This is a genomic window from Faecalibacter bovis (genome assembly GCF_017948305.1).
In the GTDB taxonomy this organism is placed as follows: Bacteria; Bacteroidota; Bacteroidia; order Flavobacteriales; family Weeksellaceae; genus Empedobacter; species Empedobacter bovis.
The window spans coordinates 1,682,843-1,740,000 of sequence record NZ_CP072842.1 but is presented as its reverse complement, the minus strand read 5'-3'; the positions used below and the strand labels follow the sequence as shown (position 1 = coordinate 1,740,000).

Genomic DNA, 57,158 nt, shown 5'->3' with positions numbered 1-57,158 from the left:
TTCGGACAGAATTTCTCGTGTTCCGCCTTACTCGTTATCAACTATATAACCTTTTCGCTTACAGGACTATCACCCTCTTCGGTTAACCTTTCCAGGTTATTCTGCTAAAATTATAAAGTCTTTAGGGCTAATCCGCGTTCGCTCGCCACTACTTACGGAATCTCAATTGATTTCTTTTCCTATTGGTACTTAGATGTTTCAGTTCCCAACGTTCGCTCTCACTTACGTGAGTGACATGTCTTCAACATGCCGGGTTGTCCCATTCGGAAATCTACGGATTAATGCGTATGTGCCGCTCCCCGTAGCTTATCGCAGCTTATCACGTCCTTCATCGCCTCTCAAAGCCTAGGCATCCGCCGTACGCCCTTAGTAACTTTTTTCATAATTTAACCGTCATATTAATGAGCGGTTATGTTAATCTTACTCGTTTTTTGTTTAATTGTATACCTTCAATGCCGAATTAAATCGTTTATTTATTTAATTCTATATTGCTTTGATTAATTTCTTAATCTCTGTTTGATTGTATGTCGTTAACAATTTTCTTGTTATCTTTTTCTAATAATGTCAATGAACTCTTCTGCTTTTAACGAAGTTCGAATTTCGAGTTTCGTTTATAGCTTGGTGGAGAATATCGGAGTCGAACCGATGACCTCTTGCGTGCAAGGCAAGCGCTCTAGCCAGCTGAGCTAATCCCCCTCTTTATTTTCTATTAGTAGTCTCAGGCAGACTCGAACTGCCGACCTCTACATTATCAGTGTAGCGCTCTAACCAGCTGAGCTATGAGACTCTTTAATACTCTTAAAGAGTGGTCTTTGTAATATATATCTTTGAAATCAAATCCGACAGTAAATAAAACCGAATAAAACAGTCAATCTTCTAATTTAATAGAAGAAAATTCGTCGTTCTCTAAAAATGAGATGTTCCAGCCGCACCTTCCGGTACGGCTACCTTGTTACGACTTAGCCCTAGTTACCAGTTTTACCCTAGGCAGCTCCTATTACGGTCACCGACTTCAGGTACCCCCAGCTTCCATGGCTTGACGGGCGGTGTGTACAAGGCCCGGGAACGTATTCACCGCATCATGGCTGATATGCGATTACTAGCGATTCCAGCTTCATAGAGTCGAGTTGCAGACTCCAATCCGAACTGAGATAAGTTTTCGAGATTCGCATCTTGTTGCCAAGTAGCTGCCCTCTGTACTTACCATTGTAGCACGTGTGTAGCCCAAGACGTAAGGGCCGTGATGACTTGACGTCGTCCCCACCTTCCTCTCAACTTGCGTTGGCAGTCTCATTAGAGTCCCCGTCTTTAAACGCTGGCAACTAATGATAGGGGTTGCGCTCGTTGCAGGACTTAACCTAACACCTCACGGCACGAGCTGACGACAGCCATGCAGCACCTTGCATTCTGTCCGAAGAAATATCTGTTTCCAAATACGTCATTATGCATTTAAGCCTTGGTAAGGTTCCTCGCGTATCATCGAATTAAACCACATGCTCCACCGCTTGTGCGGGCCCCCGTCAATTCCTTTGAGTTTCATTCTTGCGAACGTACTCCCCAGGTGGGATACTTATAACTTTCGCTTAGCCACTGAATCCGAAAATCCAACAGCAAGTATCCATCGTTTACGGCGTGGACTACCAGGGTATCTAATCCTGTTCGCTCCCCACGCTTTCGTCCATCAGCGTCAGTTGAGGCTTAGTGACCTGCCTTCGCAATTGGTGTTCTGCGTAATATCTAAGCATTTCACCGCTACACTACACATTCCAGCCACTGCAACCTCACTCAAGACCAACAGTATCAATGGCAGTTCCATCGTTAAGCGATGGGCTTTCACCACTGACTTATTGGTCCGCCTACGGACCCTTTAAACCCAATAAATCCGGATAACGCTTGCACCCTCCGTATTACCGCGGCTGCTGGCACGGAGTTAGCCGGTGCTTATTCATATGGTACCTTCAGCTACTCACACGTAAGTAGGTTTATCCCCATATAAAAGAAGTTTACAACCCATAAGGCCGTCATCCTTCACGCGGGATGGCTGGATCAGGCTTCCACCCATTGTCCAATATTCCTCACTGCTGCCTCCCGTAGGAGTCTGGTCCGTGTCTCAGTACCAGTGTGGGGGTTCACCCTCTCAGGCCCCCTAAAGATCGTTGACTTGGTGAGCCGTTACCTCACCAACTATCTAATCTTACGCATGCCTATCCTACTGCGATAAATCTTTCAAGTGTCTCTGATGCCAGAATCACTGTTATAAGGTATTAATCTTCTTTTCAAAAGGCTATCCCTTTCAGTAGGGCAAGTTGCATACGCGTTACGCACCCGTGCGCCGGTCTCTCAGTAGCAAGCTACTAATACCCCTCGGCTTGCATGTGTTAAGCCTCCCGCTAGCGTTCATCCTGAGCCAGGATCAAACTCTCCATTGTAAATAAATATTGTTTGAAGCTTAACGCTTCTATGTTTTACAACTTCGAATTTCCTTTAGCTCTATTATTCAAGGATTGACCGTTAATTTATATTCGGCTTTTATTTCTTCTGTCTATATTGTAATTTCAAATGAACTTCTCGTTTCATGCAAACTTCTTTCGTTGTTTGCGGTTGCAAAGGTAAGACTTATTTTTAAACTGCAAAATCTTTTTTAAATAAATTTTGAAATTTTTATTTTTGTTTACTTCTTCGCGATTTCAAGTTTCAATACTACTCGTCTTTCGTATTGAGAGTGCAAATATAGGGCAACATAATTCAGCTTTCCAAATGCTTTTGTGAATTATTTTCAGTTTTATTCTTAACTAACTGAACAGAAGCGAAATATTTTTTGAATTAAATTTAGATATGTGTTTTGGTGTAGCTTTTCCTGTAGAATTAGGTAGTTTTCTATATTATATATCGTATACTTTCATTTTTTTCTTGACACAAAACATTTGAAATTAAAAGGAGAAGCCACAGTGTGGCTTAGGTAAAATAATTACAAACAGTATAATCTTATTTATATATCAATACTTTTTTCTTGATAAAAAAGAATTCAAAAAATCAAGACTGTAAATCGTTCTTGCTAAAAAACCTCTTGATTACAGGAATGAATTAAAGGTCGGTTTTTATTATAGGAAGATTAATTGATTCCTAAAAATGATAAACTAGAGATTATATAATCATGATGCGATTCTGAAACAAGTTCAGAATGACGAAATGGAATGAATATATAAAGTTGTAATACGTTTTTAGAAGATATATAGGTTGGATATAGCTTTAAGTATTATTAATGATTAAAGAAACATATGTTCATTTTTTTCGTCAAAAAAACGAACCAAAAAAGACATTGCTAAAATCTTCGACTAAAACTAAATTGATTTCGAGGAATGATTTAAATGATTCGCATTCGCTCACTAAATCATTCTTATCTCTACATCAATTTAGTTTCTTAACGTCTACGATTTTCAGGCAATTTTTTTCATTGTACAGAAGATTTATAAATAAGATTTTATTATCATATTAATTATTGGACTACATATAGCATTGTATAACGAAAATTACTTGAAGAGACGAAACAGATAATTTGCTATGATTATTACAAAAGGTCTGCTCTTTAGGAGCAGACCTTTTGTAATACTTTGATTGATGAACTCGCGAAAATGAGTTGCGAAGCAAGGAAGGTTTAAAATATATTATACTTTATTATATATATTCAAAAATCGAAATTTAAACGCAATAAAAAGTTCTTGACTTAAAAGAAAAGAACTTTATATTTTTAAAGAAAATAATGCAATTAATGCATTGCTTTGACTTCATTTAAGAAATCGACGATATCTTGCCCAGAATAATCAGCCATTCCCAAAGTTGTATGCGCGACATTCCCTTGTTTATCGAAAATGATTGTAGTTGGCAAAGTTCCATCAAATAGCTCTAACGGAATTGAAGAATTTGGCATATAGACAGGAACTGTAAGTTTTTTTCGATTGATGAATTTTTGAATTTTATCTTGTTTCCCATCAACTTCTAAAGTTAATATGATAACCTCATCATCATTTTTGAACTTATCGTGCAGTAATTGAATCGAAGGCATTTCTGCAATACAAGGCGGACACCAAGTTGCCCAAAAATTAAGAAAAACTACTTTACCTTTTAAATCTGAAAGAAATATGGTATTTCCATTTAGATCTTTCATTTCGAAATTATAGTTGTTTGGATTTTCCTTTTTAATAATCTCCTTTTTTAAATTTGGTTCAAACAAACCAATTTTAAGTAACCCTTGTTGAAGGAAAGCCTTAGCTTCTGATGACGTTAATAAAGTAACGCCAATAGCTAAAACCAAAATATTGGAAAGATTTTTCTTTATAAATACAGTTAATTTATTCATCGTTGAAAGAATATTCTTATTAGTTAATTGTGATAACATTTCTATTTAATATTAAAAAACCTTCTTTTTCTAAGTTTTTTAATATTCTTGAAATAACCACTCGAGAAGTATTTAATTCGTATGCAATTTCTTGATGAGTTTTATTGACAATGTTACCTTTATTAATACTTGCAACGTCTAAAAGATAATTTTTTACTCGTTGGTTCATATCATTGAATGCTAAATTATCGATTGCACTTAACATTTCCTCCATCCTATTATTATAGCTTTCAAAAATAAAGTGACGCCAAGATGAATATTTTGAAATCCATTCGTCCATTTTAGTAATTGGAATCATGACTAATTGCCCATCAGTTTCTGCAATTGCTCTAATTTTACTTTGTTTATCGCCAAGACAACAAGCCATTGTCATGGCACAAGTATCACCTTTTTCTAAAAAATACAATAGCAACTCTCCTCCATCATAATCTTCGCGTAGAATTTTTATCGCGCCATGCAATAAAATTGGCATTCCTTTTATAAACTGATTAAAATCTATTAAAATATCATTAGCTTCAAAATTAATTAAGCTACCTATATCATTGATTTCGTTTAATAAATCTTCTTCAAATTTATACGGATACGTTGCATTGATGTAATCTTTTATCATTTTAATGAGGTAATTTATCTTTTATAATTCCGTACAAATATGTTCCAGCCAAAGCTCCTAAAATCACAATTAGCATTGGATATAAACCTGCACCAACTAAAACAAAAATTGGACCTGGACAAGCACCAACTAACGCCCAACCTAATCCGAAGAAAATTCCGCCGATTAAATAGCGAACAATTGATTTAGTTTTCGGTTGAATTTCAATTTTATTTCCATCAAAATCTTTTATTTCTTTCTTCTTGATTATTTGAACTCCGATCAAACCAATAATTAATGCAGAGCCAATAAAACCGTACATGTGGAAAGATTGAAAACTAAACATTTCGTAAATTCTGAACCAAGAAGCTGTTTCAGATTTATACATTGTAATACCAAATACAATTCCTAAAATGATATAAATTAAAATTTTCATGAGATTAAAAAATTAAGGGAAATAAAATGTGCGTCATTATTAACCCACCAATAAAAAAACCAATAACAGCAATTAAAGATGGAATTTGCAAATCGCTTAAACCAGAAATCGCGTGTCCAGAAGTACAACCACCCGCATAACGAGTACCAAACCCTACCAATAAACCACCCACAGAAAGAATAATAATATTTTTGATAGATAAATCACCAAATAATTCGGTTGGTGAATATGCTTTACCTGCACTTTCAAAACCTAATTCATTTAGCTGTAAAATTGTAGTTTCTGAAATTGCTGGAATTTGATTCTCTGACAAGAATAGTACAGAGATAACTCCTCCTAAAACAGCACCAATCAAAAATAATAAATTCCATTTTTGATCTTTCCAATTAAAATCAAAAAAAGCACATGATTTACCTGCACCAAAAACAGAACACAATGTTCTGAAATTTGAGGAAAACCCAAAACTTTTTCCAAAATAGATTAAAAGTAACATGACCATTGCTATAATTGGTCCACCTATATACCAAGGCCACGGTTGTGAAATTATTTCCAACATATGTATATTCTAATTTTTAGCAAATTTCCGTATTTATTTATGAATGAAAGTTACAATTGTTACAAATGAATTTCAATCAAAATATTATTGTTTCAAGTGAAAAGAAAATTAATATTATGTGCATTTTATTATCTGATATTGTAAAATATTCTATTAAAAATTAAAACTATAATCAAACTCTTCAAAAAATTGATAAAAATGAATAGAATGGTTGCGGCCTAATTTTGTAGATTATTGAATAAAATTCAAAAAACAAATATTATTTCTTAACAAAATTCAAAATAATTGATTTTTAATAAGTTTATTTTGAATTATCATCAAAAAATGAATTATTCGCCTTAATTTTGCCCACTGTAATTGAACTTTAAACAATAAAATTTAGACAAAATGGAACTGAATAGAGAACGTCTATTAGAATTGGTGCAAAAATACGATGCGCCACTATATGTATATGATGCGAATAAAATTAAATCGCAATATGAGAAGATGACGAATGCTTTTTCAACTGTCAAGCGTTTAAAGTTAAATTATGCATGTAAGGCAAATACAAACCTTAATATTTTAAAATACTTCAAATCCCTTGGTTCAGGATTAGATACTGTTTCTTTACAAGAAGTAGAATTAGGATTAATGGCTGGTTTCAAACCAAAAGAAATCATTTATACACCGAATGGAGTTTCTTACGAAGAAATTAAACAAGTTATTGCTTTAGGCGTAAGAATCAACATTGACAATTTATCGGTTTTAGAAACATTTGGTCAAGATTTCCCTAATTATCCAGTTTGTGTGCGTATTAATCCACACATTATGGCTGGTGGAAATGCAAATATTTCTGTAGGACATATCGACTCTAAATTTGGAATTTCTATTCATCAATTACCACACATCAAACGTGTAGTAGAGAATACAGGATTACATTTAGATGGTGTGCACATGCATACAGGTTCTGATATTTTAGATATTGATGTATTCTTACAAGGAGCTGAAATCTTATTTGAAGTAGCAGCGGAATTTAAGAATTTAACGTACATCGATTTCGGATCTGGATTTAAGGTTCCTTATTATCCAGGTGCTGACGAAACTGATATCGAATATTTAGGTGAACGTTTATCAGCTCGTTTCAATGAGTTTGAGAAAGCGTATGGCAAACCATTAACATTAATGTTTGAGCCAGGAAAATACATGGTTTCTGAAGCTGGAACTTTCTTAGCGAAAGTAAACGTTGTAAAACAAACAACTTCTACTGTATTTGCTGGAATTGACACTGGTTTTAACCACTTAATCCGTCCAATGTTTTACAATGCACATCACGAAATTGAAAACATTTCGAATCCAGAAGGACGCAGCCGTTATTACACAGTTGTAGGATATATTTGTGAGACGGATACTTTCGGATCAAACCGTAAGATTAATGAAATTAGCGAAGGCGACATTTTATGTTTCCACAATGCTGGTGCATACTGTTTTTCTATGGCATCTAACTACAACTCACGATTAAAACCTGCTGAAGTTTTGTTAATAGACGATAAAGATTATTTAATTCGTCGTCGTGAAACTTTACAAGATTTAATTGGTACAACAGAAGAAATCAAATTCTAATTTAATATTATTAAAATAGAAATTTAATAGTTCAAATTCACTTAAACTCAATCTACGGATTGAGTTTTTTTTTGTTTAATATGTTGTTAATTGTATTACCAATGATATTATACCCTAAAGATTTATCGTAATTCCATTGATAAGTATGTTCTGCTATTTGTTGATTATTACGAATTGTAACTCCAAGTGATTTCATTTCTTTTTTAAAACCTGAAAAATTATCGTCCTTAATTATCACTTTATTCATCAGATAAAAACTCTTCATCAAATTAGATTTTGTATCAGAGATAATTGTATCATTTTTAACTTGAGAGAAAAGATTTATTGGTACTATTAAAAACAATAAATATTTAAACATGGTAATTAAAATTTTGCATAAAAAATCCCAATCGAAAGATTGAGATTTTTATATACTATTATTTAGCAACTTTTTTTCTTGCTTGAGCATTAACTCTCGCATTTTCAGCTTCTACTTTTTTTCTTTTTTCTTCCTTTAAAGCTGCTTCATCTTTACGAATTTGTTCAAGTTTAGTTGCTTTTAAATCTGCTTTTTTCTGAGCTTCTACTTTCGATTTTAAATCTTGTGTTTTATCAGATTTTTGTTGCGCGAACAAACCAATTGGTAACAATACGAAAGCTAATACTTTTAATAATTTCATATCTAGTGTTTTTTAATTTTATTAAATATACAAAAAACATTGATTTACAACACATTATTGTAATTAATTTAAAACAGTTTGATTTAAAAAAAATTTAGCCTTTAAATAATTTAATTTTAGTAACCATTACAGCTAAAACAAACCCAAATACAGCAAATAGAGCGTACGAATATCTTAAATCAAACATTTCTGCAATATATCCAATTAAGGGTGGTCCTAATAAAAATCCTAAAAAAGAAATACTAGAAACCATTGCTAATGCAACGCCAGGATTTATGGTTTTGTGCTGTCCGGCTACACTATAAACAGCAGGAACTGTACAAGCTACCCCAAGACCAACTAACATAAATGCCATTGTACATATAACTAAGGTTGGAAAAAATACAGAAATCAACAATCCACTTCCCATTAAAATACCGCTAACTTGTAAAACGCGACGTTTACCAAAACGTTCAATAAATTTATCGCCGATAAAACGCCCTGAAGCCATTGTGATCATAAAAGCGGCGTAACCTAAAGTTGACCATTTTTCTGGAGCTTTTACAATTTCGTGGAAATAAACTCCACTCCAATCGAACATTGTTCCTTCAGTTGCCATACCTAAAAAACCAATTATTCCTAATTGTATTAAAGTTTTATCTGGTTTTACAAACCCTTTCTTTTGATCTTCAGTAAAAGTTTCATGATCAAATAAATATTTCTGTTGAGAAAAGAATAATCCTAATATTATTATAAATATAATGATGAAATGAGTTAAAATTTCAATTTCAAAATTCATTAACAACAAACCAATTAAAGCTCCTACAAATCCTGCTAAACTCCACGCTCCATGAAAAGAAGACATGATTGAACGATTATAAACTTTTTCTACATCAACACCTTGAGTATTGATCGCAATATTACATGAATTACTAAAAATACCGAAACATGTAAGAATCGCAGCAAGTGACCAAAAAGTAGTTGCAAACGGAATAGCTAATAAGAGCAAAGCGTAGCCTAAAATCCCTAAACGAAAAACATTTTTACTACCATATAGCGCAACCATTTTACCAACCAAAGCCAATGTTATAATTTCACCGATTGGCATCACTAAAAGTAAACTCCCAAGTTCGCCTTCAGAAATTCCTAATTTATTTTTAATTGTTGGGATTCTACTTGCCCAAGATGAAAATATTAATCCTGTACAGAAATAGAAAATGGTTACAGCTAAACGGATTTGTTTTGATGTAAATTTAGGTGTAGAAACGGTGTTTTGCATGTCTTATTACTAGAGGTGTAAAGGTAAATAATCGAATTTGAATAATTAATTCTTATTTTATTAAAAAAATATTTCACTGATAATGAATTTGATAGATCTAATGATGAAAAAAAATTATAATTAGGATTTGGTAATTCAAATTATCGCTCTATATTTGCACCACAATTAACGCAAAGACCGCGATTAATTACAACTGGAGAGTTGGCAGAGTGGTCGAATGCGGCAGTCTTGAAAACTGTTGAGGGTCATACCTCCGGGGGTTCGAATCCCTCACTCTCCGCTGAAAGCCTTGAAGTTTTACTTTGAGGCTTTTTTTATGGATTAAGATTTCCAATCTACGCTTTGCCTACATTCAAACAAACTTTAACTGGAATTAAATTTTTAAATATTTATATTTGTCAAAACGAAAAGTATATCAAGAATCCAAGAGAAGTGTTTGGTTTATGACAAAAGAAATAAAAGATAAAATTATAACCTTTTTATTAATTTTATTAGTAACCATCATAGTGATAACTGGTGTTGTATACTTAATTAGCGCTAATGATGAAAAAAAATTAAAAATTATTAATAATTCTTTTAAATTGACTAAAGGAATTGTAACGAATAAAAATACTTACAAAGGACATTTTATAAAAGTAAAATATATCGTAAATGGTAGATCTTACATAGAATCTGACGGAATAGATGAAAGAGATAATATAAATAAAGGAGATAGTGTAATGGTTAAATATTCAACAGAAAAACCAGAACTTATGATAACTCAGTTTAATGATAATTTCTAATTATTTAGAATTGTAGAGAAATTGGATATAAGTACTCATGTACATTGAAAAAATCTCAAATATTTTATTTTACAACAATCTATTAGAAAGATTTTATAAATAAGAAATAATATTTTCAATCATAATTTTAATAATAACTTGATACGAAGAATTAAAATGAGTTATTATTAAAATTGATTAAATAGTATAGCTGAATGCTATAAAAGTTTTGTAAAGTATTGCGGTTTAATGATGATTATTAGCTAATCTAACATTTACTGCATTAAGACCATTATTACCGGTTTCGATTTCAAAAATAACTTCATCATTTTGTCTGATATTATCTTTTAAACCACTAATGTGTACAAAAATATCTTTTTGATCAGTTGTAATAAACCCGAAGCGTTTAGTCTTATTAAAAAACTTCACAGTTCCTTCTTGCCTATTATTATTTGATAATAAATTTCCCCAATCAATTACAGTAAAATAATCCGTAATCTTTGAAGTTAAATTCTGAAGATAATTTGTAATAGCCGGCGCTACCTGAAGTAACCATCCGTTTGCACTATTGTTTATGATATAATCTTCTAATGTAATGTTTGATAATGTTGTGTGTTGTTGTTTTCTATTCATAAATTAAATTTTGGTTAATGCGATTTCTAAAAATTCTGCATATAAATAAGCGATTATAACGTAATGTTATATTAAATTGTTTGTGAAAATAAATAAGTACCAATGTATGAAGAAGTAAAATCCAGATTAATGAGGATTGTAATTTCATTATTAAAAAATCACGAAAAGTGATGAAAGAAGTAACTTTTATTTGATGCAAATATACAATAAATATTTTATGGAACTAATCTGAAATAAAAATTTAATAAAAAATTAAAGCTTTTGTTAGAAGATATAAATAATTATACGCAAAAATTAAGAATTATATAATCATAACTTATATTTGATATTTTACAGAAATTAAAAAGCAACTTTGTTAAAATTCAATTCTTCGTAATTTACCTGATAGAGATGAATTCGACGAATAAAAAGCGTTAATTAAGCACCAATTCAAAACATTAAAAAACTATTAATTATCTAAACGAAATTTTATATAAAATTCAATAAAATATTTATTTCATTATTAAATTGTTATTTATTTAAAAATTCGTCATACATTTGTACCAATATCAGAGATAAGATATTATTTATTAACAAACAAAATAGTTTGACATACCATTTTTTATACTTTTGGCGTAAAGCTAAACACTTCTTAAACTATCGTATTCTTCTTTTTTCAATTTATAATTTAAAATATTTCAATTCCAAATTGATTAATCTCAAATATTAAACGTTTTTTATCACGCGTTAAGTTGGTATTATTTGAGAATAATGATGAACGATTTTTGTTAAAAATAGTTCCTTTAAAAATTAATGATGTTTTGATTTATTCTCTTTTTTAAAATATATATTATGCAAGAAGGTACAGTAAAATTTTTCAATGATGCTAAAGGTTTTGGTTTCATTACAGTTCAAGAAACAGGAAACGAAATTTTTGTTCACACATCTCAATTGATTGATGACATCAGACAAGATGACAAAGTTTCTTTTAAAATTGAGCAAGGTCAAAAAGGACTTATGGCTACAAATGTTAAAAGAATATAATTTGATTTTTCATTAGGCTTGATTATGGAGTAAACATCTGAATGGTGTAAACTTAAAATCATTTTCTAATTAATCATATAAAGCTGTTTCCTTTAGGTTTCAGCTTTTTTTTGTTTTAATATTTAGAATTTAACTTTTTAAATAATTAATTTCTATTGAATTAGGTTAAGCATAAGTTTCAAATAACTGTAAAATTTAAAAAGGCTTAATCTACGATTAAGCCTTTTTTATTATTTTTCTATTTCGTTTAAAGATTCCATTTTCTTTATTTCTAAGAATCCTTTAATATCTTCGAAATGTTCTTTTACACGTTTGTTACCAAATTCGAACACTTTTTCAGCTAATCCATCTAAGAAATCACGATCGTGAGAAACTAATATTACAGTTCCTTCAAAATCGCGTAAAGCATCTTTGATGATGTCTTTAGTTTTCATATCAAGATGATTGGTTGGCTCATCTAAAATCAAAACATTATAAGGTTCTAATAATAGTTTAACCATTGCTAAACGTGTTTTTTCACCACCCGAAAGCACTTTTACCTTCTTATCAATATCATCGCCTTTAAACATAAAAGCACCTAAAATACTTTTAATTTGTGTTCTGATATCTCCTTCTGCAATACGATCTACTGTTTCAAAAATTGTTAAATCTTCATCTAATAATGCAGCTTGATTTTGAGCAAAATATCCGATTTGTACATTATGACCGATTTCTAATTTTCCTTCGAAATCAATTTCACCCATAATCGCTTTAATCATCGTCGATTTACCTTCTCCATTTTTACCAACTAAAGCAACTTTCTGACCACGTTCTATTACCATATCTGCATCTTTAAACACAATATGATCACCATAGTTTTTAGATAAACCTGCAACAGTAATTGGATATTGACCAGAGCGTGCAGCTGGTGGAAATTTTAATTTTAAAGCAGATGTATCAACTTCATCAATCTCGATAATCTCAAGTTTTTCTAACATACGAACACGCGATTGCACTTGTTCAGTTTTAGAAAACGTTCCACGAAAACGTTCGATAAATTGTTTATTCTCCGCGATAAATTTTTGTTGTTCGTCGTACGCTTTTTGTTGATGAATTCTACGATCTTGGCGTAATACTAAATAATCAGAATATTTTGCTTTATAATCATAAATACGACCCATTGTAACCTCTATTGTACGATTGGTAATATTATCTACAAATGCACGGTCGTGAGAAATAACCATAACCGCTTTCGCTTGATTTTTTAAGAAATCTTCTAACCATTGAATCGATTCAATATCCAAGTGATTCGTAGGCTCATCTAATAAAATTAAATCTGGTTGTTTTAATAAAATTTTGGCTAATTCTATACGCATACGCCATCCACCTGAAAACTCAGAAGTTGAACGATCTAAATCTTCCTGAGAAAATCCCATTCCTTTTAAAACCTTTTCTACTTCCGCTTCGTAATTTACTTCTTCAATAGAATAAAACTTTTCACTAAGTTCTGATACACGCTCAATTAATTTCATGTATGCATCACTTTCGTAATCTGTTCTTACAGTTAATTGCTCGTTGATTTCGTCAATTTCATTTTTCATCGAAAGATATTCCGAGAAAGCCTTAGAAGTTTCTTCACGAACGGTACAATTATCTTCTGTTAATAAGTGTTGTGGTAAATATGCAATAACCGCATCTTTTGGCGCAGCAATATTTCCTTGAGATGGTTTATTGATACCTGCAACAATCTTCAATAACGTCGATTTCCCAGCCCCATTTTTACCCATCAAGGCAATCTTATCATTTTCGTTTACCACGAAACTTACACCACTAAATAAAGTTGTAGAACCAAATTGAACGGCAATATCATTTACTGTAATCATATATTCTAAAAATAAGTGATGCAAAGATAATTGAATAGAAAGAAAAAACTCTTTCAAATCAATGAAAGAGTTATAAACGTTTTATTTAATTGATAAAGCACCTGATGGACATTTGGACACTTGATTTCTCAATTCCTCAGAAGTAGCATTTTCTGGTTGTATCCAAGGTCTTGCTTTAGGATTATAAACTTTCGGTAATAATTTTACACAAACTGCAGCATGTTCGCATAATTTTGGCTTCCAAACGATCGTGATTTCTCCGTTTGAATATAAATGTTCCTCCATTTGTATTTAGATTTTGGTTATATGTATATTGTTTAAAAATACTACACCAGTAATTAATGCTAATTCAAAAATAATTCAATGTATTAAATTACTGATTTTCAATAAAATAATCAATTAAAGCACCATATATTGTTTAATTATACATCATTTAACAATTCATTTTCAGCTTAAAATCTTAAATTTGTGTTCTATTTGAATAATCATGGAAGAGATTAAAGATGAAAACACCCTAAGATTTGTTAAATATTGGGAACAAAGATTTAACCGAATTTTAGAACAAAATACAAATTGGACTAAATTATTCTTGACATTGGAGCAAAATTCTTTACCTAGTAACTTAAATATTGATAAATTTTGTTCGAAATATGGCCAAGATTTCCAATTGACGATAAATTATAAATTAGACGTAAATTCTAATAATTTCGATTTAACAATTACAAGATGATATCAAACTCAATCTATTTAGATTGAGTTTTTTTATTTTAAATTAGTTCGATAGATCTACCTCAATCATCTATCGTAACGTTATAAAGATGCAAATTCTAAATTGTATAAGATTTCATCTAAACTGCTTAACTTCGTAAAATAGAACTGTAAAATGAAAGATGTAAAAATTGAGTTTAGAAAACCTATATATCCTATTAATAATGAACTAAACGAGTATTTGGATAAATTTCATCGTTTAACAAAAACGTCCTTGCAATATGATGATTTATTACGTTTTACAGGTTATGTTTCGATTGAGGATAAAGACGGAAACGATACGTTTTGGCTGGGTGTTTACTATTCTGAATTTGAACATCAAGAAATTGAAGCGAGTTTAAATAAAATTTACACCTTACTGCATTCTGATGGTGACGAAGATTCGTTGCCTTATCTAACAGTTGATTCTATTGATTATTGCACGTTCGGAAACTCAAAACCATTTCGTATACGAGTGCGTAATATTTTGAATGATAACTACACGAATTATTACATAAAAAAAGCCGATGCTTCCAGAATTTATGGGTTAGAAATGGAAGAAATTTTATCTCCACACCGAATCAATTTTTTAGTAGATGGAGATACCTTAATTGAAGAACATATTTTAGGAATTCCTGGAGATATTTTTATCAATAAATACCTTGAAAATTGTGGTGAATTAGAAAAAAATCAAATCGCTAAAGAGTTTGTAAAATTTAACGAACGTTGTTTTATTGGGCTTTTGGGTGATATGCGATCGTATAATTATGTGGTGATTCCGATGCACGATTTTGACCAAGTATTTTATAGGATTCGCCCTATTGATTTTGATCAACAAAATTACGAAGGAAACTTGAAAATTTATCGACCACAATACTTTAAGGAAAATAAAGCAATGGTAGATTTGGTAATAAACAGACTAAAACCAAACTCGATAGAACAATATCGTAAAGAAGTTAGAGCAATTACTGTAAAAAGAATTTCTAATAGCCAAAAACGAATCAGACATCTTTTAAGAGTAATGAAAGGAGATTATATAGCACCTCCAGAACATATTGAGCAATTAAAAACTGGTTTTAGCAAATTATATAAATCTAATCAGTTTGAACATTGTACTTCGATGGGTGATATTTTAGAACAGTCCTTATTGCATATAATCGATCAATACAATACTTTAAAATAAATAAAGCCTCCCCAATTGGGAGGCTTTATTGTTATTTAGTTATTTGATTTAATTCCTTTCTGTAATAGAATCCTAAACCAACCGCTGCTACTGCTAAAAGTGGTAGGTAGTCGTTGATGGGGACAGGTCCCGGAGCTTCAGGATGATAACCTCCATTAGTTTCAGTATTTTCTAGATCAGATTCGAATTCATCCAGTTTATTATTAAAAACATTATCATTATCACTAAAATACGAATCTGAAGATTGCGCATAACTACTAAATGATAATAGCAATATAATATGTTTTAAATTTCTCATTCTATTTATTTAATATTTTTCTATTAACAACTTTCCCATTTTGTAAATAAATTTTCAATAAATAAAAACCTTTATTAGGAATATCAATAATTTTGACACTTTTAGAGTTTATATTCGTATGAGAATCTATTTTAACCCCCTGAATATTAAAAATATCATAAGAAGAAATTATATCATTTGAGTTAATATATTTATTATTATCAGATTCATAAATTACTAACTTTTCATTACTACTAAATTCCTCAATTTCCAATAAGTCATTTTTAAAAATAATCTCAAACCTATCCGTAAACTCTCCTACTTCTGAATTAAATTCATAAAACATATCATTTGTTAAATCAATAATTTTATTTTCATAATTATCTTTTAAAAATATTTTTTGATTTAAATCAAAGTAATTTATAATATTCTTTAAATAAACTATATGTGAACCTGATTTTGAAGTTCTAAAACTAATAACAATATAATCTTCAACATCTAAAGGATAAAATCTTGATTCTATAACATATTTATTGCCATTATTTAAACTAAAAAATTCAAATTCTTTATTAGAAATTCTTGCATCCATCCCTTCTTCAAATTCATTCGAAGCATTCGGATTAAAACTCATTAAAAATGAAGCAGCTTCTTTATTATCTACTATTAATCCTAGTGTAAATTTTAAACCCTCTTTATTATATTGTCTATTATTTTCTAATAAATCATTTTTATCAATGCTTTTTACAATATCTAAATATCTAAAATTCACATAAAAATTTTCTATATTGGATTTTGTTTTTGCTAAAAAGCCTACACCTAAGTCTAATTTTAAATCTAATGCTGTATCAGTATCATTATTAGAATTAGTACAACCTTCACTATTACAATATGTATAGTATTTCGGTTGCAAATATTTACCTGTTGAATAATCCCATGGATTTTCATTTGTCATTATTTCAATAAAATCAATATTTGTATTATATGATAAAAACGATTTAATTGAAATTGGTGCAGAATAAGGATTTCCAATCATATAACTTCCTTCATTTATAGATGGAGTTAAACTAACTCTTATAGTTTTATGCTGATTAGGCACTCCTTTAAAAATACCTTCAAAGTTTAATGGTCTATTAACAGTATTTGGATCATTGTCCGAATCGTAGTTACTGTAGTATTTTGTAGCTCCAGTTCTTTGAATCATAACACCTTTCCCATCCTCAAATACATTTCCAGTATAATTTTTCCAAGAAAAAGATTCTGTATCAAACCTATAAATTGTACCATTAGGAGTGAAATAAGTGTTACCATTACCTTTTATTAATTGACCGATTACGGGAGATGAATATATATTCGATTCATAATTGAAATAATTAATTTTAGATTTAAAACCTACATTACCTGATACAGTAGCTGCTGAACTTTCACCTGCTGATATTCTATCTAGATACAAATAAGATCCTTTATCAAAGATTAATTCATCGCGAGGATCAACTGTAAGTTTAGAATAAGCCGTGTAAGTATCATTATTGGTAACTAAAATATTTAGTTTATCATTAGAATTAAGTCTTCTTTCAACTAAAATTTCCTTAGCTTCGAAACTTTCCGTTGTTTGTTGTCTCACTATAGCATTTCGATTTTTATTTGGTTTACCGTGACTCCAAAAACCATAATCCCAAGTAGTGTCTGTATTATTATAACTAGAACAATTAATCTTTACTTCGTTAATATACATTCTAGTATCACTGTTATGAGTTCCTATATAAAATACTAAATCTTGAGGAATACCACTTTCCTTTAAATCAAAAATGTGGTATAATTTTGTATATTCAGAATCATTGATAGTTTTGTCAACTTTATAATTTACAACTTCAGAATTATAAAAAGTACTGTTACTAATAGTAGTTGTACTACCTAAAACTTTTGATTTACTTATAAATCCAATCCTAATCTGTTTATCAGCTACATCTGATTTAACTAACATTTCTACTGTAACTTTTCCTGATAATTCAGATAACGTTCTAGAAGTAATATGTGCTTTTTTATTAGCATTAGAACCTAAAATTATTCCTGAAAAATATTTATAAATATTATTACCATTTGATAAATTAGGAAAATTAGGAAAATCTATATTCGACAATGTTACATTACTATCATAACCACCTTGAAAACTTTGATTTTCAAACCCCTCCATAAAACAAGGTTGATCATTTTTTATTGTAATAAAAATTGTTTTGGTATAACTAGGTATATGTCCTTGTCTATCAACTATTGCTTTTAATTCTACAACACCATCCGCATCGTATCTAAAGTCAACAAATTGTTCATTTCTCGACATTTCAGTTATTAACGTTTCATTTATTTGCACGCCATTTCTAGTAGTCTTAACTACCTCATAAGTAATATTAGCTCCTGTAGAATTTTTTGCTGGAAATAATTTTCTATCTAAAACATATCCTACTTGAGAATATACATTGTCTAATGTTAATCTTTTAAAAATATCTGTATTACTATTAGCATTAGAATTTCCTGACAATAAATATTTATCCACAAAAAAATCAGTTCCTCCGGCTCTAGTAGAATAAACTAATGGTCTTTGATTTAATTTAGTACTATAAATCTTGTTAGAAGTAATTTTCCAATCTTCTTCTGTTGCTCCAGCTTTTATCCCATAAGATCCCCAGTTATCCCTAGTATATAAATATCTATTGTTTGAGATATTTTGAATACGGAAATTCGAATTATTTTTTATAAATTTCCATCTAACAGATTTTCTATTATATACAGCATGTACAAAATCATTTAATCCATTAATATTACTCTTATATAAATTACCATTTTCAAAATTTAAACCATCCCAACCAAATCTACCTGAAGATTCACTATTCATCAAGGCTCCTTTTATAGAACCATCTGAATTTAGGCTAACATCAGGTTTTGAAGAATCAAAACTTGCAATAATATATTCTCCGCTAACATCTATTACTTCAGTACTTGATAATTTATAATATGCATCAAAAGCAGAAATATCTGCTACATGTTGACCAAATACAACAGTAGATATAAGCATTAAAATGAGACCGAATATTCTCATTGTAAGATGTCGAAGTTTTTTCATAAGCGTAATATTTTTTATAGAGATTTTATTTCTTTCCAATTATTTGGAAACAAACTTAAAAAAAAATGTTATAAAAAAACATACCTAATAAGCGGTATAATATTGATAATCAATATTAACCGAAATTAATCGTTTAAAATTGGATAATTAATTGTTACATCATTATTTATAATGATTAAATATTTAACAGAAATTATTAATATTTTTTGCTTTTTTAAAATATTTTAATATGTAATTTCTTAATAATTAATATTATATCTAATTAAAGTGTTTAAAATCTATATTATCATGAAGTTTAACCCGATTTATGAATTCGTAAAAAAAGTTTTCATTTTTTGCGAAATATCTAATTCTTAATATAATACAAATTTATCTTCAATAAAAAAATAGTACTTTTTCATGTTATAAAATTCTGGTTTTCATTAGCTAAAAAAAAGAGCTTCAGTATTGAAGCTCTTTAAATATTAATAAAATGGCAATATAATTTTTATGTTAGAAGATTACTTTTTTATAAATAAATTTTCCATTTTCTAAAGTAAATTTCAAAAAATAAGTTCCTTTCTGTAGAGTTTTTAAAATGAATTTGTTTAACAGATTAACTTTTTCAATCGCAATTAATTGACCTGAATAATTATAAATCTTATAACTAGTAATTTTATCAAATGATATAACCTTATTTTGGCTATCATCTTTATAAACTATTAAATCTGATGTTTCATCTAAATTTATGGTTGATAAATTCTCTTTTGGTTCATATCTAATTTCAAATCTATCGAGATAATTACCTTGTTCCGATTCGAATACATATTCAATTTCCTCACTTAAATTGATGGATAAATTTAATTCGTTATCAATCAGATATATTGGTTGTGTTTTAAAAATCCCTTGCTTATTCTCTAATTTAATCGTGTATTCGCCAGTATCTTTAGCTCGGAAATACAATGGAATTTGATCATTAACATCCAATGGATATTGACGTCCTTCTATGATCATTGCATTGGCATTTGAATGTGATAAAATAAAAGAATTACTATTTGAAATATTTTTCGCATCATACCTTTCGTCAATTCCATTCGTTGCTCCTTCTATATAACCAATTAAAATTTGATTTTCTTTATTATTATTGGCATTTAAACTTAACCAAAAACGATCTTTTTCATTTTGATTTCGGCTCTGAATATCATCAAAATTAATATCACTTCGCATTGAATTATTAATAGTCAATACGCTTAATTCCGTGACTCTTGCAATAAAACCAACTCCTGGAGCTATATGTTCTTGAGTATCTAAATTTGAACCCGTCAGATTAAATGAGAACCATTTTTGACCTTCGTAACTTGCTGGATTTGATCCTGGAATATAATGCGCATCTTCATTCCAAAAATATAACGCCTTTACAACTGAATTTGAAGTCATAAAACTTTGCATTGAAATTGGAGAACCATAAGGATTTCCTACTCCATTATCTCCTAAACCATTTGTAGTTTTTGTTACCGGAATTGTAAAAACTCCATTATGAGGAACTCCATTAAAATAACCTACAAAAGGCGTTTCCAAATTACCATTTTGATTAAATGGTATGTTTGTACCAACTTGTATAATATAGCCTTTAGCTGGCTGAAAATTAGTATCTGTAGTTCTTAACCAATTTCTACCTTCTTCGTTATAATTATAAACTGCGGATGGATTGGAATAAAATCCGTTATCGTTATTTTGCTTTAAAATCTTTTGATCTGCAACCGGCGAAGACCAAAATTTTGAATCATACCCAAAGAATGTTGCATTTCTTTTGAATGTTGCGTTACCTGAATTTACAGCCAAATCATTTTCTTGAAGAAGATATGCACCTTCATTAAATATAACTGAATGATTAAAATAATTATTGAACTCATTTTGTAAATGAATTGTTGTTTCTGACTTAATTTCTATATCATTTTCTACTTGTAAAGATTTAGCCTCAAAAGAATTTAAAAGTGTACCATTACCTCTTAAAATAGCTAATTTATTAAAACTAGGCTGACCATAAATCCATTCATTCCCAGTCCAAACTACTCCATCTTTGGTTGTTAATTCTATTTCGTTTGAAAAGCCCGAAAAAACACCTCCATTTTTCGCTCTAATTTTATAGAAATAATTTGTATCTGGTTCTAAATTATTAATTGGTAAATTAAATTCAGCTGAATTTGTAATAAATGGAGATGATAAAATGGGTTCTTTCATAAACCCTTCAGATTCTATAGTTAAATCATCTAAATACAAAACTTTAACTCCATTAGAAAGTATAAAACTTGCTTCGTCTGGTATTGTTGTAAAATTATAATTAAATAACTGAAAATCATTATTAGTCACTGAAAACGTAACCAAATCTGTTACAACTTGATTCACTTTCATACTAAGCTTTAAACTTGTATCATTTGCACCTTTTTTAGCATAAAATGAAATGGATTTTGGCTTGTAAAATAGTGGAGAATTTAATTTCCCATAATCAGCTTGTAATTGAGCACCATAATTCCCAGAAACATGGTGTGTCGTACGAATAACATTGTCTAAAATCCAACGACCACCAATTAATTCTGCTTCCCACATTTCTTCATAACCTGATGTATCTAATCCATTTTCGAAACTTTCTATTTGTGTTAGAAATCTATTTTTATAATCAGAAACATGAATTTCAAATAAATCAAAATTCTCTGTATAATTCCATTTAGATATAAATTTATCAACTCCAATATAAGGTGAATTTAAAGCTTCCGGATTTGGCAAAACTCCAGTCCATGATACATTATCTATAGTCACTTGTCTATTACCATTTACGATAGTTGAAGGATAAGCGATCTTTATAACAACATTACCTTGTTTAAAAATAGGAATCGTTTGTGTATATATGGTTTGATCTTCGCCACTACTGTTACCAAAAATTGGAGACAAAAAAACTTCTTCATTATTTACACTTACCGATAAAATTCGATTGTTTTGTCCTGTAAAGGCTTTTCGGTATTGGAATATAAAATCTCCTACACCATTTGCTATATGAAATTCGACAGAACTTGAAGATGGATCAGCGTCATTGCGCCTTAACATTATTCCGTTACCTGAGATTGGATAATCACCTTGGTTACGACAATGTGAATAAACAATTGTAGTTCCAGCAGTTTCACCACTAAAACTTCCATTGCTGTAATTATCCGTTAGGTTGGAAGTATTAAAATTCTCTGTTCCTTGCGCTATAAGAAACTGAGTTATTAAGAACAATGTAATAAGAGGTAAAAATCGTATCATAACTTTATAATTAGAGTTTTACCAACCAAACACACTTAAATTTATCGATAATTTTATAAATAAAAAAGGGCTCCGTAAAACGAAACCCTTTTAATTATGTAATTAAATGTTTAATAAAATTTTCTTTTAAAAATTATTGCTAATCCTAATAAAATAAGTCCTATTTCATATTGATTAATTGGAACTGGTTCTAAAATTGGTGGATCAGTTGGATCAGCATTACAATCTTCTATATTAGGATCACATAAAGAGGTATTTTGTAGCTCATCATCTGAATGCAATAATCCAAAAAAATCAAATGAAGAATTCTCTACGTTATTCTGGCTTTCATAGACCTCAACAAAATTTTCTCCAACAATCTGTTTTTCTTCTATTGTACTTAAACTTTGATAAGGATTCTCATTTGGAAAAGTATTTGAATTTGCATGTAGTATAACTGTTGCAAAAATTGGCAATAAAATAAATTTTCTCATATTAAAAGATTACTTTTTTAGAAATTACTCTTCCATTTTCCAAAGTAAACTTCACGATATAAGTTCCTTTATTTTGATTAGTCAATGAAAAATCTTTTAATTGATTTACCTTTTCATCTGAAATTAATCTACCTGCTAAATCATACACTTTATAACCAACTACATTTACTTTAGAAGTAACCTTGTTTAATTTTTCATTTTTATAAACAATTAAATCTGTTGTATCATCTAAATCATTTGTAGATAAAGTTTCTTTTGGTTGATATCTGATTTCAAATCGATCTATAAAATTTCCTATTTCAGAATTAAAAGTATACTCTGTTTCTTCATTTAGATTGATTGATAAATTTAATTCGTTGTCAATTAAATAAATTGGTTGCGAATTAAAAATTCCTTCCTTGTTTTCTAATTTAATTGTATAATCACCTAATTCAGATGCTCGGAAATACAATGGTATTTGATCATTAACGTCTAATGGATATTGACGACCTTCAATAATCATTGCATTAGCATTAGAATGTGATAAAATAAATGAATTGTTATTACTTAAATTTTTCGCATCATATTTATCATCAATTCCATTTGTTGCTCCTTCTACATAACCAATTAAAATTTGATTTTCTTTATTATTATTTAAATTTAGACTTAACCAAAAACGATCTTTTTCTGTACTCGTTCTATTATAAATATCACCTGCATTCGTAACACTCGTTCGCATTGAGTTATTGAAAACAATATCATCGTTTCCATCCACACGAGCAATAAAACCTACACCTACTCCAATAAATTTAGTTGGACCATCATTATGCCCTGTTTGATTTAAAGCAGACCAACTTTGATCTTCATATCTTGGTGGATTTGTACCAGGAATATAATGTGATTCTTCATCCCAAAAATACAAACGAGTTACATGATCATTTTCATTTAAAAAAGCACTCGCTGAAATCGGAGAACCATATGGATTTCCTACTCCGTTATCTCCTAAACCTGTATAACTTACCGGAACACTGTAATTACCATTATGAGGTACTCCTGTGAATTTTCCATCGAAAAGTATTTGATCCCCATTTCCATAAAAAGGATAGTTAGCACCAGCTTGAAATATATATCCTTTAGCAGTTAAAAAATTAGTATCTGTTGTATTATCCCAATTTCTATATGCTGTATTGTACGTATAAATCCCTGAAGGATTAGGCATAAATCCTGAAATACTTCGTTCTGCTACTGGCGATGACCAGAATTTTGAATCGTAACGAAAGAATGTAGCGTTTCTTTCGAAAGTTGCATTACCAAAATTTATAGACTCATCATCTTCCTGTAATAAGTAAGCATTTTCTTTGAAAGTGATAGTTCCTGATAAAACATCAAAACTGTGTTTTGGAAAATATGTATTTCCTCCAGTAATTGTGTTAGTATTACCATTTCCAATATCAATAGTTATTGATTTTCCTACTAACTCTTGATTAAACTCTCCTTCTAATATTACTGAGTGAAATACGTGACTAGGTTCTGTTGTCCAAGAACCATTTTCAAAGTAAGTTCTTCGAACATCCATTTCTTGTGAGTAATCTGAAATTGTATTTCCTAATTTACTTCTTACTACATAATAATAGTCTATGAACTTATCTACATTAGTATCTACAACATAAGAAGTTGTGTTAACTAAAACTTCTTGATTTCTTACAATATATGATTTCTTAATACCATTATCAATATTAGTCGAATGCTGCCCAAGTCCGTCAAAAGTATTTTGTGGATATTCATCCCATTCTGTATCATGATATATAGGATTAGGATTTGCTGAAGGTTTTCTTCTTAAAGTAACATCTTCACCCCAATTATTTGTATCACCTTCAAGACCTATTTGGTCAATAACTATATTATTTTTCTTTAAAACTATAGCATCATCTCCATTAAAAGTCACAGGTGTTAAAAGAACTAGTGAATTATTAATTAATGATAAATCTATTAAATCTTCTTCAGCAAGTTCATTAATTAACAGTATTGTTTCACCATGTTCCAATACTTTATCATCAAATGTATATGTATTTCCAAAATCCCCCTCACCATTTGACTGTCTACTAATTTTATAATCTTTTAAATTTATTGAATTCCCGGTACCGTTATATATTTCTAAAGCTTTGTTATAATTACTACCTTCTACATATTCAGAAAACATTAAATCAGTTGTATAATTACCCAAAACTTTAGAGTATACATCTAGTAAATAATCACTATTATCTACTTTTTCCCAATTAACTTGAAATTTATTATGCGTTACCAAAGAAGCTGGCTTAATTAAAGGAGTTACAACATTTTGATTAATTTCTCCCTTGCAAATTATTTTTATATCATCAATAGTTCTTTCATGTGTACCTGATGCACGTGTATCAATTAATCTAATATAATAACCTTTCCCTTCTTCAACGTAAGCAGTTAAATCAATTACTTCTTCTTGACAAGTTGTAGTTATAGAATTTATCGTTTTAACTGTTGTCCATTCAGTTGAATTCATTTCCATAATTTCAACCTTCATACCCCATGCAGTAGTATTACCACTTCTACGTTTATTAAATCTAATTTCCCTAGGACTTGAAAGAATTTTAGTTTTTAAATAATCATCTTTTCCATTAAAGATTATACCATTTGTTCCAGAACAAGACTGACCACCAACTGTTACTGATCCAAATTCCCATCCTTGATTTTCAAATTCACTTATTGAAAAACTTGTATCAAAATTCACATTAACACATTCGTTTAAATCTGGATCGTTCACTTTTACATTAACAATTCTTTCATTAAACTGATTATAATTTCTATCACCTTCATTTTTTATTTTTAAAAACGTTTCTCCATATCCAATCAAATGAATATTTCCATTTTCATAATAAGCAATATTATTATCATCAGAAATTACATTTAATAACAAATTTTGATCTGTTTTTGAATAATCTCGTGATACATAAGTATTAATATTATCGATAATATCTGCTAATGTTGTAGATAAAGTTTGCTCAGCTTTATTAATAGTAACATCAATAATTTTTTCTACAGGTTCATAATTTGCATTTCCAGCATTGTATGCTCTGATTTGAGTATTTCCTGCATTTAATATTGTTACTTGATTTCCTGATAGATTTATCACATCTGTTGGTTGACCTGAAACAATTTCATATGTTAATGATAAACCTGAATTTGTAGTTGCAGATAAGTTATTAATTGTACTTCCAAAAGTTTCAGTAATATTATTAAAATTATTAATCGTTTGATTTCTTTTATTAACAATTACATTAAATGATTCTGAATCAATTGGATTATAATTAGTATTACTATTAGCTGACGTAGCAGTAATTGTAGCATTTCCTACTCCAACAAAATTTAATTTATTACCTACTACAGATACAACTAAAGGATTATCAGTAGTATAGACTATTGAATTAGCTAAAACATCTGTTTCATTATGTAAAGTATGACTAGGTAAATCAATTTCCCCATCAATTATACCTTGTATTTGACCTACAGGAATGTCAACTGGAAATTTTTGATTAGCTTTTGATATATCAAAATTAACAGTAATTTCATCAGATTCTAAATTACCATTTTTAGCTTTTACACTAGATGTAAATAATCCTATTTCATTAGGACTACCATTAAATACACCATTAGCAAAATCAACACCCGTAGGTTTTGTTCCAGTTATAAACCAGTTTGTAGATGGAGTTATATGCTCCCCTGTGATAGTTTGATTTATTAAAACCCCATAAGTACCTGTTACAGTTTGTGGTGTTGTAAGGATTGGGGCTGTTTGAACTATAGGTAATCCTGATATATGAATATTGTCAATAGCTATCTTTGGATTATTACCACTCCCTGAATTTGAATTTCTATTAACTATAAATCTAAAGACTACATTCGATTCATCTGACAATGCACTTGGTAAGTCTAAATTAATATTACCTGATTCGCTTGTATTATTGTTATTTACAATTGGATTAACAAAATTAGGTAATTGAAAAAAATCAACACCATTTATACTATATTGAATAATCAATTTAGCATTTCTAGGATTTGAGTTTACAGTATTTGTTTCTTTCTTCCAATCTAAAGAAATCTTATCAGCATTCACTCCTGTAAAATTAATCAATAAATCAGTGGAAGTAGTATTTGTTCCTGTGGCTAATAAAATAAGATTTTGATTACCTTTTTGTATTCCACCTGAAGTATTTACTGAAAATACTGGTCCATTAGCTACTTTCCAATACTGGGCACCATATCCTCCTGTATAGTTATTTCCCCAATTTGATATATTATTGAAATTTTCATTAAAGTTTCCTTGTAATAAATTGTAATACTCCTGCCCAAAACCTACATGACAGAGCAATGTGATTAAAAAAGTAAATATAGATTTAAAGAATAAATCTTTTTTCATAAGTATATATTTAATGTTAAATGTTATCAGTTTTAATTCAATTAGATAGCAAAATTAATTTTAAAAAATAAATATTTAAACATTTTGCGTAAAGTTTATGTAAACTTATTTTTACAACACGCTAAAACAGTGTGTTTCAAGGAAAAAAAATCCGCCAGAAAACTGACGGATTAATTTTAATAAAGGGAAAAAATACTATTAATAGTATGTATATCTTCTAACTTGTGCAATATATTTTGCTAAACGCATTACTTGGTGGCTGTATCCATACTCGTTATCGTACCAAACATACATTACCACGTTTTTACCGTCTGCAGAAACAATTGTCGCGTTGCTATCAAAAATTGATGGAGCTGAAGTTCCAACGATGTCAGATGAAACTAATTCGTTGTTTAAAGAATATTTAATTTGCTCTACTAAGTTTCCTTCTAAAGCAGCATTCTTCATAATTTCATTTAAACCTTCAACAGAAGTTTCTTTACCAACTTCTAAGTTTAATACAACTAAAGATCCATTCGGAACTGGAACACGAATCGCGTTAGATGTTAATTTTCCAGCTAACACTGGTAACGCTTTTGCTACTGCGCTTCCTGCACCTGTTTCTGTAATTACCATATTTAAAGCTGCTGCACGACCACGACGGTATTTTTTGTGCATGTTATCTACTAAATTTTGGTCATTTGTATATGCATGAATTGTTTCTAAGTGTCCTTTAATTACACCTAAATTATCTTCAACAACTTTTAAAATTGGCGTAATTGCGTTTGTAGTACAAGATGCCGCAGAAAAAATCTTTACAACTTCTGGATCATGTTCTTCGTGGTTAACACCATAAACGATGTTCGGAACACCTTTTCCTGGAGCTGTTAATAAAACTTGCGATGCACCTTTTGCAACTAAGTGGCGAGATAAAGCAGCTTCGTCTTTAAAAACACCTGTATTATCAATAATTAATGCATCGTTAATTCCGTATGCAGTATAATCAATATCTTCTGGTTGAGCAGCAGAAATCATTGTAACTGGAACTCCGTTTACAATTAATGCGTTATTCTCAATATCTGTTTCAACAGTTCCGTTAAAATCACCGTGAACAGAATCTAAACGTAATAATGAAGCACGTTTTTCTAATAAAACTGCATCCATTTTGTCGCGAGTAACAACAGCTCTTAATCTTAATTGACCACCATTACCTGCCTGAGAAGCTAATTCTCTTGCTAATAAACGACCAATGCGACCAAATCCGTATAATACAACGTCTTTTGGAGCGATTGCTTTATGATTTTGACTTTCAGATAATTTTGAAGTAACAAATGCTTCAACTGAAGCAAATGCATCTTTGTCAGCTACATATTCAGCAGCTAATTTTCCAATATCTAAACGAGAGGCTGGTAATTGAATTGTTGTAATTGCTTTTGCAATTGCTAAAGTATCTTCAATAGAAATTGCTTTTCCTACAAATTCTTCAGCGTATTGGTGTAAGTTAATAATATCGCTCACGTTACGATCTACGATCGAGTTACGGAAAATTACTAATTCAATCGCTTGATCATACCATAAATCAGATACGATTTTGATGAATTCTACAACCTTTTTATTCTTCTCTGTTTGTAAAGCAAGTTGTTGCTCATAAGAAGTATTACTCATTTCAGATTTGTTTTATTGTGTTATAATTTATTTGCACACAAAAATAGTCAATTATAACGATTTCGTAACATATTTTTTTGATATCTAATAATAATCATATTAAAGCCTTAAAAAAGCTGTTGAAATATAAATATTTAAATCGTTTAGTGGTTTTAAAAGTAAATGAAAACTCATTTAAATCTATCACACAAATAATTCTATTTCAGTATGTTATTTTTTATTTTTAAGTAACACACTTCCTGTAAAAGTTGAATGATTAGGAATTTTTATAATGTACCAATAACTGTCTGATGGCTGAAGTTTAAGGTTATATTTACCATCCCAAACTACGTTTTCATTGTTCATCGTTTTATCCACCAATATTTTTCCGTAGCGGTTATAAATCTGTACCTCAACATTGGTATAAAGTTCTAAACCATCTAGTTTCCAAACATCATTCATAGCATCAGAATTTGGCGATAAGAAGTTCACCCACAAGAATATAACTACATTTTCGTATGTCACGACACAATTATTCCCACTCTTAACATATACCGTATATACTCCTGGTTGAAGATTTACGAAAACGTTTTCGTATTGCCAATTCACTCCATCTAAACTATATTGTAATCCTTCGCCGTTCGCCTCGATTATAATTTGATTATTATCTAAAACTTTAACATCAATAATCTCTATTGGTGGATAATCTGAGACCGTAAACGAGATCGATTTTTCACAACCATTTTCGTTGGTTAGGATTAAAGTATAAGTACCAGGATTAATTACAGCAATTGTATTTTCATTCAACGATTGTTCTAAATCTACACCTGTTAATCCTTGCCATTGATAAGTGTATCCATTTGGCGCAGTAATTAAAACTGATTCATTCGCACATTTTAAAGCATCCGGAATTGTATAATTCGGAATAATAGAAGGTTTAAAAGTTAATTCGACCACATGATCACAAACAGCTCCAAACACTTTGACTTTAGCATAGACTTTTACTTCTTGATCAAATACAGAAATTATTGTCAAAGGATTTCGATTTCCGTCTAAATCAGAAATTGAAGCGAAATAAGTAATATTTAAAATTGAGGAAAGATTTAAAAGTTCTTCAATTCTATTATTGTAAGAAGATAAATTAACTGTGATTGGCAAATCGTCTACACAAACAAATTCGGGTTGTAATTGATGAAATGTGTTCGTTGAATGTTTAAGCGTAATAGTTGTAATAGTTGAACATAACTCGGCCGAAGAAACTCTAACCCAAATCACTTCATTATTCATTGATGATTCGTAGACAGAAGGAATTTCATTCACGTCATCAATGGCATCTTGTTCAGTTTTATAATATTTATAACTAAAAATTTCTTCAGAAATTTGATTATTAGCTTCAGTTAGATCAAAAATAATTTTACCATCTTGATCCGAATCACACATCAATAATTCAGCCGGAGAAACCTGAGGATTTTCGTAAACAACTGCGACGTAATGTACTTCTAATGTTCCAAATTCTACTGTGTTTACAGTTAATTGCACATTATAAGTTCCTGCACTGGTATAAAAATGTATTGGTGCTGCTTCAGTAGAAGTTGTTCCATCTCCAAAATTCCACAAATAAGATGTAATCGTCATTTCTTCTTCCTCGTAAAAAGAAAACTGAACTCCGTTCCCTAAACAAATTGATGATAAACCTCCCAATGGCACACTCTGAATATAATATGCACCTGAACTGAAAAATGGTGGTAATCCATAACGTGTATTTACATTATATGTGTAATAAGGAAACATTACACCTATTTCTTCAAACTGTGGATTTTCGTAATTATCTGGATCCACTAGATGTGATAAATGATCCATATAATCCCTACTATAATATATGCGTTTATTAACTGCCAATTGTAAAGCACCACGAGCCGCAAATAAATAACTTGGTGTATCTAATTCTGTATAATTTCTTAAAATTCGTTTTGTAGCTTTTATAGGTTCTGCACCACCTGAATAATTTGGATTATTTAGTAAATTTTTAAAAACCATTAATTCGCCATGGTGCCATTCGCCAATGTTATCTTCATCAATTGTGTGGTAATCAACATTCGCATAAAAATTTTCGTTATTGCTCGAAAATTCAATTCCATAAGGCGAACCCGAATTATCTAAAACAGTTTCGTCTGAAACTACACCAGTAGAATTATCAAATCGATATAAACCTAAATAACCTGGAAAAGAATTTGCGTAAGGACCATTTGTAGGATAATAATTATCAGTTGGTGTCATATTTCCAAACGGAATACTATCATAATTTAAATTTGAAAGATGCGCAATACCTAACGTCTTACCATTTGGCGAAATTTTTAAATAACCACGCGCATTTACTGGATAAGTACGCACATCTATATTTGGCCCTACCCTAGATAATATTGGATTATGATTTACTCCACTACTTGTGACTAAATAGCTATAAAATTGATCACCATAATGAGAAACAACCCAAAAGTCTTTCAAATTACGATGTCTTACAGCTGCAATTTTTTCAGAAACTAATGGTAATAAATTATTATTTGTTGGATGGATTACTGCTCCTAAACCACCTTCTAATTGCATATCTACAAGGTAATAATTTAACCCTTGATTTCTTGTAAATTCTGGTGTTGCACTATCGTCAGCACCAACCGTAAATATGATATATTTTTTATCATTTTCTGGATAAGGAACCACAATAGCTGATTGGGTACTTGAGGAATTTCCCTTTAGATTAGTTCCATTCAACATCACTTGATGATTACGATTATAAACCGTCGTACCATCTGTATAAAACTGTAAATTTCCTTGTTTATCTGATATTGATGCACAACCTTCTCCTGTGTACAATTGACCACCTTCAACAGGAATCGCTTGATTTCCCTCGAATCTAAGGCCCATGTATTGCCCAAAATACCAGTTCACAGTTTCTAGCTGTGCTTGAACTCCTGAACTAATTAATATTACTAATAAGATGAAGTATTTCTTAAAGTTATTCATTAAAATAGTGTTGTTAATTACAAATTTAACCGAATCTTTTACTTTTACCTATTCAATGTAAAAAATTAAAACATATATCATGTTGTTTTACAAATGATTGAAAATTATTTAAATATTTTTCTTAAAAAACATTTGTAAAAACAAAAAAGCATTCTATATTTGCACTCGCAATAACGCAATAGACCGCGATTATTACAACTGGAGAGTTGGCAGAGTGGTCGAATGCGGCAGTCTTGAAAACTGTTGAGGGTCATACCTCCGGGGGTTCGAATCCCTCACTCTCCGCAACTATTTTAATAGTTAAAGTCAAAATCCTTTATTTCAGCCGAAGTAAAGGATTTTTTTTATGTCATATACTTTCGTATAAAGTCATTAAAAGTCTTTTAAGGAGTGACCATTCAGTGACCATAAACCCAATTAAAAAGTTGGTCACCAGAATACAATCAATTCTCATTTTACTACAGCGTATCACAAGCATTAATACAGCCCTATTAATAGCTTAACCACGAACATGTTCGATGAATGGACATCTTGATTCATACCAAACAACCAATTAATTTTTTACTCATCAATAAAAATTAAATCAAATGAAGCAAGACTTAAAAATCCTAATCTACCCAAGAACGGCAAGAACCAATAAACAAGGGCAAGCACCATTATATTTAAGAGTCACTATAAATGGTCAACGCTGGGACTACAGTTTAAAAAAGTTTATCGATCCAAAAACATGGGATACCAAAAATTCCAAAATCAAAGGAAATTCCGTTGAAGCCAGTACAATAAATGGTTACCTAAATGTTATCAAAACACAACTCTTAAACTTGGAAATTTCATTCAATTTAAAAGGTGAACTCCTAACCTTAGAAGACATCAAAAACCACTTTGATAATAAGGCGGAAACCAAACGCATGTTAATCCCAATTTTCAAGCAGCATAATACACAAATCGAAAAACTAGTAAACAAGGAATATGCTCCAGGTACATTAGAACGTTATAAAACCACGCTAAAGCACTTAGAAGATTTTTTGCAACGACAATACAATTGCAAGGATATCCCATTGTCTAAAATTGACCATGCATTTATTATGGACTTCGATTTCTATTTTCGTTCCGTTCGTAATTGCAGCAACAACACCACAATAAAATACATCAAGAACTTCAAAAAAATTATTAACTATTGCAGAGCCAATCATTGGATAACAAACGATCCATTCATTAACTATAAGGTCAAGTTGGATAAAGTAGAACGCATATTCCTTTCCCAAGAGGAAATCATTGCGATTTATGAAAAAGAGTTCAATACAGACCGCTTAAATCTCGTACGCGATATTTTTATATTTTCAAGCTATACCGGATTAGCCTACATAGATATGTTCAACCTAACCAAAAATCATATTGTCAAAGGGATTGATCGCCAATTGTGGATTCATACCTATCGTCAAAAAACCTCTACCCCTACCAAAATCCCTTTACTTCAAATACCATTAGAAATCATCGAAAAATATAAGGATCATCCCCTATGTAGAGAAGGTAAATTACTACCCATTTATAGCAATCAAAAGACTAATGAATACCTAAAAGAAATTGCATCGTTAACAGGGATCAATAAAGAACTGACTTTTCATTGTGCCAGACATACCTTTGCAACGACCGTCACATTATCCAATGGTGTTCCTATCGAATCGGTTTCCAAAATGTTAGGCCATACAAATATCACCACTACCCAACATTATGCAAGGATTACCGAACAAAAAATTAGTCACGATATGCAACAATTAAAAAATATCATGCAAAAGAAAAATGTAATTTAATTAAAAATTTCATTTTTAGATTTATTGATTTTGTATTAATTTTCTGTAAATAAATCCATTAACTAACAGTAACCAAAATCCAATGTGTCAAGAATTAATTTCGAAATTCAGCAATTTTGAATTACAATTAGCTGAATTAAAGTTTGCATGTGATGATCCAATCGAAGAATCTAAAAAAGCAATCGCTTTAATTACAGAGTTCTTAGATCAGATCCAAATAATTTTAACTACTCACCAATTTAATTCGTTACAAGATGAATTAGATTATTTCAAAAAAGAGTATCCAAAAATTTACGAGAAATTACACTATTACAAATCTTTAAAAGTAATAGAAGCCAAGAAAGACTCATTTTGTTTAGATGTAAAACAAGAGATTGAAATCTTAGAAGCTGCAAGAGATAGCCTTAAAATCTTTCAAGACCAGGAGATTTTAATGCTATCTTATTGCAACACCAGTTCAATCGAAGAAGAAGAAAAGTTCTTTCTAAGAAACTATTACAAATGGCGTAGAGTAAACTTCCTAACAGCATCTAATGATAGCTATGCCATCAATTCTATTTCTGAAATTATTGGAAAAAGGAATGCAACTCGGAAACTCATTCAACAAATTGATGAAAGATTGTATAAATTGAAAAATCCAAATCAAACATTAATGTCTACACTCAAATGGACAGACAGCAAAGTCAACCTCATCTTATTGATTTATGGATTATATGTTTCTGAATCCATCAATAATGGCGATGTAGAACTCAATCAACTCATCGAAGTGTTTGAAAAAATGTTTAATGTAGATCTAAAGAATTTCCATTCTCAACTCAACGATATCAAAGCCAAAAAAGGGAATCAATTCAAATACATTGATTCATTAAAAAATGGTTTGGATATACGTTTAAATCAATAAATAACAATTATCAACCGTAACATTTTGTTACGGTTTTTTTACACCTATAAATCACCGATAAACAGTACAATTCTAAAAAAACAAAAAAAAATCTTTCTCTACTAGAGCACCACTATAGAAAATCTCACTAAACCTAATAGCAAATTTGTATCAGAAATTAAACCTGACACAAATGAAAAAACTAAAACGCATTCATCCAGAAGACATTCAACAAATCAGAGAAATGATTAATTCTGATTTAAAACAATTTGTAGAAAATAACATCAAAACAAGATGGCTCCGTACAAATGAAGTGTGTGAGCAATTAGGCATATCAATTTCTACCTTAAAACAGATGCGAAGTAATTTACAAATTACATATTCTCGCATTGGTAAAGTTATTTATTATGACATGGAGGACATTCAAAATATACTCGAACAAAATAAGGTCAAACGTTTAAATTGATGATGCTTTCATTTGGTTAGTTGGTTAGGTTAGGCAGGTTTAATTACAACAAAAAAGTAATTATCCTGCCTTTTATTATCCTAAAGCTATCCAAAGCCCTTCGTCATCTCGAGTGATTTTCGTTGCTCTAGCAAAAGAAAATTGTATCGATAAATTAGACATTAATAGAAATGAAAATATTGCCTGAAAATCGCAGACGTTAAGAAAATAAATTGAAGAAGAGATCAGAATGAATTACCGAGCGATAGCGAGCGATTTAATTCATTCCTCGGAATCAATTTAGTTTTAGTCGAAGATTTTAGCAATGTCTTTTTTGGTTCGTTTTTTTGACGAAAAAAATGAACATAAAGTAAATATTAAAATCTGTAATCCTGAACAGGTCACTGAGGCCCTCAAAGTACGGTCCCTGAGGCTCTCGAAGGGAGCGTAGTCGAAGTGTGGTCACTGAGCCTGTCGAAGTTCAGAATCACATCACTAATTACTTATTACTAAAATCTCAATTCTAATATCTAACAAAATGAACTACATCAAAACACTAACACACTTTTATAATCGTATCCAATACGATCCAGAAATTGCTCCTTCTCAAATTGCATTATACCTAGCACTTTTCCAATGCTGGAACAAACACCGTTTCGAGAACCCAATTCATATCATACGAGACGAAGTCATGCGACTAAGTAAAATAACTTCTAAAAGCACTTACCATCGTTCCATGAACATTTTACACAAAAATGGATACATCATTTACGAACCTTCATACAATCCGTACATGGGAAGTAAAGTCTATTTCCAAGATCTATCGAAACCGATATCAAAGGGAAATATAACCGAACCAAAAAAGAATAAGGCTATAAATAATGTGATAGAAACACCCATAAAACAAAGTAGTTCAAATTTCAATAATCCTATAAATACGGCTGTGAGTACACCTAACGAAACACCCATAGAGCCTATATATAAACATATAAACAATAAACTAGAAAACATAAATAGTTTATGTAAGCAAGTTCAAATTCCAAATTTAATTTTTGAAAAAAATGAGAAGAAAAACATAACTAAAAATCGGTCAGCTATTAACACAGAAATAGCCAAAAAAGAAAAAGGTAAAAACCCAAGTCTTCAAGAAGTCATCAACTATTTCCATGAAAAAGAAAACACTTCACTTGAAGCCGAAAAATTCTTTTACTATTTCGAATCCAACGGATGGTTGGTTGGCGGTAAAACGAAAATGAAAAACTGGAAAGCAGCTGCAAATAATTGGATGATTAATGCTTCCCAATACACAACACATTCAAAATTTACAACTCAAAAACCATTAGACACATCCATCAACAAACGATACGACGAACCTTTATAACCAAATTGTAATGCTATGATCAATTATCAAAAACTATTATTTCACCTGGAACAACAGGGACGAAAACATATACACCCGAATTACACTTTTCAAAAAGAAGACTTTCCATACATTGTCCGTTTAGCCGCTTATTTCCTAAACGATGAAGAAAAATGCAAAGAATTACAAATGGATTTAAGTAAAGGAATTTTACTAACCGGACCAATCGGTATCGGAAAAACAACGTGGTTCCGTTTAATGCAACGCATCATGGTAAAAGAACAAAAATTCTTTTACACTACTTGTCGTGATGTCTCATTCGAATTCATCAAAGAAGGCTACAATACCATCGACAAATACAGCAAAGGAATCCCGTTCGATTTCCCAATGAAAAACATTTGCTTCGATGATTTAGGAACAGAAAACAACATCAAATACTTCGGGAACGAATGCAACGTCATGGCAGAAATTATCCTTTCTCGCTACGACCTTTTCATGAACCTCAACATCAAAACCCATATCACCACTAACCTATCAGCATCCGAAATCGAAAAGTATTACACCGAACGTGTCCGTTCACGCCTTCGCCAAATGATGAATGTACTTGCAGTACCTGCCAGTCGAAAGGATAAGAGGAATTAATTAAATCAAAAGATAATAAAAATCTTGGTGTTAAAAACTAAACTATAATAATTCATTAAATTTAGAGTAAACAAATTATCATCAATTGATAATTAACCTAAACCTATTTAAAATTCCCATCTAATATATTAGATGGGAATCCTTAATTATAATTATTTATATAAATATTTTTTTTTTGGCTTACGATAGTTAAACTTAAATTTCTAAACTACCTTCTTTACCTAAATCCATTTTTTCTCCCGATATAGCTGAAGTAGCAACTTTCAAAAGAGTCATTAATTTATTAGTTTTATTATCCCAATAATACGCTTCTTTTGGAACCACTTTTAATATTCTAATATTTGGATCCTCTTTTCCTTTATCAAACCAAACCTCTACAAATTTATTCCAATATTTAGCTATTCTGTCTTGATCTCTTGAAATTGTAGCAATTCCATTGATACTAAGAAATTTGTACGAACCTACATCCGAAAAACTTAAGGAAACTTTAGAATTTGATTCAATAAATTGATGTAACTCACTTTCTGAAGAAAATAGAAACCAAATATTACCTGATTCGTCAACTTCTTGACGGCTCATAGGTACGGTATGGGGATAAAACGATTGATTTGGAAATGCCGAAAACATACAAATATCGATATCACTAATCATATCGCTTAATTTGTCAATAGCATCTTGATTACTTAAATTTTCTGTGCTCATAATTTGGTTGTTTAGTTAATACTGTTGCAAACAATATTCCATAATTAAATTACAAAACTGGAAATCAAGTAAATATATTAATTGAAAAACTATCATTTCATCTCCATCATAAGAGGCTATTACAATGATTGGATGACTACTATAAGGATAAATATTTCCATGAATATCAATAGATACAGTCCCTGTAAATCCATTGATTAAATCTAATTCATGAAATGTTATACCTAATACAACAAGATATATAAAGCACTTCTTTGAATCTAAAGCTCATATGTTTCAAATAGCAAATAATGATACATATACTAACAATAAATTTACAATAGAGGATAAAAAAAATCCTCTAATAAATTTAGAGGATTAAAATAAATAATTGCAAAAAAGCTACTTTTTGATACGAACGTTAACGGCGTTCATACCTCTTTGTCCTTGTTCCAAATCATAAGTCACTACATCATTTTCATAGATAGAATCTATTAATCCTGAATTATGTACGAATATGTCTTTTTTGTTATCTTCTGCTGATATAAATCCGAAACCTTTGGTTTCATCAAAGAATTTTACTGTACCTTCTTTCATTGTATTGTATTTTTTAATTTTTCTAATATTTTATTTATGTATCTCATTTTAATTAACCTAAATGAAATGCACAACTTGTGTTAGGATTAATTGGAATTTTAAACCCTATTAATTTTTGAATATCTCTCAATTCATTTTTTTCATCTCTAGAACAAAACGAAACCGCTTCTCCAAAATTTCCACCACGTCCTGTTCTACCTATACGGTGTACATACGTCTCCGGAACATTTGGCATTTCATAGTTCACTACAAAAGATAAATCATCTATATCAATTCCTCTCGATGCGATATCAGTTGCAATTAAAACAGTAATTCGTTTGCTTTTAAAATCTTCTAATGCACTCTGACGCGCATTTTGTGATTTATTTCCATGAATAGCTCCTGTTTTTACACCTATTTTATTCAGCGTCTTCATTAATTTATCTGCACCATGCTTCGTTTGTGTAAAAACAAGTGATCGTTTAAGTTTTTGACCTCTTAAAATTTCAATTAATAATTCTTCCTTCTTTTTATTTTCAACCATATAAACCGTTTGTGTCACTGATTCCGTTGTAGATGAAATCGGAGATACAATAACTTCTTTGGGTTGTTTCAATATCGTTTTTGCAAAAGTTTTAATTTTATTCGGCATTGTTGCTGAGAAAAATAAAGTCTGACGTTTTTTAGGGATATACTTTAGTAGTTTTTTTATATCATTCACAAATCCCATATCTAACATTCGATCTGCCTCATCCAAAACCAAGATTTCAACTTCATTTAAACGAACATAACCCTGTTCTATTAAGTCTATTAGTCGCCCTGGCGTTGCAATTAAAATATCTACTCCTCGGTTCAATGCTTTAACTTGACCTTGTTGACGAACTCCACCATAAATAGCGATATTCGAAAGGCGTAAATTTCCTTTATATAAATTAAAATTTTCATTGATTTGTACCGCTAATTCTCGTGTTGGTGTTAATACCAATGTGCGAATTGCTTTGGTTTTCTTCGGTGCTTGATGCATCAATTGGATAATTGGTATTGCAAATGCAGCCGTCTTTCCTGTACCTGTCTGTGCACATCCTATCATGTCGTTGCCATTTAGGATCGTGGGAATACTTCTTTCTTGGATTTCTGAGGGTTGGGTGTATCCAGCAGTTTCAATTGCGTTTAATATTGGCTGAATAATGTTTAATTGGTTAAATGTCATAAAATGTATTTACCGAAACCGGTATTATATCGAATAATTGATGAATAATCTAAATTCATTTCAATTAATGATGTTTGCTTTGTTAAATTATTTTCTCGTTCGGTTTATTTTGGATAATAAATAATGAATGTAAAAAGATTCATAATATCATTTTCAACCAAGCGTTATCAATAGCATTGAATTTTGTTCAACTGAACATAGTGTAGAAATATTTACAAATTTTCGAACGTGCATAATCTTCATATTTTTTAAATAAGATTAAAATTATAATGAGCTGAAGAAGCGAAAACTGTAAAGAAATAATAACTGTGCAGAAATTGCAAAGGCAGAACCTTTAAATAATAACTTTGCAAATATAGTGTTATTATTTTAATAAATCCTTAAAAAAAATAAATATAATTTAAAATATTATAAAATTAACCGCTTTTTATTATCGTGTAAGCAATATTTTTAGTTAAAAATCTTATAACATTATATCCTCAAAAATTAGATTTTTGACAGAGTATTTTTAAATTTTATTATCATTATTATTCCACCAAAAGATAAACCTTATAATAGCTAATTATTAAAATTTCAATCAAATTATAAATCATTAGTCTTAAAAAACTGAAGAAGTTTGAAGGATTATAATATTTGAGATTAAGTGGAAAAATCATGAGATGATTTCGGTAAAAGATTCATCTTTCCACTAACGTTCCATTCTGAATGACAAATTCCAAATAAACTAATCCTGGCATTAAATAAACCCGGCATTAAATTCTTGCGTTAAGAAAAATAAGAAGAAAGTCGTTAAAAACAATTTACTGACCGTAGGGAATGATTTAAATTGTTTAGACTTTAGAATTTATTTTTTAGCTAAAGAATTTACAGCCTTGATATTTTGGTTCGTTTTGGATCAAGCAAAATGAACATATAAAACCTTAGCCTTAATCTTTTGATGATTTTTTTATCAAGAGAAAAGTGATAAAGAAATTTAGAATACCTAAGCCACACCGTGGCTTCTCCTTTTAATTTCAAATGTTTTGGATCAAGCCAAATCCGAAGGACTCATGAATACATTATTATCTAATTAAAAAAAACTGATGAATAAAAATGAACATATAAAACCGTAGCCTTGATCTTTTGATGATTTTTTTATCAAGAGAAAAGTGATAAAGAAATTTAGAATACCTAAGCCACACCGTGGCTTCTCCTTTTAATTTCAAATGTTTTGGATCAAGCCAAATCCGAAGGACTCATGAATACATTATTATCTAATTAAAAAAAACTGATGAATAAAAATGAACATATAAAATCGTAGCCTTGATCTTTTGATTACTTTTTTATCAAGAAAAAAGTAATATACCCACGAATAATAATCAACATATCAACACCATATCAAACAAATAATTTGTAAAACTTAGCATATAAACCCCTTCAAAATAATCAAACAAAAAATTAACAATTCCCACGACACCTTGTAGCGTTTATTCTTTTCAATTTTGCAAAATGTTTGCATTAGTTGACTGTAATAATTTCTACGCAAGTTGCGAAAGGGTATTCAATCCTACCCTAATCGGAAAGCCAGTTGTGGTATTATCCAACAACGATGGCTGTGTTGTTGCGCGCTCTAATGAAGCCAAAGCATTAGGCATTCCAATGGGTGCACCAGCTTTTCAGTACGAAGGACTATTCCGACAAAAAGGAGTCAAAGTATTTTCATCCAACTATGCATTATACGCCAGTATGAGCAACAACGTGATGTCCATACTCAAACAACATTGTCCCGAAATCGAAAAGTATTACACCGAACGTGTCCGCTCTCGATTAAGACAGATGATGAATGTGCTTTCTGTTCCTGCGGATAGGAAGGATAAGAGAATCTAAAAATAATTTTATATTCGCATTAAATTATATTTTTAAAAACTTATAAATGAAAAATAAATTACTATTCTTACTTCTATGTGTAGGTTCAATAACTTTTGGACAAAAAAAAGAATATGACAAAAAATTAATTGGTTGTTTTAAAGGATCTGAGCAAAACAAACAAGTAGATGGGATTTCTAAATATTGGATTTCTTGTCGATTTGAAAAAGGATTAAGTGTTCTTAATTTTATAACAATCGATGAAGATGGTGATGTAGAACAATTTACTGAGAATGGAAATTGGTGGACAAATGATGGAAAATATTATGAATACCATAAAACAAGTAACCTAACAGATATTTACACTTACCAAACACTTAAAAATGGTGATATAGCTTTTAAAGCAATAAAGATTATTGGTGAAGATAATAACACATACGAATTTGTTGATTATAAGATTCAAGAAGATTAATAATTAAAGATAAAAATAAACCCAACCTCAACTCCACAGTTGAGGTTTTTTATTTTAATCAATTAGTTTTCAAACAGAAATTAAATGTATATTTATATAAACACTAAACTATATGAGAAACATTTTAATCCTGTTATTCTGCATTTTAACTACACTAACATATGCTCAAGAAACATTTACAGTAAATGATAAAGGAATTATGTCTATTAATCCTAAAATTGTCGAACTTTTACATCATCAAAATAAACCCATAATTAAAAAGAAAATAGAGATCATTAAACAATCCAAAATTTTAGATAAAGAACACATTACTTCGCTGGATGATTATACTAAAGATTTAGAGTTTATACAAGATACCATCCAACTAAATACGTTTTTAGAAACTTTCGAAAACAAATATAGTTCTGATGCACACACTACATTAGGAATGAATTCCATGACAAATTATAGAATTGAACAATACGAAATGCTTATTAACAAATACTATAATAAAGCGCTAGATATTCTTAATCCTAAATTAAAAATAGAATTAGAAACATCACAAAAACTATGGAAAACTTCTAATGATAATGACAACAAATTAATTTACACACTTACAAGTAATAATGGGACTATGTCATACATCTATAGCTCTAAATGGTTAATCCAAAATCTATTAGATAGATTATACTTTTGAGAGACATTTATGTTGGCAAGTTTTACAAAGATGATAACTATTAAAATTCAATGAAATTCTATAAATACAAATCCATCAACATGATTTGAGATAATAGTTTCTAATATTTCAGCATATTGTTTCCTATCTAATTTACATTCCCTAAACGTTAATTGCGATTCTTCAGTTAAAGGTAATTTTATTGATTTAAGTGTCATATAATAAAATTTACAATACATCATAAAATTATATTCTTTTTATAAATAAAACAGTAAAAGATAGTATTTTAGCTTTTCTAATAAACCAAAATGACTATCCAAAACTATATAGAAAACTTAAACCGTCAATACCAAACTGGTAATGCACGCGAACACTCATATCGTGGTGATTTACAAAATTTATTAAAGGCTATTTTACCTGAAGATATATTAGTTACCAACGAACCAGCACGTGTAACTTGTGGTGCTCCCGATTATGTAATTACAAAAGGTAAAGCTAATATTCCTGTGGGATATATCGAAGCTAAAGACATTGGAGTAAAATTAGACAGTAAATCGCTAAAAGAACAATTTGACAGATACCGAAATGGTTTATCCAACTTAATCATTACAGATTATATGCTATTTGATTTTTACCGTGATGGTGAAAAAACAACGAGTATTGCGATTGCAGAGTTAATAGATAGTAAAATTGTTGCGAAACCTGAAAATTTTGATGCATTTACAAGTTTAATTAAAAACTTTGCCGAAACAATTTCTCAAACCATTAAAAGTCCTCAACGTTTAGCCGAATTATTAGCAGGTAAAGCGCGTTTAATGGCAGATGTAATCGAGAAGTCCTTAAATGATGATGATGAACATGAAAGATTATCGGAATTAAAAAATCAAATGGAAACATTCAAACGAATGTTAATTCACGACATCAATAATAAATCATTTGCAGATATCTATGCACAAACCATTGCTTATGGAATGTTTGCCGCACGTTATAACGATCCTACGTTAGAAACATTCTCTCGTTTGGAAGCTGCTAATCTAATCCCCAAATCAAATCCTTTTTTACGTAAACTATTTCAAGATATTGCAGGATTCGATTTAGATGATCGTTTAGTTTGGATTGTAGAAGAATTAGTTTCTATTTTCTTAGCTACCGATGTAGCTAAGATTATGAAGAATTTTGGAAAATCTACGAAGATGGAAGATCCAATTATTCACTTCTACGAAACATTTTTATCAGAATACGACAGTAAATTACGTAAAGCGCGTGGAGTTTGGTACACACCACAACCAGTTGTTAATTTTATTGTACGTGCAGTAGATGATATTCTAAAAGACGAATTTGGATTATCTCGTGGTTTAGCTGATACGTCTAAAACTAAAATCAAAGTAAATACACAAAATCCAGATAAACGTTCTGCTACAGGTTACAAACAAGAGGAACGAGAAATTCACCGTGTACAAATCTTAGATCCTGCAACGGGTACAGGTACTTTCTTAGCCGAAACGGTAAAGCATATTCATTCCAAATTTAAAGGCATGGAAGGAATGTGGCCTAAATATGTAAAAGAAGATTTAATTCCTCGCCTAAATGGATTCGAATTATTAATGGCGTCTTATGCAATGGCGCATCTTAAAATGGATATGTTGTTGCAAGAAACAGGCTATAAGAGTACAGACGACCAACGTTTCCGTATTTTCTTAACCAATTCGTTAGAAGAAGCGCACCCAGATTCAGGTACCTTATTCAGCTCTTGGTTGTCGGACGAGAGTGCACAAGCCAACGCTGTAAAACGTGATACGCCTGTAATGTGTGTTATTGGAAATCCGCCTTATGCTGTAAGTAGTACGAATAAAAATGATTGGATTCAAGATTTAATTTCTGACTACAAGAAAAATCTCAATGAACGTAAAATCAATTTGGATGATGATTACATCAAATTCATTCGCTACGGACAACATTATATCGACAAAAATGGAAGCGGTGTTTTGGCTTATATTTCCAACAATAGCTTCTTAGATGGTATTACTCACAGGCAAATGCGAAAACATTTGTTAGAGAGCTTTGATAAGATTTACATCTTGGATTTACACGGTAATTCTCGAAAATTAGAAACAAGTCCTGATGGTTCAATTGACCAAAATGTATTTGATATAATGGCAGGTGTTTCAATTAATATTTTCGTCAAAACAGGAAAGAAAAAGAAAAATGAATTAGGTCAAGTATATAATTATGATTTATATGGAAAACGAGACTTTAAGTATAAAACATTAACAGAAAATGATTTAAGTTCATTAAATTATTCCAGCATTGAATGTAATTCACCTTATTACTTTTTTGTTCCAAAAAACTTTGAAAGTGCTAATCAATATGATTTAGGGTTTAAAATTGATGAGCTTCTTCCATTTAATAATTCAGGTTTTGAAACAGCGAAAGATAAATTTTTAATCAAATTCAATAAAACAGACATAAAGTCTCTGAAAGAAGACATAGAAAATTTTTCATCTGAGGAAATATCAAGTAAATACAATCTCAAAATCACAAAAGCTAATGAAGTAAAAAGTGATATAGAAAATGCGTACACAATAGAATCGCTTTATCGTCCATTCGACAAAAGATATACCCTAATATCAACGAATAGTAAAGGAGTTATGTTTCGCCCTCGTTTTGATACGGTTAAGCATCTTTTAAAAGAAAATGTAGCTCTTTTATGTTGTAAAAGACAAACATCCTTTGATTTTCAACACGCTTTTATTACAAAAAGTGCAGTAGAAAGATGTTCTGTTTCTTTACAAACAGGAGAAGTGAGTTATGCTTTTCCTCTTTATCTCTACCCAGAAACCAATGGACAACAAACCATTGACCAAACAACAGAAAGACAGCCAAACCTAAATACTGAAATTGTTAACCAAATAGCATCAAAAATTGGCTTAACATTTACAAACGAAAAAGAAACAACAGAAGGGACTTTTGCGCCAATAGATCTATTAGATTATATCTATGCCGTATTACATTCACCAAAATACAGAGAAACTTACAAAGAATTCCTTAAAATCGATTTCCCTCGTGTGCCTTACCCAACAGATCAAAAACAATTTTGGGATTTAGTAGCATTAGGTAAACAAATCCGTGAAATCCATTTATTAGAATCACCTAAAGTAGAAGATTTTATTTCTTCATATCCAGTAGAAGGAACTAACATTGTTGGTAAACCTAAATATGCAGAGGGTAAAGTATATATCAACGATACACAATACTTTGATAATGTACCAGAAGTCGCTTGGAATTTCTACATCGGAGGATATCAACCTGCTCAAAAATGGTTAAAAGACCGCAAAGACATCGAACTTGGTTTCGAGGATATCATGCACTACAATAAAATCATTGTTGCCCTTACCGAAACCGATAGATTAATGAAAGAGATTGATAAAATTGAGATTATTGAACAGAACGAAAAATGAAGCATATCAAGAAAAAGTATCAATTTGAAAGTCTAAAACTTACAGCTAAAAATAATAATTGTTTTGTCTTCATAATATTGTTTTTGGTTATTTAATTGATTGTTATTGTGGTATAAATATTCAAGATATGAAAATCATCCTTATCAATTCTTGAACCATGATTTGATAACAAAATACTCCAAACATTTATATTTTAAAGTTCAGCATTCATTATAAGATAAATTTAAAACGTAAAAATTTCGTTGTTGGAAAGGATGTTGTTAGTTCATTCAACTTTATTCATAAATCTGTTTTATATTTATGAATTCATACTTCTAAAATACAATGCTTATGTCATCACAAACAACTTCAACAGTGGGCAATGAGAATTTCCCAGAGCCCCATGAAAATTTTAAAGGAAATGACCGAATACTGTTCGGGATGATTTTCGGGGTATTGGCCTTTTGGCTTTTTGCTCAAACAACGCTCAATATTGCACCGGTTATGGCGGATGATCTGGGGATAGAAACCAGTATTATGAATATAGCGGTATCCATTACAGCGCTTTTTTCTGGGATTTTCATAGTAGTGATTGGTAATCTTGCCGATAGATGGGGTAGGGTTCGAACCGTTAAATTAGGTTTTGTATTGAGTATTATCGGTTCACTTTTGGTGGGATTAACCCCATCGGGACCGTTGGCAGAAACCTTTTTAATGGCGGGTAGAATTTCCCAAGGACTTTCTGGAGCCTTTATCATGCCTGCGAGTTTGGCTTTGGTAAAAGCATATTGGGATGGTGCAGAACGCCAACGTGCCATTAGTTTATGGTCGATGGGATCGTGGGGTGGTTCAGGATTTGCAGCTCTTTTTGGTGGGATTATGGCTGCCAATGTTGGATGGCGATGGATATTTTTTGCTGCTGTAGCAATTTCCATCATTGGATTCTTGATGATGAGAGGAACGCCTGAAAGCAAAGCGTCTTCAAATAGCAAGTATAAATTCGATATTCCAGGGGTACTTACTTTTATGGTGATGATGATTGGATATCAAGTGGTTGCAACACAAGGCGGAAATTTCGGGTGGACAAGTCCGTTGACTATTGGGATTTTGGTCGTGAGTATTATCGCCACGATAATTTTTATTCAAATGGGTAAGAAAAATCCAAATAGTTTTATTGATTTTAAATTATTTAGAAATATGACTTATACGGGTGCCACAATTTCTAACTTTCTATTGAATGCCACGGCTGGAATTTTAATTATCGCGATGACTTTGATTCAATTGGGAGGAGATTTAACTGCGCAGCAAGCAGGTTTATTAACTTTGGGATACGCAATTTCCATAGTTGCCTTCATTCGAGTGGGCGAAGTACTGCTTAGAAAATTTGGACCAAGAAAACCGATGATTTGGGGAGTATTAATTGTTATTTTATCCATATTTCTCTTGATGCCTACTCATTTTTATTTAGATTCATATCAATGGATGGTGGTCGTAGCGTTCTCATTGTTTGGTGTTGGTTTGGCATTCTATGCAACGCCTTCTACAGATGCGGCGCTTGTATCATTACCAGAAGATCAAATCGGTAGTGGATCCGGTATTTATAAAATGGCATCTTCTTTAGGTGCTTCCTTTGGTGTGGCTATTTCGGCAACTGTTTTAACAGCCTTTTCCGCCAACCCAGAATCAATTCAATGGATCGAAGGTGTGATAAGTTATATCGGAAGACAAGATAATGTTGCGATCCGAGAAGCAGCATTTTTTGCTTTCGGTGTGAATTTAATCATGGCAGTTGCGGCATTGATTTCCATTATGGTTACGATTCCTAAAAAATAAATTTTCAATATTTTTAAAATTTAAATAGATATAATATGAATGATATAGTTCGAAAATTAGAAAAAGATAGAATACAAATAGAAGAATGGTTTGATCACATGCACATGAATCCAGAGCTTTCTATGAAAGAAGAAAAGACGGCGAAATACATAGCGGATTTAGTCAAATCTTGGGGCTTTGAAGTAGAAACGGGTGTGGGTAAATATGGAATTGTAGCTTCGATGACCATAGGAAATAGTGGGAAATCCATTGGCTTAAGAGCTGATTTTGATGCTCTTCCGATTCAAGAGGTGAATGATTTACCCTATAAAAGTACGAAGGAGGGAATTTCTCATCTTTGTGGTCACGACGGTCATACAAGTATGTTGTTAGCAGCGGGGAAATATTTGTCGGAAACTAAAAACTTTGATGGAACCGTGCGATTAATTTTCCAACCAGGAGAAGAAACCATGGAAGGCGGGCCGGCGATGATTCAAGACGGACTTTTCGAACGTTTTCCAGTGGATGCCATTTTTGGAATGCATAATATGCCTGGATTAAAATTAGGGGAATTTTATTTTGCGGACGGAGAAGTCATGGCGGCTGTGGACAATTGGGAAATAGAAATTACAGGAAAAGGAAGTCATGGTGCCATGCCTGAACTTGGCATAGATCCAATCGTAGCGGGTTCTTCATTGGTCATGGCTTTACAGAGCATTGTTTCCAGAAATGTAGCACCTGCCAACAGTGCGGTTGTAACGGTAGGTGCATTTTTATCTGGAAATGCTGGAAATGTGGTCGCGCAATCTGCTATATTAAGACTCTCCATTCGAACGAAAACACCTGAAGATCGTGTTATGGTTTTGGATAATATTCGAACTTTGACGAAGCATCAGGCAGAAAGTTTTGGTTGTAAGCATGAGATTCGTGAGGGAATTCCAGGAGCCGTTTTAGTTAATTCCGTAGAAGAAACAAAAATGGCTTACGAAATTGCACAAGAAGCTTTTGGCGAAGAACAAACACATTATCCAGGTCCTACTTTTTTAGGTTCCGAAGATTTTGCCTTTATGTTACAAAAACGCCCTGGTCATTATTGTTTTCTTGGGAACGGCGATACGCCCATGGTGCATCATCCGGAATTTACTTTTAATAAAGAATTATTGACCAAAGGAGCGGCTTATTGGGTGGCTTTGACAGAGGGGTATTTGAAAAGTTAAATAAGTTTTCCAATATCAATATTTTCGACCAAAATAATTCGAATAATAAAAAATTTAAAGAATTTAATAAGACTAAAATTGTTCCTCTTTCTGTAGAAGAAATTATTGATTCTTTACTTGATAGCTTTGAAGATTAAAAATTTAGATTTTAAATAATTTTAAAAAGACTTTATGAAACATATAAAGTCTTTTTTTTTTATTATCTCTAATTTTAATGAGTCCATTTTTGTTATATTAGTATTTTAATTACCATACTAATTTAAACAATGTCGAACCAACTAAATTTAGGAACTCTGGTTCCTTCATTAATTAACAATAACATAGTACAAGATCAATTAAAAAATTCTACGTTTATAGGAATTGATTTTGGAACCTCTACAACAGTTATTAGTTATACTATAACTGGCGATAATTCAACACCTATCCATTCGGATGTAATGCCTGTTCGTCAAAAGAATTTAGATGGCGGAATTACAGTAAATCATTTAATTCCATCTTGTATAGCTTGGTATAATCAACAATTATATATTGGGCATACAGCAAAAATGCTAAAAAGTAAATTGCAATATGGCCGTAATTTATGGTACTCATTTAAAATGAAGCTAGGCACAGATAATGGTCCTGAATATGTATCGACTGAATTACCACAAGGGGGTGAATATGTAATAGAAAAGCCATTAGATGCAGTTAAAGTATTTGTAAAGTATTTAAAAAATGAAATTGATTATTTTATTAAAGAAAATAATCTACCATCAAAAGTTTTTTATTCTATTAGTATACCTGCATCTTTTGAATCCAATCAGCGTAAAGATTTAAACCAGCTACTAGTTGTAATTGCTTCAGTAAAAATACCGAAATGAAAGGAATTCACAACCTATCAACCCAAAATTTAATGCGATTAATGGTTGTAATTGCTTCAGTAAAAATACCGAAATGAAAGGAATTCACAACTAAAACCGTAAACATCTAAACCAGCTACTAGTTGTAATTGCTTCAGTAAAAATACCGAAATGAAAGGAATTCACAACCATGGTAAAGATGATATTAATTTAAAGTTTGTTGTAATTGCTTCAGTAAAAATACCGAAATGAAAGGAATTCACAACTATCAATCAGAATGTCAAAGGTTTATGCAAGTTGTAATTGCTTCAGTAAAAATACCGAAATGAAAGAAATTCACAACATATAAATAGATAAAATTGTTTTTTAAATCCCCAACTCAATTTAATTCAGTTGGGGATTTTTTAGCTGCCAACAAAAGCAAAAAACTCATTCTTCTTGGTCCCTGAGGCTCTCGAAGGGCCAGTAGCTATGTTTACATAACATGGCATTATAGTCACCTACGGGCTAACGGGCGTAAAGCCACTATAATCACATTATGTAAAATAGCGGCCCCATTACCTGTCCGATGTTCCCCAATTTTCATATCGTTTTTTGCTCTTGTTGAGGTTTTAAATTATCGCAACAATCATTTTTGCACAAACGATTTACTCCAATAGTGCGCAACTTCAACTCCTTACAATAACCATCATTCAAACCCACCAAAAAAAAACAAGGCTAAAGAAAATGGCATTTCGATTAGCAGACGAGTGTCAATACATTGAGTGAAACGTAAAAATGTTTACTGACCGTAGATTTGAGATTAAGAGGAGAAATCATGAGATGATTTCGGTTTAAAATTTAAACATTTTAGAGAAGCGAAATGAATATTGACCGTCGATAATCGTAGCCTTGACTTTTTTGGTTCGTTTTTGTGTCAAGACAAAAATGAACATATAAAAAATTTAAGTTGCACACCATTTACGCAAAACCAAGCTAAAATAAGCTTTCCTTTCAGTCAAGCCCATTTCTGAACAGCTTTTCGTTACACACAAAAAATGCTTGATAAGCGATAAAATTTCCCCATTTCCCCGCCACCCCATTAATAGCTACAGGTCAAGAAAAGCAAAAGTTTTATAAAAGGTACATTGGTCTATTACGCTAAATCGCTAGTCGCATCACATCGTTCGGTACTCCATTGCAAAGCAATTCGTAACCCCTCACTTTTGTGCTGTTTGATAGCTTATTAGCCCACACCAATTGGCTCGGTGTAGCAAAACACCCTAAAGGGATGTTCAGCTACAATCCCTCGCCACCTATTTAAATAGTAGATTGCTTTTCTTCACCTGCGCATATTTCCCCGATTAAAATTTTTAATGCTAAGAAAACCCACATTGAAAAAAGACAATTCCACTTCCAAATTCAAACATCAAATCAAGTCAATTCGACTTTCCAAAAATTCAACAAAAAGAACCTCAAAGGTCTATCAGTTTCATTTTTAGTCAAGGTCAAGCCTTGCAGGTTTACATCAAAATCTCCACCTATACAGGTTGTATTTGGATGTAAAACCTTGCCTTAAAAAATGATCCTGCTATATCGAAGAGCTTTCTTTTATTTCGTTTTTTCTTTTAAAGAATATCCTGCGAAGCATGGCGAGCATAAATTTTTAAATGCCAAGCTATGAACTTACCAGAAATTAAACATTATTCAGCCAAAGTAGAGATTCAGTCAAATGATCTATTTGCTTTATCCAAAGGTCTAAACGTGGGAAAGCCACTGGAAGAACCTTGCCCTAATTGTTTTGTCATTCGTTGTACCAATTGGAAACAAAAAGAAACGTACAAAGCAATTCTTTATGCAGCCTGGAAGACCAATGCATTCGACAATTATTTATATGGTTCAGTTATTCCATTTATTCGCATCCAAGATTTTAAAAATGTAGTTACGGAAAAAGCTAAAAAAGCTTTCAACAATTACCGAAGATTTGAAACTGATTTTAAACGCTACCTCGAATTAGAAAAGTATGAAGCATCCATTGCCAAACAACTCCAACTCATCCGAGAACTGAAACATGTTTACATCATGCGACACATCAAGTAAAAACAAAAGGCCCTTCAAACGAAGAGCCTTTTTATTTTTCTATTTTTTTTAATAAATAAGATACTATAAAGCTGACAAAAGCACCTACACCAGCTAAAACTGCCGTCTGTACAATATCATTCAAGCCTAAATTCCCAATGATACTAAACATTGTACCACAGAGAACCCCCATTTTCATTTGACTATCCTGTATCATCTTTATTCACGCCATCTACAACCGTTAATTGGCTCACTGCTCCCAACACACCACCTGCAACCGTTAAATAACCGCCAAGATCATTTAACCATTCCGGTAATGCTACTGGAGAAGCTAAAAGCACTCCACCAACAGCAGCTAAAACCAAACCGATATTTCGGAGCCATTGAAACAACTTAGGCGTTGGGGATTGTAATCGATCAATTATTTTCATCCGTTTAAAAATTTTAATTAATACATCATCCAAAACGGCCTCTAAATCGTTCGCGTGAAGAAAATCATTTTCATGAAGGAATAGAATGAATTAGTGAGTGAAACGAATCATTTAATTCATTCCCGAAATGAAAAGGATTTTTAGCGTAAACGATTTAAAGCCTTGATTTTTTTGGTTCCTTTTTTCATCAAGGAAAAAAGAACATAAAGATTAAGTTTTCGATGATTTAATCACCAATTCAACCTTTTGCCCTTTATCAATCGCTTGATAAACCAAATCCTTCACCTGATTAAAAGCCTTTCGACTTTCCCATCCTATTCCAGCACCACCCAAAGAAGTCACCGGAGCAATACAACCCAACAATTCTTTTTTGGCATTATTTGCAGGATGCATCAGAATATAAGTCCTGTTCGGTACATCTTTTAACCAAATATGCCACCCATACTTTTGGCTGTATCGTTTCGTTAAAACATATTTCCCTTCCGGAATACACGATTTTCTCAATTCATTATTCAACCATGGCAACTCAATCGTATAACAAATGATACCCTTCGAATTTTGAAGAATACCATTTGTTCCATTAGGGAAATATGAACGTATCAGTTCTAATTTCATTACGGTTGATTCACATCAATTAATTGTAGCGCATTGTATGCACCATTTTTCAGTACATACTTTTCACCGTTAATTTCTTGATAGAATTCCACTCCCAGAACCAAGAAGATAGGTTCTGTACTATTTGTAGGCAAAGTCGTCGCCAAGCTAATCGCTGAAGTTGCCACCGCATCATAAGGAAGAATCCCAGTATCGGCATTCGAAACATTAAATGTCCCATCCGTAAAATTCACATCTGCAGCAGCAGCTTCAATTTTAAAATGCGTCGTTCCCGATGGTGCATTAATCATATTAATCGGAATAAATGCTGGTATATCAACTTTAACCTCACCTTGTGCACGATCTAACGTAGTCGTGTAAGGCGCATAAATCGTTGTCGATAACTTACCATTGATATTGAAATCAAATCCTTTTAACAACGATAAATCTCCATCAATTACATTACGTTGTCCACGTTCGCTCACCGTATCGGTCTGAATCACCTTAACCATATCACGAGTTAAACGCCCAACCATTCTCGAATCAGCAGAGTTTAACAATACCGCACGAAACGCAGTTCTCAACATTTTTCCAGATGCTCCTGCTCGCCCAAATTCTTCACCATTTTCTCGCGTTCTTTGAAAGTTTGGATCATTCATAATTCTGTTCTTATCCACGCCACCTTTTTCACGTGCTAAAAACCCTTCTTTTGCTTTATAAAAGGTAATGTCTCCCACAGTACCCAAAAGCTTAATAATACCTTTCTGTCTTGCCATTTTTTCTACATTTTTTCGTTCAACATTTAATCCTTCTACCGGTAGACAAAACAAGAATAAGAAAAATCGTAACTTTATTAAAACCAGTATTTACCAAATGGCTTTTTATTCATCTTTTGTCATCATTTGACACATAGATGAAGTATCTATAAAGTATAGATTAAGCATAGATAGTGTATGAAAATGTATAATTATGCAGCAAAAAAAGTTACAAAGGGTTTGCGTTTACCCTAAAGACATTCAGATCATCACAGGCAAAAGCTATAGGCAATCGCTTCGCATCTATAACCAAATTAAAACGCACTACAACAAACTACCTCATCAAATGATTACATGGGAAGAATTGGGGGAGTATTTTGGAATATAAATATTGTTTTAAAACTTAATATTATAAGTGCTTTTTTTTAAATTAATATTCAATTTAAATTAGTATTCATATACAAATTTTCAAATATTAGTTTTAGAAGTATATAAGATTTTAATATTAAATTAGTAAACTTAATATCTAATTATAATACAAAATACAATTATGCCTAACCAGTTTATTGGTGTAGGAAATTACATACCCTCAAATGTAATTTCCAATTCGCACTTTAAAAATCATTCATTTTTAAACGAACAAGGTGAAAAATTATTACAAGACAATTCAATTCTAGCTGCAAAGCTTAAACAAATTACTGGAGTTGAAGAAAGAAGATATGCAAATGATGATCAAGTAACTTCCGATTTAGCTTATTTAGCAGCAACAGAAGCAATTAATGATTCAGGAATAGATCCTGAAACAATTGACTATATAATTTTCGCCCATAATTTTGGAGATATTAAATTTAATACAATTCAATCTGATACTGTACCAAGTTTAGCCGCTAGAGTAAAACACTTATTAAATATTAAAAATCCATATTGTGTAGCATACGATATATTATTCGGTTGTCCAGGATGGGTAGAAGCTGTAATACAAGCTAATACATATATTAATGCGGGAATTGCAAAAAGATGTTTGGTAATTGGCGCTGAAACTTTATCACGCGTTATAGATCCTCATGATAGAGATTCAATGATATATGCTGATGGTGCTGGAGCTGTAATAATCGAAAAATCTCAAAACGACAAAGGTATTATATCGCATTTATCAGCATCTTTTGCAAACAATGAAAAGGATTACTTATTTTATGGTAGATCATACAATAATGAAAATTGTCCAAATACTAAGTATATCAAAATGTATGGACGTAAAATATATGAATTTGCATTATCGAATGTTCCGCAAGCCATGAAAAAATGTTTAGATGATAGTGATTTTTCCATAACAGATATTAGTAAAATAATTATTCACCAAGCAAATGAAAAAATGGATGAAGCAATTATCAGTAGATTCTATCGACTATTTGATCAACCAGTACCTGATAATATTATGCCAATGGTCATTCAAAAATTAGGTAATAGTAGTGTAGCAACAATTCCTATACTTTTAAAAATGATTTTAAATCATGAAGTAGAAAATCATCAAATAAATGAAGGGGATATTGTTATGTTCGCATCAGTAGGCGCAGGGATGAACATCAATACTTTTATATATAGATTCTAATTTTTTAAAATTAATTTAATATAACCTCACCATATTTTGGCTAAGTAAATCAAAATAAAAACTTTAGAATTCGTACCTTTGTAACACAATTAAAATGTTTATTCATAAATACGGTGTCCATACAGATACCATCGTAAAATAAGATTCATCAATCTCCCTGATATAAAGGAACACGAGATGAGGTTCGAATCCCTCACTCTCCGCTAAAAGCCTTGAAGTTTCTACTTCGAGGCTTTTTTTTGGAATCAAATAACCTCTATTATCCTCTCAATCATAAATTAAAATAAACCGTTACCTAAATAAATTTTAATTATTTATATTAATTTCATCGTAAAGTGTTAATCTTTCGGAATATGTTGTAAATGTTTTTGGCAATAAAAAATTTGAACTTAATACCAAGACAGATACAAATGCAATACTGTTTAATGGAGTAACAAGTACTCTTGGAGCTGGTTTAGGTAATCGTGCAGATAAATTTATTAATGGAAATCAAATATCAGGACTCGAAAATACAATTGGGACTGTTTTCAATACAGTCACATCATTTTTAGAGCAAGAATTAAATAATATATATGAAAGAAATAAAAAAAAATAAATGGGGAATTTTTGTATTCTTTTGCCTATCATTAGTAACTTTATATATAGTTTTAAATAATTACTTTGATAATTCTACCAAAGAAGATTTTAGATATAGTGTAGCTACTTTAACAGAGATAAATTTTATAGGTAAGAGTTCTTCAAATAAAATAAAATTCAACTATTATTATAATAAAAATGTATATAAAGGGAGTTATTATTTTGATAATGATAGCACATCTTACTATGAAAGTAAAATAGGTGAAAAATTCTTAGTTAAAATTAATAATAATGAATGGGTTAATAAACTATTTTCCACAAGTAGGTTATATATAAACAAACCTGTTCCAGACAGTATAAAAGAAGCTCCATCAGAAGGATGGAAAGATTTACCTACTTGGGCAAAATAAAAATCCACAATCCCCCTGATATAAAGAAATACGAGATAAGGCTCGAATCCCTCACTCTCCGCAATAGCCTTGAAGTTTCTACTTCGAGGCTTTTTTTTTGGAATCAAATAACCTCTATTATCCTCTCAATCATAATTTTAAAATAAACCGTTACCGAAATTAATTTTAATTATTTATATTTATTTCATCGTAAAGTGTTAATCTTTCGGAATATGTAGTAAATGTAGTAGCAGGATTACAAAATCTAGCCCATAGCGGTCCAACAGGTTATGGTGTTATTGATTACTTTTCTAGAGACAATAAGAATGTTTTATTCAAAGGTACTGGTGAAAACAGACTTGTTTATGGCAGATATGGTGAAGTAGGAAGCAATAAAGGTCCTCTCAATGATACAAATATTTCAGGTGAAGGGGTTCTTATAAAACTTACAGGAGATGATGCTTTAAATGAAATCAGTAAATATGTGGATGGTTGTGGTGCTCAGGTTTTCCAAATAGGAGATGCTAATGAATCTGATATAGCTAAATTCTTTGATAATAAATTGAACTCATCTGATAAATCTCCGAGTAAAGAAAAATACAAGAACAGTGACAATGCAAAAGTAATTGATGAATATAATTTTTTGAATAATAATTGTACAACTTAAACTATTGATGGGATTGAAGAAGGATTAAAAGACGGAACTTTAGATTATAATAAAATGAATGCTTACGAATTGAAATCAAATGTAAAAATTGACAGCGTAGATCTAGCAAAGCTTAATCAAGAATTACATAATGCAACAAGAGACAAAAATTCTAATATTCAAAATGTAACAGATGAGTACAAAAAAAAGTAAAGTATTGACGTATATTGTAGTTTGCCTTGGAATTATGGTTATTATCTATGATATAGTATCCTTATTAAATATCGGATTAAATATAA

At 30.9% G+C, this 57,158-nt stretch carries 44 protein-coding genes, 4 tRNA genes, 2 rRNA genes, 1 pseudogene and 1 CRISPR repeat array (1 of these 52 cut by a window edge); of the genes and pseudogenes, 23 read left to right on the top strand and 28 right to left on the bottom strand.

The genetic code is table 11. The features are described 5' to 3' along the window. The 8 genes from J9309_RS08370 to J9309_RS08335 form a co-directional block, all read right to left on the bottom strand. A 23S ribosomal RNA gene (locus J9309_RS08370) occupies positions 1–380 on the bottom strand (it extends 2,400 nt beyond the left edge of the window). A 239-nt stretch (positions 381–619) separates the two neighbouring features. After that, a tRNA-Ala gene (locus tag J9309_RS08365) sits at positions 620–696 on the bottom strand. Between the two features lie 17 nt (positions 697–713). After that, positions 714–787 (bottom strand) — tRNA-Ile (locus J9309_RS08360). Between the two features lie 123 nt (positions 788–910). Then, a 16S ribosomal RNA gene (locus J9309_RS08355) occupies positions 911–2,429 on the bottom strand. The 16S and 23S rRNA genes sit together here with 2 tRNA genes alongside, the layout of an rRNA operon. A 1,337-nt stretch (positions 2,430–3,766) precedes the next feature. Continuing rightward, a complete protein-coding gene (locus J9309_RS08350; protein ID WP_230475435.1) occupies positions 3,767–4,396 on the bottom strand; it encodes a TlpA family protein disulfide reductase in 630 nt (209 codons plus the stop codon). Continuing rightward, complete coding sequence (locus J9309_RS08345; protein ID WP_230475434.1) at positions 4,377–5,006, bottom strand: Crp/Fnr family transcriptional regulator; 630 nt, start codon at positions 5,004–5,006, stop codon at positions 4,377–4,379. Before J9309_RS08345 ends, J9309_RS08350 begins: the two co-directional genes overlap by 20 nt. 1 nt (position 5,007) lies before the next feature. Beyond that, complete coding sequence (locus J9309_RS08340) at positions 5,008–5,421, bottom strand: DUF6691 family protein (RefSeq protein ID WP_230475433.1); 414 nt, start codon at positions 5,419–5,421, stop codon at positions 5,008–5,010. Between the two features lie 4 nt (positions 5,422–5,425). Beyond that, entirely contained in the window at positions 5,426–5,974 is a 549-nt protein-coding gene (locus tag J9309_RS08335) for a YeeE/YedE family protein (RefSeq protein ID WP_230477858.1), read from the bottom strand. 390 nt (positions 5,975–6,364) lie between these two features. On the opposite strand from J9309_RS08335, the gene lysA reads away from it, so the two are divergent. Further along, positions 6,365–7,576: a diaminopimelate decarboxylase gene (gene lysA / locus J9309_RS08330; protein ID WP_230475432.1), complete on the top strand. Its 1,212-nt coding sequence runs from the start codon at positions 6,365–6,367 to the stop codon at positions 7,574–7,576. 52 nt (positions 7,577–7,628) lie between these two features. Here lysA and J9309_RS08325 read toward each other — a convergent pair whose 3' ends face one another. From J9309_RS08325 to J9309_RS08315, 3 genes are all read right to left on the bottom strand, one after another. Then, a complete protein-coding gene (locus J9309_RS08325; protein ID WP_230475431.1) occupies positions 7,629–7,841 on the bottom strand; it encodes a hypothetical protein in 213 nt (70 codons plus the stop codon). 151 nt (positions 7,842–7,992) lie between these two features. Further along, the gene (locus J9309_RS08320; RefSeq protein ID WP_230475430.1) at positions 7,993–8,235 is read right to left on the bottom strand and encodes a hypothetical protein; all 243 of its coding nucleotides are present in this window, start codon (positions 8,233–8,235) and stop codon (positions 7,993–7,995) included. 94 nt (positions 8,236–8,329) lie between these two features. Then, positions 8,330–9,493 (bottom strand): MFS transporter, encoded by a 1,164-nt coding sequence (locus J9309_RS08315; protein WP_230475429.1) that lies wholly within the window; start codon positions 9,491–9,493, stop codon positions 8,330–8,332. 195 nt (positions 9,494–9,688) lie between these two features. Between J9309_RS08315 and J9309_RS08310 the strand changes: the two genes are divergently transcribed. Both J9309_RS08310 and J9309_RS08305 read left to right on the top strand, forming a co-directional pair. Beyond that, a tRNA-Ser gene (locus tag J9309_RS08310) sits at positions 9,689–9,773 on the top strand. A gap of 163 nt (positions 9,774–9,936) precedes the next feature. Continuing rightward, a complete protein-coding gene (locus J9309_RS08305; protein WP_230475428.1) occupies positions 9,937–10,275 on the top strand; it encodes a hypothetical protein in 339 nt (112 codons plus the stop codon). Positions 10,276–10,500: 225 nt separating this feature from the next. On the opposite strand, the gene J9309_RS08300 is transcribed toward J9309_RS08305, so the two are convergent. Beyond that, positions 10,501–10,731 carry a cold-shock protein gene (locus J9309_RS08300; protein ID WP_230466812.1) on the bottom strand — a complete coding sequence of 77 codons (231 nt, stop codon included), beginning with the start codon at positions 10,729–10,731 and terminating at the stop codon, positions 10,501–10,503. Between the two features lie 987 nt (positions 10,732–11,718). On the opposite strand from J9309_RS08300, the gene J9309_RS08295 reads away from it, so the two are divergent. Continuing rightward, positions 11,719–11,910 carry a cold-shock protein gene (locus tag J9309_RS08295; RefSeq protein ID WP_230475427.1) on the top strand — a complete coding sequence of 64 codons (192 nt, stop codon included), beginning with the start codon at positions 11,719–11,721 and terminating at the stop codon, positions 11,908–11,910. A 230-nt stretch (positions 11,911–12,140) separates the two neighbouring features. Here J9309_RS08295 and J9309_RS08290 read toward each other — a convergent pair whose 3' ends face one another. After that, positions 12,141–13,772, bottom strand: a complete 1,632-nt coding sequence (locus J9309_RS08290; RefSeq protein ID WP_230477857.1) for an ABC-F family ATP-binding cassette domain-containing protein — start codon at positions 13,770–13,772, stop codon at positions 12,141–12,143. Between the two features lie 81 nt (positions 13,773–13,853). Next, positions 13,854–14,057, bottom strand: a complete 204-nt coding sequence (locus J9309_RS08285; RefSeq protein ID WP_230475426.1) for a (4Fe-4S)-binding protein — start codon at positions 14,055–14,057, stop codon at positions 13,854–13,856. A 202-nt stretch (positions 14,058–14,259) separates the two neighbouring features. Between J9309_RS08285 and J9309_RS08280 the strand changes: the two genes are divergently transcribed. Both J9309_RS08280 and J9309_RS08275 read left to right on the top strand, forming a co-directional pair. Then, on the top strand, positions 14,260–14,502 hold the full coding sequence (locus J9309_RS08280) for a hypothetical protein (RefSeq protein WP_230475425.1): 243 nt from the start codon (positions 14,260–14,262) through the stop codon (positions 14,500–14,502). A 153-nt stretch (positions 14,503–14,655) separates the two neighbouring features. After that, positions 14,656–15,702, top strand: coding sequence for a hypothetical protein (locus J9309_RS08275; protein WP_230475424.1), 1,047 nt, complete (start codon positions 14,656–14,658; stop codon positions 15,700–15,702). Between the two features lie 31 nt (positions 15,703–15,733). On the opposite strand, the gene J9309_RS08270 is transcribed toward J9309_RS08275, so the two are convergent. The 7 genes from J9309_RS08270 to J9309_RS13615 all read right to left on the bottom strand — a co-directional run bounded on the left by J9309_RS08270 (position 15,734) and on the right by J9309_RS13615 (position 31,919). Beyond that, positions 15,734–16,000 carry a hypothetical protein gene (locus J9309_RS08270; RefSeq protein WP_230475423.1) on the bottom strand — a complete coding sequence of 89 codons (267 nt, stop codon included), beginning with the start codon at positions 15,998–16,000 and terminating at the stop codon, positions 15,734–15,736. A 1-nt stretch (position 16,001) separates the two neighbouring features. Further along, the gene (locus J9309_RS08265; RefSeq protein ID WP_230475422.1) at positions 16,002–19,094 is read right to left on the bottom strand and encodes a T9SS type A sorting domain-containing protein; all 3,093 of its coding nucleotides are present in this window, start codon (positions 19,092–19,094) and stop codon (positions 16,002–16,004) included. A gap of 492 nt (positions 19,095–19,586) precedes the next feature. After that, the gene (locus tag J9309_RS08260) at positions 19,587–22,373 is read right to left on the bottom strand and encodes a T9SS type A sorting domain-containing protein (protein WP_230475421.1); all 2,787 of its coding nucleotides are present in this window, start codon (positions 22,371–22,373) and stop codon (positions 19,587–19,589) included. 110 nt (positions 22,374–22,483) lie between these two features. Further along, a complete protein-coding gene (locus J9309_RS08255; protein ID WP_230475420.1) occupies positions 22,484–22,846 on the bottom strand; it encodes a hypothetical protein in 363 nt (120 codons plus the stop codon). Position 22,847: 1 nt separating this feature from the next. After that, positions 22,848–27,275 (bottom strand): lamin tail domain-containing protein, encoded by a 4,428-nt coding sequence (locus J9309_RS08250; RefSeq protein ID WP_230475419.1) that lies wholly within the window; start codon positions 27,273–27,275, stop codon positions 22,848–22,850. A 198-nt stretch (positions 27,276–27,473) separates the two neighbouring features. Continuing rightward, positions 27,474–28,919, bottom strand: coding sequence for a glyceraldehyde-3-phosphate dehydrogenase (locus J9309_RS08245; RefSeq protein WP_230475418.1), 1,446 nt, complete (start codon positions 28,917–28,919; stop codon positions 27,474–27,476). A gap of 210 nt (positions 28,920–29,129) precedes the next feature. Continuing rightward, positions 29,130–31,919 (bottom strand): T9SS type B sorting domain-containing protein, encoded by a 2,790-nt coding sequence (locus J9309_RS13615; RefSeq protein WP_317192130.1) that lies wholly within the window; start codon positions 31,917–31,919, stop codon positions 29,130–29,132. Between the two features lie 200 nt (positions 31,920–32,119). On the opposite strand from J9309_RS13615, the gene J9309_RS08230 reads away from it, so the two are divergent. The 6 genes from J9309_RS08230 (at position 32,120) to J9309_RS08205 (ending at position 37,057) form a co-directional block, all read left to right on the top strand. Continuing rightward, positions 32,120–32,204 (top strand) — tRNA-Ser (locus J9309_RS08230). 302 nt (positions 32,205–32,506) lie between these two features. Beyond that, a complete protein-coding gene (locus J9309_RS08225) occupies positions 32,507–33,730 on the top strand; it encodes a site-specific integrase (protein WP_230475417.1) in 1,224 nt (407 codons plus the stop codon). A gap of 82 nt (positions 33,731–33,812) precedes the next feature. Beyond that, positions 33,813–34,631 (top strand): RteC domain-containing protein, encoded by an 819-nt coding sequence (locus J9309_RS08220; protein WP_230475416.1) that lies wholly within the window; start codon positions 33,813–33,815, stop codon positions 34,629–34,631. Positions 34,632–34,803: 172 nt separating this feature from the next. Beyond that, on the top strand, positions 34,804–35,076 hold the full coding sequence (locus tag J9309_RS08215; RefSeq protein ID WP_230475415.1) for a helix-turn-helix domain-containing protein: 273 nt from the start codon (positions 34,804–34,806) through the stop codon (positions 35,074–35,076). Between the two features lie 517 nt (positions 35,077–35,593). After that, positions 35,594–36,436 (top strand): transcriptional regulator, encoded by an 843-nt coding sequence (locus tag J9309_RS08210; RefSeq protein WP_230475414.1) that lies wholly within the window; start codon positions 35,594–35,596, stop codon positions 36,434–36,436. A gap of 15 nt (positions 36,437–36,451) precedes the next feature. Then, positions 36,452–37,057: an ATPase gene (locus tag J9309_RS08205; protein ID WP_230475413.1), complete on the top strand. Its 606-nt coding sequence runs from the start codon at positions 36,452–36,454 to the stop codon at positions 37,055–37,057. 195 nt (positions 37,058–37,252) lie between these two features. Here the strand turns inward: J9309_RS08205 and J9309_RS08200 are convergent, their stop codons facing one another. From J9309_RS08200 to J9309_RS08190, 3 genes are all read right to left on the bottom strand, one after another. Continuing rightward, on the bottom strand, positions 37,253–37,759 hold the full coding sequence (locus J9309_RS08200; protein WP_230475412.1) for a pyridoxamine 5'-phosphate oxidase family protein: 507 nt from the start codon (positions 37,757–37,759) through the stop codon (positions 37,253–37,255). 381 nt (positions 37,760–38,140) lie between these two features. Further along, positions 38,141–38,335 (bottom strand): cold-shock protein, encoded by a 195-nt coding sequence (locus J9309_RS08195; protein WP_230475411.1) that lies wholly within the window; start codon positions 38,333–38,335, stop codon positions 38,141–38,143. Between the two features lie 52 nt (positions 38,336–38,387). After that, a complete protein-coding gene (locus tag J9309_RS08190) occupies positions 38,388–39,524 on the bottom strand; it encodes a DEAD/DEAH box helicase (RefSeq protein WP_230475410.1) in 1,137 nt (378 codons plus the stop codon). A gap of 1,488 nt (positions 39,525–41,012) precedes the next feature. On the opposite strand from J9309_RS08190, the pseudogene J9309_RS08185 reads away from it, so the two are divergent. The 3 genes and pseudogenes from J9309_RS08185 to J9309_RS08175 all read left to right on the top strand — a co-directional run. Then, a pseudogene (locus tag J9309_RS08185) lies at positions 41,013–41,336 on the top strand (Y-family DNA polymerase); the annotation flags it as partial. 100 nt (positions 41,337–41,436) lie between these two features. After that, the gene (locus J9309_RS08180) at positions 41,437–41,841 is read left to right on the top strand and encodes a hypothetical protein (protein ID WP_230475409.1); all 405 of its coding nucleotides are present in this window, start codon (positions 41,437–41,439) and stop codon (positions 41,839–41,841) included. 112 nt (positions 41,842–41,953) lie between these two features. Then, positions 41,954–42,517, top strand: a complete 564-nt coding sequence (locus tag J9309_RS08175; protein WP_230475408.1) for a lysozyme inhibitor LprI family protein — start codon at positions 41,954–41,956, stop codon at positions 42,515–42,517. 47 nt (positions 42,518–42,564) lie between these two features. Here J9309_RS08175 and J9309_RS08170 read toward each other — a convergent pair whose 3' ends face one another. Next, on the bottom strand, positions 42,565–42,714 hold the full coding sequence (locus J9309_RS08170; RefSeq protein ID WP_230475407.1) for a hypothetical protein: 150 nt from the start codon (positions 42,712–42,714) through the stop codon (positions 42,565–42,567). A 90-nt stretch (positions 42,715–42,804) separates the two neighbouring features. Here J9309_RS08170 and J9309_RS08165 point away from each other — a divergent pair, with 90 nt between their 5' ends. The 4 genes from J9309_RS08165 to J9309_RS08145 all read left to right on the top strand — a co-directional run bounded on the left by J9309_RS08165 (position 42,805) and on the right by J9309_RS08145 (position 51,880). After that, positions 42,805–45,954 carry a type ISP restriction/modification enzyme gene (locus J9309_RS08165; protein ID WP_230475406.1) on the top strand — a complete coding sequence of 1,050 codons (3,150 nt, stop codon included), beginning with the start codon at positions 42,805–42,807 and terminating at the stop codon, positions 45,952–45,954. Between the two features lie 330 nt (positions 45,955–46,284). Then, positions 46,285–47,766 (top strand): MFS transporter, encoded by a 1,482-nt coding sequence (locus tag J9309_RS08160; RefSeq protein WP_230475405.1) that lies wholly within the window; start codon positions 46,285–46,287, stop codon positions 47,764–47,766. A 35-nt stretch (positions 47,767–47,801) separates the two neighbouring features. Then, positions 47,802–48,962 (top strand): M20 aminoacylase family protein, encoded by a 1,161-nt coding sequence (locus J9309_RS08155; RefSeq protein WP_230475404.1) that lies wholly within the window; start codon positions 47,802–47,804, stop codon positions 48,960–48,962. Positions 48,963–49,789: 827 nt separating this feature from the next. Further along, a CRISPR array of direct repeats spans positions 49,790–50,144; the repeat unit is 47 nt; unit sequence GTTGTAATTGCTTCAGTAAAAATACCGAAATGAAAGGAATTCACAAC. Positions 50,145–51,460: 1,316 nt separating this feature from the next. Then, complete coding sequence (locus tag J9309_RS08145) at positions 51,461–51,880, top strand: DUF6943 family protein (protein ID WP_230475402.1); 420 nt, start codon at positions 51,461–51,463, stop codon at positions 51,878–51,880. 182 nt (positions 51,881–52,062) lie between these two features. Here J9309_RS08145 and J9309_RS08140 read toward each other — a convergent pair whose 3' ends face one another. From J9309_RS08140 to J9309_RS08130, 3 genes are all read right to left on the bottom strand, one after another. Continuing rightward, entirely contained in the window at positions 52,063–52,290 is a 228-nt protein-coding gene (locus tag J9309_RS08140; protein WP_230475401.1) for a hypothetical protein, read from the bottom strand. 210 nt (positions 52,291–52,500) lie between these two features. Further along, the gene (locus tag J9309_RS08135; protein ID WP_230475400.1) at positions 52,501–52,905 is read right to left on the bottom strand and encodes a DUF5675 family protein; all 405 of its coding nucleotides are present in this window, start codon (positions 52,903–52,905) and stop codon (positions 52,501–52,503) included. Next, positions 52,905–53,660, bottom strand: coding sequence for a hypothetical protein (locus J9309_RS08130; RefSeq protein WP_230475399.1), 756 nt, complete (start codon positions 53,658–53,660; stop codon positions 52,905–52,907). Before J9309_RS08130 ends, J9309_RS08135 begins: the two co-directional genes overlap by 1 nt. A gap of 529 nt (positions 53,661–54,189) precedes the next feature. On the opposite strand from J9309_RS08130, the gene J9309_RS08125 reads away from it, so the two are divergent. The 4 genes from J9309_RS08125 to J9309_RS08110 all read left to right on the top strand — a co-directional run bounded on the left by J9309_RS08125 (position 54,190) and on the right by J9309_RS08110 (position 57,072). Then, positions 54,190–55,248, top strand: a complete 1,059-nt coding sequence (locus tag J9309_RS08125) for a 3-oxoacyl-ACP synthase III family protein (RefSeq protein ID WP_230475398.1) — start codon at positions 54,190–54,192, stop codon at positions 55,246–55,248. A 572-nt stretch (positions 55,249–55,820) separates the two neighbouring features. Continuing rightward, positions 55,821–56,234: a hypothetical protein gene (locus J9309_RS08120; protein WP_230475397.1), complete on the top strand. Its 414-nt coding sequence runs from the start codon at positions 55,821–55,823 to the stop codon at positions 56,232–56,234. Positions 56,235–56,697: 463 nt separating this feature from the next. Further along, the gene (locus J9309_RS08115) at positions 56,698–56,880 is read left to right on the top strand and encodes a hypothetical protein (protein ID WP_230475396.1); all 183 of its coding nucleotides are present in this window, start codon (positions 56,698–56,700) and stop codon (positions 56,878–56,880) included. Between the two features lie 54 nt (positions 56,881–56,934). Further along, complete coding sequence (locus J9309_RS08110) at positions 56,935–57,072, top strand: hypothetical protein (RefSeq protein WP_230475395.1); 138 nt, start codon at positions 56,935–56,937, stop codon at positions 57,070–57,072. Positions 57,073–57,158: the final 86 nt, after the last annotated feature.

Excerpts from the sequence above, each read along its gene's own strand:
- J9309_RS08160 (WP_230475405.1), top strand. The coding sequence starts at position 46,285 with ATGTCATCACAAACAACTTCAACAGTGGGCAATGAGAATTTCCCAGAG.
- J9309_RS08260 (WP_230475421.1), bottom strand. The coding sequence starts at position 22,373 with ATGATACGATTTTTACCTCTTATTACATTGTTCTTAATAACTCAGTTT.
- J9309_RS08325 (WP_230475431.1), bottom strand. The coding sequence starts at position 7,841 with ATGAAGAGTTTTTATCTGATGAATAAAGTGATAATTAAGGACGATAAT.
- J9309_RS08175 (WP_230475408.1), top strand. The coding sequence starts at position 41,954 with ATGAGAAACATTTTAATCCTGTTATTCTGCATTTTAACTACACTAACA.
- J9309_RS08190 (WP_230475410.1), bottom strand. The coding sequence starts at position 39,524 with ATGACATTTAACCAATTAAACATTATTCAGCCAATATTAAACGCAATT.
- J9309_RS08130 (WP_230475399.1), bottom strand. The coding sequence starts at position 53,660 with ATGGCAAGACAGAAAGGTATTATTAAGCTTTTGGGTACTGTGGGAGAC.
- J9309_RS08340 (WP_230475433.1), bottom strand. The coding sequence starts at position 5,421 with ATGAAAATTTTAATTTATATCATTTTAGGAATTGTATTTGGTATTACA.
- J9309_RS08280 (WP_230475425.1), top strand. The coding sequence starts at position 14,260 with ATGGAAGAGATTAAAGATGAAAACACCCTAAGATTTGTTAAATATTGG.
- J9309_RS08265 (WP_230475422.1), bottom strand. The coding sequence starts at position 19,094 with ATGAAAAAACTTCGACATCTTACAATGAGAATATTCGGTCTCATTTTA.
- J9309_RS08315 (WP_230475429.1), bottom strand. The coding sequence starts at position 9,493 with ATGCAAAACACCGTTTCTACACCTAAATTTACATCAAAACAAATCCGT.
- J9309_RS08350 (WP_230475435.1), bottom strand. The coding sequence starts at position 4,396 with ATGTTATCACAATTAACTAATAAGAATATTCTTTCAACGATGAATAAA.
- J9309_RS08125 (WP_230475398.1), top strand. The coding sequence starts at position 54,190 with ATGCCTAACCAGTTTATTGGTGTAGGAAATTACATACCCTCAAATGTA.
- J9309_RS08120 (WP_230475397.1), top strand. The coding sequence starts at position 55,821 with ATGAAAGAAATAAAAAAAAATAAATGGGGAATTTTTGTATTCTTTTGC.
- J9309_RS08215 (WP_230475415.1), top strand. The coding sequence starts at position 34,804 with ATGAAAAAACTAAAACGCATTCATCCAGAAGACATTCAACAAATCAGA.
- J9309_RS08145 (WP_230475402.1), top strand. The coding sequence starts at position 51,461 with ATGAACTTACCAGAAATTAAACATTATTCAGCCAAAGTAGAGATTCAG.
- J9309_RS08165 (WP_230475406.1), top strand. The coding sequence starts at position 42,805 with ATGACTATCCAAAACTATATAGAAAACTTAAACCGTCAATACCAAACT.
- J9309_RS08110 (WP_230475395.1), top strand. The coding sequence starts at position 56,935 with ATGAATGCTTACGAATTGAAATCAAATGTAAAAATTGACAGCGTAGAT.
- J9309_RS08195 (WP_230475411.1), bottom strand. The coding sequence starts at position 38,335 with ATGAAAGAAGGTACAGTAAAATTCTTTGATGAAACCAAAGGTTTCGGA.
- J9309_RS08320 (WP_230475430.1), bottom strand. The coding sequence starts at position 8,235 with ATGAAATTATTAAAAGTATTAGCTTTCGTATTGTTACCAATTGGTTTG.
- J9309_RS08210 (WP_230475414.1), top strand. The coding sequence starts at position 35,594 with ATGAACTACATCAAAACACTAACACACTTTTATAATCGTATCCAATAC.
- J9309_RS08245 (WP_230475418.1), bottom strand. The coding sequence starts at position 28,919 with ATGAGTAATACTTCTTATGAGCAACAACTTGCTTTACAAACAGAGAAG.
- J9309_RS08270 (WP_230475423.1), bottom strand. The coding sequence starts at position 16,000 with ATGAGAAATTTAAAACATATTATATTGCTATTATCATTTAGTAGTTAT.
- lysA (WP_230475432.1), top strand. The coding sequence starts at position 6,365 with ATGGAACTGAATAGAGAACGTCTATTAGAATTGGTGCAAAAATACGAT.
- J9309_RS08200 (WP_230475412.1), bottom strand. The coding sequence starts at position 37,759 with ATGAGCACAGAAAATTTAAGTAATCAAGATGCTATTGACAAATTAAGC.
- J9309_RS08155 (WP_230475404.1), top strand. The coding sequence starts at position 47,802 with ATGAATGATATAGTTCGAAAATTAGAAAAAGATAGAATACAAATAGAA.
- J9309_RS08305 (WP_230475428.1), top strand. The coding sequence starts at position 9,937 with ATGACAAAAGAAATAAAAGATAAAATTATAACCTTTTTATTAATTTTA.
- J9309_RS08275 (WP_230475424.1), top strand. The coding sequence starts at position 14,656 with ATGAAAGATGTAAAAATTGAGTTTAGAAAACCTATATATCCTATTAAT.
- J9309_RS08225 (WP_230475417.1), top strand. The coding sequence starts at position 32,507 with ATGAAGCAAGACTTAAAAATCCTAATCTACCCAAGAACGGCAAGAACC.
- J9309_RS08290 (WP_230477857.1), bottom strand. The coding sequence starts at position 13,772 with ATGATTACAGTAAATGATATTGCCGTTCAATTTGGTTCTACAACTTTA.
- J9309_RS08140 (WP_230475401.1), bottom strand. The coding sequence starts at position 52,290 with ATGAAAATAATTGATCGATTACAATCCCCAACGCCTAAGTTGTTTCAA.
- J9309_RS08295 (WP_230475427.1), top strand. The coding sequence starts at position 11,719 with ATGCAAGAAGGTACAGTAAAATTTTTCAATGATGCTAAAGGTTTTGGT.
- J9309_RS08285 (WP_230475426.1), bottom strand. The coding sequence starts at position 14,057 with ATGGAGGAACATTTATATTCAAACGGAGAAATCACGATCGTTTGGAAG.
- J9309_RS08345 (WP_230475434.1), bottom strand. The coding sequence starts at position 5,006 with ATGATAAAAGATTACATCAATGCAACGTATCCGTATAAATTTGAAGAA.
- J9309_RS08255 (WP_230475420.1), bottom strand. The coding sequence starts at position 22,846 with ATGAGAAAATTTATTTTATTGCCAATTTTTGCAACAGTTATACTACAT.
- J9309_RS08170 (WP_230475407.1), bottom strand. The coding sequence starts at position 42,714 with ATGACACTTAAATCAATAAAATTACCTTTAACTGAAGAATCGCAATTA.
- J9309_RS08180 (WP_230475409.1), top strand. The coding sequence starts at position 41,437 with ATGAAAAATAAATTACTATTCTTACTTCTATGTGTAGGTTCAATAACT.
- J9309_RS08220 (WP_230475416.1), top strand. The coding sequence starts at position 33,813 with ATGTGTCAAGAATTAATTTCGAAATTCAGCAATTTTGAATTACAATTA.
- J9309_RS08135 (WP_230475400.1), bottom strand. The coding sequence starts at position 52,905 with ATGAAATTAGAACTGATACGTTCATATTTCCCTAATGGAACAAATGGT.
- J9309_RS08205 (WP_230475413.1), top strand. The coding sequence starts at position 36,452 with ATGATCAATTATCAAAAACTATTATTTCACCTGGAACAACAGGGACGA.
- J9309_RS08250 (WP_230475419.1), bottom strand. The coding sequence starts at position 27,275 with ATGAAAAAAGATTTATTCTTTAAATCTATATTTACTTTTTTAATCACA.
- J9309_RS13615 (WP_317192130.1), bottom strand. The coding sequence starts at position 31,919 with ATGAATAACTTTAAGAAATACTTCATCTTATTAGTAATATTAATTAGT.